The organism is Staphylococcus sp. FW104-15G4D, from assembly GCF_058790135.1.
Genome location: NZ_JBYTCH010000002.1, coordinates 279,504 through 337,174 on the forward strand (window position 1 = coordinate 279,504; position 57,671 = coordinate 337,174).

Annotated in this window: 55 protein-coding genes and 1 riboswitch (1 of these 56 only partly in view); of the genes, 21 read left to right on the plus strand and 34 right to left on the minus strand. The window is 33.3% G+C overall.

Annotation, left to right across the window (positions count from 1 at the left end):
* The first annotated feature begins 330 nt into the window (after positions 1–330).
* Together ppx and AC3WQX_RS07775 are read left to right on the plus strand one after the other, a co-directional pair.
* Positions 331–1,863, plus strand: a complete 1,533-nt coding sequence (gene ppx, locus AC3WQX_RS07770) for an exopolyphosphatase (RefSeq protein WP_070597678.1) — start codon at positions 331–333, stop codon at positions 1,861–1,863.
* A 64-nt stretch (positions 1,864–1,927) separates the two neighbouring features.
* Positions 1,928–4,093, plus strand: a complete 2,166-nt coding sequence (locus AC3WQX_RS07775; protein ID WP_049427925.1) for an RNA degradosome polyphosphate kinase — start codon at positions 1,928–1,930, stop codon at positions 4,091–4,093.
* Positions 4,094–4,223: 130 nt separating this feature from the next.
* Here AC3WQX_RS07775 and AC3WQX_RS07780 read toward each other — a convergent pair whose 3' ends face one another.
* Together AC3WQX_RS07780 and AC3WQX_RS07785 are read right to left on the minus strand one after the other, a co-directional pair.
* Positions 4,224–5,456 (minus strand): acetylornithine deacetylase, encoded by a 1,233-nt coding sequence (locus AC3WQX_RS07780; RefSeq protein ID WP_492740019.1) that lies wholly within the window; start codon positions 5,454–5,456, stop codon positions 4,224–4,226.
* Between the two features lie 105 nt (positions 5,457–5,561).
* On the minus strand, positions 5,562–6,254 hold the full coding sequence (locus tag AC3WQX_RS07785) for an SDR family oxidoreductase (RefSeq protein ID WP_193626835.1): 693 nt from the start codon (positions 6,252–6,254) through the stop codon (positions 5,562–5,564).
* Between the two features lie 192 nt (positions 6,255–6,446).
* Here AC3WQX_RS07785 and AC3WQX_RS07790 point away from each other — a divergent pair, with 192 nt between their 5' ends.
* On the plus strand, positions 6,447–6,749 hold the full coding sequence (locus AC3WQX_RS07790; protein WP_049427919.1) for a DUF1413 domain-containing protein: 303 nt from the start codon (positions 6,447–6,449) through the stop codon (positions 6,747–6,749).
* Positions 6,750–7,128: 379 nt separating this feature from the next.
* Here the strand turns inward: AC3WQX_RS07790 and AC3WQX_RS07795 are convergent, their stop codons facing one another.
* Positions 7,129–7,320, minus strand: a complete 192-nt coding sequence (locus AC3WQX_RS07795) for a hypothetical protein (RefSeq protein ID WP_002432938.1) — start codon at positions 7,318–7,320, stop codon at positions 7,129–7,131.
* A gap of 280 nt (positions 7,321–7,600) precedes the next feature.
* Here AC3WQX_RS07795 and AC3WQX_RS07800 point away from each other — a divergent pair, with 280 nt between their 5' ends.
* Positions 7,601–9,508, plus strand: coding sequence for a glycosyltransferase family 2 protein (locus AC3WQX_RS07800; protein ID WP_227489902.1), 1,908 nt, complete (start codon positions 7,601–7,603; stop codon positions 9,506–9,508).
* A 48-nt stretch (positions 9,509–9,556) separates the two neighbouring features.
* Here the strand turns inward: AC3WQX_RS07800 and galU are convergent, their stop codons facing one another.
* The 10 genes from galU to AC3WQX_RS07850 all read right to left on the minus strand — a co-directional run bounded on the left by galU (position 9,557) and on the right by AC3WQX_RS07850 (position 20,667).
* Positions 9,557–10,426, minus strand: a complete 870-nt coding sequence (gene galU / locus AC3WQX_RS07805; RefSeq protein ID WP_002469897.1) for a UTP--glucose-1-phosphate uridylyltransferase GalU — start codon at positions 10,424–10,426, stop codon at positions 9,557–9,559.
* A gap of 149 nt (positions 10,427–10,575) precedes the next feature.
* Positions 10,576–11,934 (minus strand): gluconate:H+ symporter, encoded by a 1,359-nt coding sequence (locus AC3WQX_RS07810; protein ID WP_029625751.1) that lies wholly within the window; start codon positions 11,932–11,934, stop codon positions 10,576–10,578.
* 64 nt (positions 11,935–11,998) lie between these two features.
* The gene (gntK, locus tag AC3WQX_RS07815; RefSeq protein ID WP_049427912.1) at positions 11,999–13,540 is read right to left on the minus strand and encodes a gluconokinase; all 1,542 of its coding nucleotides are present in this window, start codon (positions 13,538–13,540) and stop codon (positions 11,999–12,001) included.
* A gap of 25 nt (positions 13,541–13,565) precedes the next feature.
* On the minus strand, positions 13,566–14,246 hold the full coding sequence (locus AC3WQX_RS07820; protein WP_049427910.1) for a GntR family transcriptional regulator: 681 nt from the start codon (positions 14,244–14,246) through the stop codon (positions 13,566–13,568).
* 217 nt (positions 14,247–14,463) lie between these two features.
* Positions 14,464–15,336 carry an alpha/beta fold hydrolase gene (locus AC3WQX_RS07825; protein WP_193626834.1) on the minus strand — a complete coding sequence of 291 codons (873 nt, stop codon included), beginning with the start codon at positions 15,334–15,336 and terminating at the stop codon, positions 14,464–14,466.
* 156 nt (positions 15,337–15,492) lie between these two features.
* Positions 15,493–16,188: a GTP pyrophosphokinase gene (locus tag AC3WQX_RS07830; RefSeq protein ID WP_492740023.1), complete on the minus strand. Its 696-nt coding sequence runs from the start codon at positions 16,186–16,188 to the stop codon at positions 15,493–15,495.
* 144 nt (positions 16,189–16,332) lie between these two features.
* Positions 16,333–16,746: a DUF2188 domain-containing protein gene (locus AC3WQX_RS07835; RefSeq protein WP_049427906.1), complete on the minus strand. Its 414-nt coding sequence runs from the start codon at positions 16,744–16,746 to the stop codon at positions 16,333–16,335.
* A gap of 75 nt (positions 16,747–16,821) precedes the next feature.
* A complete protein-coding gene (locus AC3WQX_RS07840) occupies positions 16,822–18,777 on the minus strand; it encodes an FUSC family protein (protein WP_193626832.1) in 1,956 nt (651 codons plus the stop codon).
* Positions 18,778–18,960: 183 nt separating this feature from the next.
* Positions 18,961–19,251 carry a putative quinol monooxygenase gene (locus tag AC3WQX_RS07845; protein WP_002432496.1) on the minus strand — a complete coding sequence of 97 codons (291 nt, stop codon included), beginning with the start codon at positions 19,249–19,251 and terminating at the stop codon, positions 18,961–18,963.
* Between the two features lie 144 nt (positions 19,252–19,395).
* Positions 19,396–20,667: a pyruvate MFS transporter gene (locus AC3WQX_RS07850; protein ID WP_002432812.1), complete on the minus strand. Its 1,272-nt coding sequence runs from the start codon at positions 20,665–20,667 to the stop codon at positions 19,396–19,398.
* A gap of 467 nt (positions 20,668–21,134) precedes the next feature.
* Positions 21,135–21,244, plus strand: a riboswitch (TPP riboswitch).
* 78 nt (positions 21,245–21,322) lie between these two features.
* Here AC3WQX_RS07850 and AC3WQX_RS07855 point away from each other — a divergent pair.
* The 9 genes from AC3WQX_RS07855 (at position 21,323) to AC3WQX_RS07895 (ending at position 28,633) form a co-directional block, all read left to right on the plus strand.
* Entirely contained in the window at positions 21,323–21,913 is a 591-nt protein-coding gene (locus AC3WQX_RS07855; RefSeq protein WP_070597682.1) for a thiamine phosphate synthase, read from the plus strand.
* A complete protein-coding gene (gene thiO / locus AC3WQX_RS07860; RefSeq protein WP_049427899.1) occupies positions 21,906–23,024 on the plus strand; it encodes a glycine oxidase ThiO in 1,119 nt (372 codons plus the stop codon). Before AC3WQX_RS07855 ends, thiO begins: the two co-directional genes overlap by 8 nt.
* The gene (gene thiS / locus AC3WQX_RS07865; protein WP_002469878.1) at positions 23,008–23,208 is read left to right on the plus strand and encodes a sulfur carrier protein ThiS; all 201 of its coding nucleotides are present in this window, start codon (positions 23,008–23,010) and stop codon (positions 23,206–23,208) included. The genes thiO and thiS overlap by 17 nt, the downstream gene beginning before the upstream one ends.
* A gap of 1 nt (position 23,209) precedes the next feature.
* Positions 23,210–23,977: a thiazole synthase gene (locus tag AC3WQX_RS07870; RefSeq protein WP_002469896.1), complete on the plus strand. Its 768-nt coding sequence runs from the start codon at positions 23,210–23,212 to the stop codon at positions 23,975–23,977.
* Complete coding sequence (locus AC3WQX_RS07875; RefSeq protein WP_070597683.1) at positions 23,977–24,975, plus strand: HesA/MoeB/ThiF family protein; 999 nt, start codon at positions 23,977–23,979, stop codon at positions 24,973–24,975. The genes AC3WQX_RS07870 and AC3WQX_RS07875 overlap by 1 nt, the downstream gene beginning before the upstream one ends.
* A 117-nt stretch (positions 24,976–25,092) precedes the next feature.
* Positions 25,093–25,707 (plus strand): undecaprenyl phosphate transporter UptA, encoded by a 615-nt coding sequence (gene uptA / locus AC3WQX_RS07880; protein ID WP_002432789.1) that lies wholly within the window; start codon positions 25,093–25,095, stop codon positions 25,705–25,707.
* 172 nt (positions 25,708–25,879) lie between these two features.
* The gene (locus tag AC3WQX_RS07885) at positions 25,880–27,844 is read left to right on the plus strand and encodes a fructose-bisphosphatase class III (protein ID WP_049427892.1); all 1,965 of its coding nucleotides are present in this window, start codon (positions 25,880–25,882) and stop codon (positions 27,842–27,844) included.
* A 251-nt stretch (positions 27,845–28,095) separates the two neighbouring features.
* Positions 28,096–28,434 (plus strand): hypothetical protein, encoded by a 339-nt coding sequence (locus AC3WQX_RS07890; RefSeq protein ID WP_492740028.1) that lies wholly within the window; start codon positions 28,096–28,098, stop codon positions 28,432–28,434.
* Between the two features lie 10 nt (positions 28,435–28,444).
* Positions 28,445–28,633 carry a helix-turn-helix transcriptional regulator gene (locus AC3WQX_RS07895; protein WP_002432924.1) on the plus strand — a complete coding sequence of 63 codons (189 nt, stop codon included), beginning with the start codon at positions 28,445–28,447 and terminating at the stop codon, positions 28,631–28,633.
* Between the two features lie 105 nt (positions 28,634–28,738).
* Here the strand turns inward: AC3WQX_RS07895 and AC3WQX_RS07900 are convergent, their stop codons facing one another.
* Positions 28,739–30,523 carry a cation:proton antiporter gene (locus AC3WQX_RS07900; RefSeq protein WP_023351141.1) on the minus strand — a complete coding sequence of 595 codons (1,785 nt, stop codon included), beginning with the start codon at positions 30,521–30,523 and terminating at the stop codon, positions 28,739–28,741.
* 365 nt (positions 30,524–30,888) lie between these two features.
* Between AC3WQX_RS07900 and AC3WQX_RS07905 the strand changes: the two genes are divergently transcribed.
* Positions 30,889–31,938 (plus strand): YkvI family membrane protein, encoded by a 1,050-nt coding sequence (locus AC3WQX_RS07905; RefSeq protein ID WP_047796702.1) that lies wholly within the window; start codon positions 30,889–30,891, stop codon positions 31,936–31,938.
* A gap of 158 nt (positions 31,939–32,096) precedes the next feature.
* On the plus strand, positions 32,097–33,521 hold the full coding sequence (gene aldA, locus AC3WQX_RS07910; protein ID WP_023351138.1) for an aldehyde dehydrogenase: 1,425 nt from the start codon (positions 32,097–32,099) through the stop codon (positions 33,519–33,521).
* A gap of 55 nt (positions 33,522–33,576) precedes the next feature.
* Here aldA and AC3WQX_RS07915 read toward each other — a convergent pair whose 3' ends face one another.
* Complete coding sequence (locus tag AC3WQX_RS07915) at positions 33,577–34,530, minus strand: metal ABC transporter solute-binding protein, Zn/Mn family (RefSeq protein WP_030058804.1); 954 nt, start codon at positions 34,528–34,530, stop codon at positions 33,577–33,579.
* A gap of 154 nt (positions 34,531–34,684) precedes the next feature.
* On the opposite strand from AC3WQX_RS07915, the gene AC3WQX_RS07920 reads away from it, so the two are divergent.
* Positions 34,685–34,966, plus strand: coding sequence for a GNAT family N-acetyltransferase (locus tag AC3WQX_RS07920; RefSeq protein ID WP_002432606.1), 282 nt, complete (start codon positions 34,685–34,687; stop codon positions 34,964–34,966).
* A gap of 151 nt (positions 34,967–35,117) precedes the next feature.
* On the plus strand, positions 35,118–35,927 hold the full coding sequence (locus tag AC3WQX_RS07925; RefSeq protein ID WP_030058802.1) for a VOC family protein: 810 nt from the start codon (positions 35,118–35,120) through the stop codon (positions 35,925–35,927).
* 40 nt (positions 35,928–35,967) lie between these two features.
* Here AC3WQX_RS07925 and AC3WQX_RS07930 read toward each other — a convergent pair whose 3' ends face one another.
* Positions 35,968–37,461, minus strand: a complete 1,494-nt coding sequence (locus AC3WQX_RS07930) for an aldehyde dehydrogenase family protein (RefSeq protein WP_193626830.1) — start codon at positions 37,459–37,461, stop codon at positions 35,968–35,970.
* Positions 37,462–37,740: 279 nt separating this feature from the next.
* Positions 37,741–38,400: an NAD(P)H-dependent oxidoreductase gene (locus AC3WQX_RS07935; RefSeq protein ID WP_030058798.1), complete on the minus strand. Its 660-nt coding sequence runs from the start codon at positions 38,398–38,400 to the stop codon at positions 37,741–37,743.
* A 299-nt stretch (positions 38,401–38,699) separates the two neighbouring features.
* Between AC3WQX_RS07935 and AC3WQX_RS07940 the strand changes: the two genes are divergently transcribed.
* Complete coding sequence (locus AC3WQX_RS07940; RefSeq protein ID WP_492740033.1) at positions 38,700–39,692, plus strand: D-lactate dehydrogenase; 993 nt, start codon at positions 38,700–38,702, stop codon at positions 39,690–39,692.
* Between the two features lie 58 nt (positions 39,693–39,750).
* Here AC3WQX_RS07940 and AC3WQX_RS07945 read toward each other — a convergent pair whose 3' ends face one another.
* Together AC3WQX_RS07945 and srtA are read right to left on the minus strand one after the other, a co-directional pair.
* Complete coding sequence (locus AC3WQX_RS07945) at positions 39,751–40,554, minus strand: Cof-type HAD-IIB family hydrolase (RefSeq protein ID WP_049427884.1); 804 nt, start codon at positions 40,552–40,554, stop codon at positions 39,751–39,753.
* 227 nt (positions 40,555–40,781) lie between these two features.
* A complete protein-coding gene (srtA, locus tag AC3WQX_RS07950; protein ID WP_002432701.1) occupies positions 40,782–41,393 on the minus strand; it encodes a class A sortase SrtA in 612 nt (203 codons plus the stop codon).
* 194 nt (positions 41,394–41,587) lie between these two features.
* Between srtA and AC3WQX_RS07955 the strand changes: the two genes are divergently transcribed.
* Positions 41,588–42,079, plus strand: coding sequence for a GNAT family N-acetyltransferase (locus AC3WQX_RS07955; protein WP_030058792.1), 492 nt, complete (start codon positions 41,588–41,590; stop codon positions 42,077–42,079).
* 41 nt (positions 42,080–42,120) lie between these two features.
* On the opposite strand, the gene AC3WQX_RS07960 is transcribed toward AC3WQX_RS07955, so the two are convergent.
* From AC3WQX_RS07960 to pgsB, 14 genes are all read right to left on the minus strand, one after another.
* Positions 42,121–42,297, minus strand: a complete 177-nt coding sequence (locus AC3WQX_RS07960; RefSeq protein WP_016898584.1) for a hypothetical protein — start codon at positions 42,295–42,297, stop codon at positions 42,121–42,123.
* Positions 42,298–42,601: 304 nt separating this feature from the next.
* Entirely contained in the window at positions 42,602–43,501 is a 900-nt protein-coding gene (sdaAA, locus tag AC3WQX_RS07965) for an L-serine ammonia-lyase, iron-sulfur-dependent, subunit alpha (protein ID WP_002432338.1), read from the minus strand.
* Positions 43,502–43,514: 13 nt separating this feature from the next.
* Complete coding sequence (gene sdaAB, locus AC3WQX_RS07970; protein ID WP_002432599.1) at positions 43,515–44,195, minus strand: L-serine ammonia-lyase, iron-sulfur-dependent subunit beta; 681 nt, start codon at positions 44,193–44,195, stop codon at positions 43,515–43,517.
* A gap of 2 nt (positions 44,196–44,197) precedes the next feature.
* A complete protein-coding gene (locus AC3WQX_RS07975) occupies positions 44,198–45,241 on the minus strand; it encodes a PTS sugar transporter subunit IIC (RefSeq protein WP_002432706.1) in 1,044 nt (347 codons plus the stop codon).
* A 534-nt stretch (positions 45,242–45,775) separates the two neighbouring features.
* Positions 45,776–46,573: a hypothetical protein gene (locus AC3WQX_RS07980; protein WP_030058789.1), complete on the minus strand. Its 798-nt coding sequence runs from the start codon at positions 46,571–46,573 to the stop codon at positions 45,776–45,778.
* A 275-nt stretch (positions 46,574–46,848) separates the two neighbouring features.
* On the minus strand, positions 46,849–48,336 hold the full coding sequence (gene xylB, locus AC3WQX_RS07985; RefSeq protein ID WP_023351129.1) for a xylulokinase: 1,488 nt from the start codon (positions 48,334–48,336) through the stop codon (positions 46,849–46,851).
* A 218-nt stretch (positions 48,337–48,554) separates the two neighbouring features.
* A complete protein-coding gene (gene rbsK, locus AC3WQX_RS07990; protein WP_049427879.1) occupies positions 48,555–49,478 on the minus strand; it encodes a ribokinase in 924 nt (307 codons plus the stop codon).
* A 48-nt stretch (positions 49,479–49,526) separates the two neighbouring features.
* Positions 49,527–49,931 carry a D-ribose pyranase gene (gene rbsD, locus AC3WQX_RS07995; RefSeq protein ID WP_030058786.1) on the minus strand — a complete coding sequence of 135 codons (405 nt, stop codon included), beginning with the start codon at positions 49,929–49,931 and terminating at the stop codon, positions 49,527–49,529.
* 21 nt (positions 49,932–49,952) lie between these two features.
* Positions 49,953–50,834 carry a ribose/proton symporter RbsU gene (gene rbsU, locus AC3WQX_RS08000; protein WP_030058784.1) on the minus strand — a complete coding sequence of 294 codons (882 nt, stop codon included), beginning with the start codon at positions 50,832–50,834 and terminating at the stop codon, positions 49,953–49,955.
* Positions 50,835–51,104: 270 nt separating this feature from the next.
* Positions 51,105–52,709: a gamma-glutamyltransferase gene (locus AC3WQX_RS08005; protein ID WP_193626828.1), complete on the minus strand. Its 1,605-nt coding sequence runs from the start codon at positions 52,707–52,709 to the stop codon at positions 51,105–51,107.
* Positions 52,710–52,711: 2 nt separating this feature from the next.
* The gene (locus AC3WQX_RS08010) at positions 52,712–52,873 is read right to left on the minus strand and encodes a hypothetical protein (protein ID WP_002432774.1); all 162 of its coding nucleotides are present in this window, start codon (positions 52,871–52,873) and stop codon (positions 52,712–52,714) included.
* Entirely contained in the window at positions 52,863–53,936 is a 1,074-nt protein-coding gene (locus AC3WQX_RS08015; protein WP_030058782.1) for a CapA family protein, read from the minus strand. The genes AC3WQX_RS08010 and AC3WQX_RS08015 overlap by 11 nt, the downstream gene beginning before the upstream one ends.
* 23 nt (positions 53,937–53,959) lie before the next feature.
* Positions 53,960–54,412, minus strand: coding sequence for a poly-gamma-glutamate biosynthesis protein PgsC (pgsC, locus tag AC3WQX_RS08020; RefSeq protein ID WP_030058780.1), 453 nt, complete (start codon positions 54,410–54,412; stop codon positions 53,960–53,962).
* 4 nt (positions 54,413–54,416) lie between these two features.
* A complete protein-coding gene (gene pgsB, locus AC3WQX_RS08025; protein WP_002432337.1) occupies positions 54,417–55,574 on the minus strand; it encodes a poly-gamma-glutamate synthase PgsB in 1,158 nt (385 codons plus the stop codon).
* 464 nt (positions 55,575–56,038) lie between these two features.
* Here pgsB and AC3WQX_RS08030 point away from each other — a divergent pair, with 464 nt between their 5' ends.
* A complete protein-coding gene (locus AC3WQX_RS08030) occupies positions 56,039–56,359 on the plus strand; it encodes a hypothetical protein (RefSeq protein WP_030058779.1) in 321 nt (106 codons plus the stop codon).
* A gap of 20 nt (positions 56,360–56,379) precedes the next feature.
* Here AC3WQX_RS08030 and AC3WQX_RS08035 read toward each other — a convergent pair whose 3' ends face one another.
* Entirely contained in the window at positions 56,380–57,252 is an 873-nt protein-coding gene (locus tag AC3WQX_RS08035) for an AraC family transcriptional regulator (RefSeq protein WP_070862138.1), read from the minus strand.
* Positions 57,253–57,355: 103 nt separating this feature from the next.
* On the opposite strand from AC3WQX_RS08035, the gene AC3WQX_RS08040 reads away from it, so the two are divergent.
* Positions 57,356–57,671: the beginning of a DMT family transporter gene (locus AC3WQX_RS08040; RefSeq protein WP_030058776.1), read on the plus strand. Its footprint extends 605 nt past the window's final position; only the first 316 of its 921 coding nucleotides appear in the window; its start codon is at positions 57,356–57,358; the stop codon falls past the right edge of the window.

The following is a 57,671-nucleotide window of genomic DNA, read 5'->3' on the forward strand; positions in this document are numbered from 1 at the left end:
CGAGTTGTGTATTATTGTCGATTGACCTGCTCACTGAAGCCCGTCTATCATTCCTAGCATTTTAAACTCACTTACAATAAAAATAATCACTAGTATATCTTCCCTCTAGATGTACTAGCTTTTTAAACTTTTAAATTCAAAATTTTATTACAGACATCCTTTTATCTGCGTAATTAAATACATATTGTCTAAAATATTATAGTTTTCCCAAATTACTATAAAACTTTAACAAAAAGTTTCTTAAAAATCTTTTCAATTTATCTATATCATGTAAAATAAAATTAAACAGGGGTAATTTCAAACTTCCCGTAAGAATCAGAGGAGGCAGAGATGGAAGAAAGAATAGGTTTAATAGACATTGGCTCAAATACGATTCGACTCGTTATTTTTGGTTTCACTACAGAAACAGGACTAAATGAAATCCTCAACATTAAGACACCTGCACGTCTTAGTCAATATTTAACAGAAGACACAAAAATGAACGATGAAGGTATTGAAGTGTTAAAAGAAGCGCTTCGTAGTTTCAAGAAAGTTGCTGACAAGTTTGATGTTCAAGAATTACATCCTATTGCGACAGCAGCAATACGTCAATCGCAAAATAGAGATGACATCATTAAGCAAATCAAAAAAGATTTGAATATTAAAATTCAAATTGTGCCTGAAGAAGATGAAGCTTTCTATGGATACTATGCCATTTCACATACGACAGATATTGAAAATGGTATTTCTGTAGATATTGGTGGCGGATCTACAGAAGTGACGCTCTTCAAAGACAAGAAACTTAAAGAGGCACATAGTTTTCCATTTGGAGTAGTAACATTAAAACGTCAATTCTTTGGCGACAAAGACCATAACGATAAACCAGCCATTAAAAGTATGGAAAAGTTTTTATCCGAACAGTTTAATCAACTTGATTGGTTAAAAGATCAAGAAATTGCACTCGTTGGTGTAGGTGGCTCTGCACGTAACGTTGCGCGAATACATCAATCAGAACATTCCTACCCTATTGGTGGCGTTCATAACTATACCATGTCACTTAAAGACATCGATGAAGTATATGATATCATCCGTAAAAGCTCACGAGATGATTTAACTAACCTTGATGGCCTAAGTCGAGATCGCGTAGATATTATCCTACCTGCCGTCTCAGTGTTTAAAACACTTTTCAAGAAAATTGATGCTACACAATTCACTTTCTCAAGAAACGGTATTCGTGAAGGCTATGTTATGAACTTGATACGTCAACGTCACCCTAATGAATTTAAAAGAGATAACGTACGTCAAGATGCATTAAGACATCTTGCGAATGAGTATAACATTGAAGAAGATAGTGCGAATCGTCGATTAAAATTAGCTCAATCTTTACTGGATCAACTATTAAAACACGGTAATTTGAAAGTTTCAGCTCAAGAAAAAGCTTTATTCGTCGAAGGTGCTTACATTTATTACCTTGGTAGCTTTATAGATTCAGATTCAAGTTCACCACATACTTATTACTTAATTGCGAATTCTATGATTAATGGATTTTCTCATAAAGACCGTGTGAAGCTAGCATTACTTGCAAGTTTTAAAAATAAATCATTACTTAAGTTCTATGTTAAAGAAACAGAATGGTTTAGTGGTAAGGAAGTTGATACCATTCAGGCTTTAGGTGGCATCATTAAATTTGTGAATGCGTTAAATATTTCACATACCAGCTTTGTAGAAGAAGTTAAACTTAAAGAGAAAAAGGACGATAAATATGAACTCTATGTTTACTACAAAGGAGAGCCTATTGCAGAAGAGTATCAAGCCAATAGACAGAAGAAACATATCGAAAAGATTTTAAAGGGGAAAGTTTCAATCATCTTTACAAAATCTTAAAATTCATATGATATTTTTAGACTACACAACTATAAAGACTAAATAATGAGGTGTATTGAGAGTTATGCAAACTCAATTGGGAGAAAAGGATATTAATTTACCACAGTACTATAATAACAGGGAGTTAAGTTGGTTAGATTTTAACTATAGAGTCTTACAGGAAGCTTATGATAAGAATAATCCATTACTCGAAATGCTTAATTTTGTATCTATTTTCAGTTCAAATTTAGATGAATTTTTCATGGTTCGTGTCGCTGGTTTAAAAGACCAAGTGAAAATGGGTTATGACAAACCTGAAAATAAAGCTCAAATGACGCCTCAAGAACAACTTGATGCGATTAAGATAAAGAATACAGAGTATGTACATATGCAATATCAACGCTACAACGAACTTATTGAAGAGTTACGTAATTATGATATTGAAATGGTTAAACCTGATTGTTTATCAGAAACGCTCATAGAGAAACTTGAAAAAGAATTCAAAATGCGTATTCTACCTACTCTGACGCCACTAGGTATTGACGCGTATCACCCATTTCCAAAATTAAATAACAAAAGTTTAAATATTTTTGTAGATATCGATACTGAAGATGCTATTAATTCTGCAATTGTACAAATTCCATCTTTAATTCCTCGCTTTTTAACACTTAACGAAGGTAATAAACAATATGTTGTAATGGTTGAAGATGTCATTACATACTTTATCAACTACCTATTTACAGGATATGAGGTTTTAAATACATTTACTTTTAGAATTACCAGAAATGCTGATTTAACGATTCATGAAGACGGTGCTGAAGACTTACTGATTGAAATTGAACGCTTTTTAAAAGAACGTAAAAGTGGTTCAGCCGTGCGTTTAGAAGTCGATGGACGTACAGCTCAAAGAGAGAATATCGAATGGCTTAATGAACAATTAGAAGTAGAAGAAAATGACGTATACTTCTTAAATGGTCCCTTAGATTTAACATTTTTATTCGGCTTAGTTGACCATCTTTCAAATAAACTTAAATATCTTACTTATGAGAAATACACGCCACAAGTACCTAGATCATTAGGGAACAATAATATTTATAAATTAGCTTTAGAAAGAGATATTTTCTTCCATCATCCTTATGAATCATTTGAGCCTATCGTCGATTTTATTCGTGAAGCAGCTGACGATCCAAATACCATTGCGATTAAACAGACGCTTTACCGTGTGAGTAAAGACTCGCCAATCATCAATAGTCTGAAAGAAGCCGCTGAAAATGGTAAGCAAGTTACAGTGCTTGTGGAACTAAAAGCTCGTTTCGATGAAGAGAATAACGTTCATTGGGCACGTATGCTTGAAGATGCAGGTTGTCACGTGATTTATGGTATGACACACCTTAAGACACACAGTAAAATCGCGCTAGTAGTTAAACGTATTGGTGGCGAATTAACATCATTTGTACACCTTGGTACAGGTAACTATAATGACAAAACAGCCAAACTTTATACAGATATGGGAATCATCACTACAAATCAAGAAATTGCAGAGGATGCGATTAACTTCTTTAATTATTTAAGTGGTTACTCTATCAAACCTGAATATAATAAACTGATTGTAGCGCCATTTGATATTCGTGATGTCTTTATCGATCGCATAGATAAAGAAATCAGTAATCACTTAGAATATGGAAACGGTAAGATTATGATGAAGATGAATTCTCTTACCGATAAAGCTATTATTGAAAAGCTCTTTGAAGCCTCTCAAGCTGGTGTTAAAATTCAGCTTATTATAAGAGGTATCTGTTGTCTCAAACCTGGTGTTCCTGGAATTAGCGAAAATATTGAAGTAGTAAGTATTGTTGGACGTTTACTTGAACACTCTCGTATTTACTACTTCCATAATAATGGCGACGAACGTATTTACTTATCTTCAGCAGATGTTATGACACGTAACATGATTAAACGTGTTGAAATCTTGTTCCCTGTTGAAAATAAAACCATTGGTAAGCGTTTAGTCGATTACATGAACTTACAACTTTCAGATAATGAAAAAGGACGTTACCAAGATGAAAATGGTGTATATCACTATGTTAAAAACAACTTGTCACCATTAAATTCACAAGTATACTTAATGCAAAAAGCAATCAAATATGGACAAGAGCTCAAGAAACAAACTGCACAACCAACAGGTCAACCCGTTCGTTCAAAACGCGGTGGTAGTTGGATGAGTAGATTGAAAGAATCGTTTAGAAGATAAAATCTTAAACTTTACTTATAGTAACAAGTCTTTCTGCTTGATATGAAGCAACCCCTCACTATACGAAATAGTGAGGGGTTTTTTTATCCACTTTAACCCTTACAATTTTGGATTTACTTCACATTCTATATTACTTCTCAGGGTGCTCATACCAATGTTTCAGAAACTCATATAACACTTCGCTATACTGCTCTAATTCACGTTTCTCAACCTTTTCATCAACACTATGTGCCTCTTCCAGACTACCTGGACCATATAATATAGTTGGAATATCGAAATGCGCAATCCAACCACCATCTGTTACGGTCGTACTCATGCCATGTCTTAACGCACTGCCATGCACATGTTGATGCGCATCTTCTAGTTGTTTAAATCCAAGATGTTCTATTGGCACTGTAAAACTTGGGAAGATTTCTCCCTTGTCTTCAATCATAGATGCTCCACCCCACTCAAACTCAAGTGGATTCTCTCTCATCCAAACATCCGCTTCAGCCACGCGATTTAAGTAATCTTCAATTTCTTCAACAACATCTTCATATCGCTCATTAGGTAAATAATGTACGGTAATCCATAATCGGCATTCATTTGCAATAAAAGCTGGATGACGACCGCCTTCTATCACTGCTGGATTAATGGTATTCGCACCTGGTGGCATGCCTGGACTCTTTTTCATCACTGCCCAATGAGATTCAAGTTCATTTAATGCTTGAATGACCTTTGTCATCTTTTCAATCGCACTTGCACCAAATAAACCACCGCCCGCATGAATCATCTGGCTACGGGCGCCATCATGTATCGTATTTTTACTTTTAACAATAATCCAACCTGTGATAACGCCACCTTGTCCTAAAGCTTGATTTTCACTCGTATCTAATACTAAGGCTAAATCCCCTCTAGGACCTATCTCACATGCACGTTTTGTACCTGCTTCTCCAACTTCTTCACCTACAACTGATTGTACGATAATGTCACCTTTAGGACGATGTCCTTCTTGATTTAACCTTTCCAAAACATAAAATAAGGATGACATGCCACCTTTCATATCACTGACACCTCGGCCGTATAACCATCCGTCCACTTCTGTTAACTTGAATGGAGGATATTGCCAATATTGATCATCATCTACAGACGCGACATCAACATGGCCATTTAATATTAACTTGGGTGCTTCAGGGTCTTCCCCCTTTAAAGTGGCCACAATGATACTATCATTGTCATAAAGGTGTTCTCGCTGAATAGAGAAACCTAAATCTCTTAATAATAATTCAATTTCATTTTGTAATGGGTCTGTATTTCTTCCTGGAGGACTCTCCGTGTTAAATTCAACAAGCATGTTTAAAATCTCGAATTGACGTTGATTCATTTGATATCCCTTCCTTTATGTAAATTAAAAGTATCAAATAGTTTACAATTCAAGTTTAACATTCTATAAGTGCTTGTCATCTTAATAATATGCTCTTTAATACTTCTATACAGGTCTGACTGTCACTTCATTAACATTTACATGGCTTGGTTGCGTTAACGCATATACAACTGCATCGGCGATGTCGCGTGTATCTAACTTTTTACGTCCGCCAAAGTCATTACCTTCAGTCATTGGTGTTTCAACCATGCCTGGTGATACACTTGTCACTTTTACACCGGTACGTGCGAGTTCTTTTTCAAGGGCTTGTGTAATAGTATGGATTGCTGTTTTAGTGGCGCTGTATACAGCATTTGTCTTCGTAACTTCAAATCCAGAAATAGAAGCAATATTTATAATATGCCCACATGATTGATTTAATAAATGTGGTAATGCTGCTTGTAATACATAAAGCGTCCCTTTTAAATTCACATCAATCATTGTGTCCCATTGTTCAACGTCATAATCTGTGATTTTAGATGATAAACTTTGTCCAGCACTATTAACAACGATGTCGACTTTACCATAGTGTCCTTTAACGACTTGTAGCATTTGGTCAACACTGTCTTTTTGAGTGACATCTATAGGGATGACTTTTGTCTCAGTTTCAAGTTGTTGTGCCACGGTTTGTAGTTTTTCTTCATTTCTTCCAGCAAGCGCAATGTTAACCCCGTGTTGGCTTAGCGCTTTGGCTATAGCTTCTCCAATCCCACTACCTGCTCCTGTAATTACTGCTACTTTATTCTTTAACTCTGACATATCTTTAGTCTCCTTTTTGGAAAATGAATTTCAATATAAGTTATATCTATCTTAACGTTTTTCAATACTCTATAAAATTGTAGTGATTGCAAAAATTAAAAAATGTTATAATTTCAGTGTGGGTACTTAATAATTAATATAAAGTAGTGATATATAATTATGAGTATATACTAGAAGGAGGTAGTGAGAGAGATGTCTTATCATGATCGCGTTCTAAAGTTAAGAGAAGAAAAGCACCGTACTGCATTTGAATTTCCTTTCGAAGATTTATTTACTAAAGAAGAATGGTTAAATATGTCTATAAAAGAACGTCAAAAAGAGGAAAAAGCTTTTAGACATGAAGTTGAGAAGATGGAAGACGTGAGATTACCATTTGCCAGTAGAGATGCAGCAAAGAATAAGTTATTTAATATCACTTATGAATATAATGGTATTAAAAAGAACTTTAAACAAAATGATAAAAAAGAAAACCCAAGAGGTCGTATTACTCAATAGATTAGTCCAGAATAATTCATTAGAAGATGAATATAGTTTGGTCATCGCGCTTTCCTTGGAGACAGTCTCAACCTTGCTATGCAAGTTTTCAACTCGTCTTATCCCCACAGGAGTCGGATGACCTTATTTTTCGTTCACCCTTCAAAAAATATTAAATACTTAAAGTGTAATTTTCGGATTTTAATTTTTTATTTATTAAATAATTAATAAGTTGAATAAACATAGTGAAGACCACATCTTACTGGGGCGTAGGATGTGGTCTTCTAACACATTATTCTAGATTTTAGGGGTATATAGAGTGTTTGTTGCTCTCAATTACTCTTTGAGAGCAAGTTCATTTCATCATTTTCGGGAGTTATCAATAGCGTTATTGGTTTGGTTAACTTGTAACAAGGGATTTACGTTCTAGACTATAATAATATAATCTCTCGGCATCAATATAAGGGATTGAGTCAATTGTTAAATATCCATCTTTAAGATCACCTATAAGACCTTGATTTACGCCAGTGTGTACATAAATTTCGTAACTACTTACATCAGAGTTAATTAAATTCTCAATTACATTTCTCATAGTCAATCACTCCATAATTTATTACTTACTCCTTACAATTCATATACTACACCTTTTCATGTAAAATAAAAGTATTTTGTGATACTTTTCACAAAATCATCACTTCTTATTTTTTATGTAAATTCTCGATAATATTTAAGCATCAACATAATTTATAATAACCTTGTGATAGTTCTTTAAAAAGTTTTAGGTAATATATCTATTCTGTTTCTTGTAAAAACGCTATTCTTGTAGTATAACTATTTTATTATACAAAAATATAGTGAGTAATATTTTTGTTTTGGGGGAGTTTAAAATTAGTAAGTTAATTTCAATTGTTGTTCCTGTTTATAATAAGGAACCTTTTATTGAGAGATGTGTACAATCTTTAGTGGATTTAGAAATGGACCATTCATTAATTGAAGCTATATTTGTAGATGATGTTTCTTCGGATAGATCTTATGAAATTCTTCAGTACTATGATGATAAGTACGATTTTATAAAATGTATTCAATTAGAACAAAACTCTGGAAGTCCAGCTGAACCTCGTAATGTAGGTATCGAGGTGGCAAATGGTGAATACATTGCTTTATTGGATGCTGACGATTGGTTAGATAAAAAGGGCTTTCCGAAATTAGTATTTCAAATGTCTGAACATCATTCAGATATTGGCTTTGGACAAAGCTTTAGGCATAAAGATAAAAATGTTTCTAAAATGGCTCGTTTCGCTTCATATAAGGAAGCCAATGGTTTAATTCCATATGAAATCAATGAAATTTTTCGTGCTGTGGGTCCACCAGGTAAAATCTTTAAGCGTTCAACAGTAATAGATAATCAAATAAAATTTCAACATATGAAATTTGGTGAAGATAAATTATTCTTTGCGGAATTAATTAGTAAGTGTACAAGTGCATCAATGACAACTGAAGCTACCTATCACGTTAATCGCTTTACAGATAATGTCTCATTAGTTAAATCTACTGATGTTATTGAAAAATCAAAAATCAATTTAGAAGTTTTACGTCAAATTGTTAATTTAGATATTCCTAAAATAGCTATGGAAAGTATTTTGAGTCGTATAGTAGAAGTGGATTACATGCAACGCTTCTTAGTGACTAAAACATTTTTAAAATCTGATAATAAAGAATTCTTTTTCAATCAATTTTCTAAAGTAGAATCCATTATTAAAGAAACTGGATACAATGTGGAAGACTTACTTACTATAGATGAGTATAAAAATGTTTATAGTCTTTTTCACTCAGATAAAGAAGCTATGCAAGAATACATTTATTACAAAATTTTTGATTCTAACAAACAAAAGTTTATTAAAAATACAAGTGTTTATTTAAAATATCCTGATAAATATAACCATTTAATACCTCTACAAGAAGCGTGTATGCCTGTGTATAAAGGTACAGAGATGATAGATGATACATTTTATGAGGTAATTGAATTATTTACTAAACCAAGTGTAGAAATCAATAACGTAGAATTAATTAAAATTCGAGACGAAAGATTTTCTAAATCTGTGAATTATGAACATAAAGATAACTTCATATATATTAAAACTGATGATTTAATCTTTGATGAATTTGATTTTAATATTGCTATTAAATTTAATCTTTACAAAACAGCACTTGTATTCGCTACTTATCCTAATTTCAATGATGATGTTAGTCTAAACCGTCAAAACTTTAAGTTAGAATTTATAAATAAACAATTTAAAATTGAGGATGTCCCAACAAATAAACTAAATGATACTAAGTATTTAAGCGAAAAACCCAATTTTATAATTACTAAAAAAACTATTAAAAGTTATATTGATGCAGATTTTAAAGAAGAATTTAATACTATTAAAAAAGGTAGTTTAATTCCCATATCAGATATGAGTCAATCATCTAAGGGAACAATGAGATTAATTACTAAAGATAAGCGATTCATTACTGCTAATGTAAATTTTGTTAAACCTACTGAATTGAAAAAGAAAGATGGCTACGTTTCTACTATTCCTAAAAGAATTAGAGTATTGAAGAAGTGTAAACTTTACACTGACGTTACTTTCAAAAACGAACCAATTCAAACGATGCAACCTAAAGATGAATTAAATATTATCGATATCGATTATACAAATAATTTTACTCCAAGATTAAAAACCGTTGATGGTTATTACATTACTGCTAATGTTAAGTTTGTAGAGGTATTACATTAATACATTAAGAAGGCACACAGAAATAAAATTTCTGTGTGCCTTTTCATATTAATCAATATTAAGTTTTTTGATGAATTGCTTAAGTTCATCTTTCATACTTTCGTCTTTTAGTGCGTATTCGATAGTAGTTTTTACGAACCCTAACTTTTCACCAACATCGTAGCGGTTACCGATAAAGTCATATGCAAATACTTGATGTTCACTATTCATTCGTTCGATAGCATCAGTGAGTTGAATTTCATTACCTGCACCTTTTTTCTGTGTTTTTAAATAATCAAAGATCTCTGGAGTTAGGACATAACGTCCCATAATTGCTAAATTAGAAGGTGCTGTACCTTGTTCAGGTTTCTCAACAAACTTTTGAACTTCGTAACGACGTTCTTTTTTAGATAAAGGATCAATAATACCGTAGCGATGCGTTTCTGACTCTGGCACCTCTTGAACACCTATAACTGAATTACCAGTTTCTTCATATACTTCCATTAATTGTTTAATAGCTGGTGTATCTGATTCAACAATATCATCACCTAGAAGCACAGCAAACGGTTCATCACCTATAAATTGACGAGCAGAATAAATTGCATGTCCTAAACCTTTTTGCTCTTTTTGTCGTACATAGAAAATATTAGCTAATTCAGTAGAATATTGAACTTTTTCTAATAATTCAGTTTTACCTTTATCTTCTAACACCATTTCAAGTTCTTTTTGATTATCGAAATGATCTTCAATTGCTCGTTTGTGTTTTCCAGTAACGATAATAATATCTTCGATGCCTGCGCGTGAGGCTTCTTCTACTATGTATTGTATCGTTGGTTTATCCAATATTGGTAACATTTCTTTAGGCATAGCTTTTGTAGCTGGTAAGAATCTCGTACCTAAGCCAGCTGCAGGTATAATTGCTTTCTTAATTTGTCTCAATATGTAAACCCCTTTATTTATATTGTTTATCGTATTCATTTTAAAGTGTATCATTATTTAAAATGCTTTCATAGTAGAGTTAATCCCTTCACCAATTTACTTAGTGAAGGGACTGTTATTCATATCGATAATCATTCGGTTATATTTAATTAAACAAATAAACTGATAAATAGTATGAAAATAATTCCAGAAACAGAGATGATTGTCTCTAGTAATGACCACGTTAAGAATGTTTCTTTAATCGTGAGACCAAAGTATTCTCTGAACATCCAGAAACCTGCATCATTGACGTGGGATAGGATAACACTTCCTGCACCAATTGCGAGCACAACTAATGCTACGTTCGTATCTGAATGATGTAATAAAGGTATTACAATTCCTGTTGTTGAGACCGCAGCAACTGTAGCTGATCCAAGCGCGATACGTAATACAGCTGCGACAATCCATGCGAGCAATATAGGTGACATGTTGGAACCTTCAAACATTTTAGCGATGGTGTCTCCAACGCCTCCATCAATTAACACTTGTTTAAATGTACCGCCACCGCCAATGATGAGTAACATCATACCTATAGGATAAATTGCATTTGTAACGGATTCCATAATATTCTCCATCTTACGTTGCCTCATTACACCCATGGAGAAAATCGCAAAGATAACCGCAATTAACATTGCTGTACCAGCTGTTCCTATAAGATAAATGATTTGTTCAAACCAGTTTGTTGGATCTTCATGACCTGTCACTAATTGCACAATTGTAGAAATTAACATTAAAATAACCGGTAATGTTGCTGTAAGTAAGCTAATACCAAAACTTGGCATTTCTTCCTCTTTGAATTCTTTTTGAGTACCTAATGAAGTAATATCCCCTTCGCGTCTATAAGCACTAGGAATTATTTTTTGAGCCATATGATTAAAGAATGGGCCTGCGATAAGTGTCACTGGAATTGCAATGATGATACCGTATAATAATACTTCACCAATATTAGCTTTAAGCTCTTTTGCTATCACGACAGGCCCCGGATGTGGTGGTAAGAAACCATGAGTTACTGATAATGCTGTAACCATTGGTAGTCCTAATTTTAAGATTGAAACATTTGCACGCTTAGCTACTGTAAATACTAGTGGTATTAATAGTACTAAACCAACTTCAAAGAATAATGCAATACCTACGATGAAAGCAGCGATGAGCATAGCCCACTGAACATGTTTCTGACCAAATTTAGCGATGAGCGTATCTGCAATTCGAGTAGCACCTCCACCATCAGCTAGTAGTTTACCTAAAATTGCTCCTAATCCGAAGATGAGCGCAATATGACCTAAGGTACTACCCATTCCATTTTCAATCGTTTCCATAATTTTATTTAAAGGCATTCCTAGTAATAGTGCCGTAATGATTGAAGTAATGATTAATGAAATAAATGTATTTAATTTCAAGAATATAATTAAAGTAAGTAAGATAACAATCCCGAGTACAACACTTATGAGTGGCCAAATTTCTCCAAACATAACATTCCCCTTCTTTCTCTTTTAAATGTCTGAGTTGCAACTTTATAGTTAATACTCTTAGTGCTTAATTGCTTATATGTTTACGTTGGAAGTTTGCTATTTCACTATAGCTTTCAGTTATAGAGCGACTTATATTAATAAAGATTTTAACAAGCTCTTGATAAATTGCTACAGTATCTTCATTTGGTTGATGAGCGTTCGTTGTTCCTACCATTTTTTCAATAATAGAGAAGTCATCAATTTCCCCTATTGCTTTCAGTCCTAGTACACATGCACCTAAGCATGAACTCTCATAACTTTCTGGCACGATAAGATTAGTATCAAAAATATCTGCCATCATTTGTCTCCAAATCTCACTTTTAGCGAAACCACCTGTCGCTTTAATTGTATTTGGTGTCTCATTCATAACTTCTATTAACGCAAGATATACAGTGTATAAATTGTAAAGTACACCTTCTAATGCTGCACGTATCATATGTTCCTTTTTATGAGAGAGCGTTAAACCAAAGAATGAACCTCTAGCGTCTGCATTCCATAGTGGGGCACGTTCACCAGCAAGATATGGATGAAAGATAAGACCTTCTGCACCTGGTTTTACTCGACTAGCAATTTGCGTTAACACATCGTAGGGATCAACACCTAAACGCTTAGCAGTTTCTACTTCGCTTGCAAGAATCTCATCACGTAACCATCGTAGAATCACTCCACCATTATTCACTGGACCACCAATGACGTAGTGTTCATCATCTAAAACATAACAAAATATACGACCTTTATAATCTGTACGTGGTTTATTTATAACTGTTCTAATGGCACCGGATGTACCGATAGTCACTGCAACTTCACCTTTTTTATAGCTATTAACACCTAAATTCGAAAGTACACCATCACTTGCTCCCACAACCACTGGAGTATTTTCATCAATATCCATGAGCTCGGCAAAACGTTTCTTCATGCCAGTTAAGATATGGGTTGTTGGTACAAGCTCTGGTAATTGGTCTCTACTAATACCTAGTAGTTTTAGCGCTTTTTCATCCCAGTCTAATTGTCCTAAGTTGAACATCCCAGTTGCTGACGCCATTGAATAATCGATGACATACTTACCAAATAATTGATAGAAAATGTAAGTCTTAATATCAGCAAATTTAGCTGTTTGATTATATATGGCAGGTTGTTCATGTTTCATCCAGAAAATCTTAGATAGTGGTGACATTGGATGTAACGGTGTACCTGTTCGCTGATAAATTTCAAAGCCATTATATTCATTTTCAATTAAATCAGCATAGCGACTTGAGCGATTGTCAGCCCAAGTAATATTCTCAGTTAAACGTTTATTTTGAGCGTCCATTGCCACTAAGCTGTGCATTTGAGCACTAAATGAAATTAACTTAATATCTTTCTTCGAAATACCAGATTCTCGAACGATGTACTTCACCGTCATTAACACTGCATCAAATAATTCATCTGGATTTTCTTCTGATACGTCTACATTGGGTGTATGTAAGTCATAACCAATATTATGTTTCATTATAAATTGACCATTTTCATCGTAAAGTACAGATTTAGTACTTGTAGTTCCGATATCAACGCCAATCATATATTTCATTATAGGGTCCCTCTCTTCCAAATCTTTACCGTAACCAAAAACTTTCTATATTTTTTCCAACGTCATCAAAGTTTAAGTGAAACGCTTCTCTTAATTTCTCAGCATCATAATGTTCAATTGCTTCTATAAATACTTGGTGGTTGCGATGAATTCTTTCAAAATCTTGTTTGTCTGTAGCCATTCGATGTCTCATAGATAGTAATATGAGCGACTCCATTACTGGCTTCAAGTGATTCCAAAATGTTTTAAGATATTGATGATTCGCAGCATAAATGATGACTTCATGAAATTCGAAATCATGTTTTGTAAATGCCTCTGCATCCTCAAACTGAACCGCCACTTTCATCATTTCTAATTGTTTCTTCATTTCTTTAGCTATCGCTTGTGTGTCATGACCTTTTAATCTTGAAAATGCGAAAGATTCAAGCATGAGACGTAAATCATACATTTCTCTTTTCTTTTGATCTCCAAAAGATAAAACTTGAGCTCCCATACGTTCAAGATGTATTAATTGGTCAGTTTGTAACAATTTGAAAGCATCTCTAACTGGAGAGCGACTAACATTAAATTGCTTGGCTATTTGATTCTCTGTTAATAATGTGTCAGCTAAGATTTCTCCGCTTACGATTCCTAAACGTATTTCAGCTGCAATAGACTCTCCGGTTGTTAAACCTTCCATCCACTTTTTAGGATAGCCATAAGTCATTGTCTCCACCCTCCAAACTTGAACATCTTAACTTGTATACAAGTATGGTAATATACACGTTTTTATTTTGCAAGCGCTTTCTTTAGTTGTTATTATTTTTCAAAATAAAAAACCTTAACGTAATATTACGTCAAGGTTAGTATCTGTTTTCTATTTAAGTTTTGGAAACTTCGACACAGAAATGTGTTTAAGACGCCCTTCCGTCTTACTTTTTCATTTAATTCGAAATCCAATTTTTAATATGGTCTACTACGCCTATTTGATCTTTAGAAGTTGTTTCCAACACACTAGGAAAATCGATATGACCTATTCCTGGATATAATATTTCTTTTGTTTCACCACCCAGTTGTTTAAACTTTTCAAGTGTGGCTTGTGAATCTGTGTATGGAATAATTTGATCTTCTTTACCAGACATGAACATGATTTTAGGGAACTGCTTTATTTCATCTATATCGGGTAAGTAATCTGTCTTAATAGTATAGAGTATGTCGGTAATGATGGTTTTTATTGGAGCGACAAATTGTATTAAATCTAACGCATTCTCTTTATGAGCATAAATGGTTTTGTTCAAGATGTATTGAGGAAGATTTTTAACTGCTTTCACTTCGTCCTTCAAAATATCCCTCTTACTATTATTTGTAAATAGACGCGCGAGCATACTAGCATCTGGGGTAATTTTAGCTGCGCTATGTAAATAAATAAGATGAGTAATGGGGAGAGTATTGTATTTAAGTAGACGCGTTGCAATCATACCTCCCATTGAATAACCGACGATACTTATTTCGTGAATTTGTTGTTCCTCAACCACTTGCGTTAAGACATCATAAATACGTTCAGAGTAATCATCAAGCGTGTGTGTATCCCTGTCTAAATCAGAACTCTTTCCTCTACTAGGACAATTCACAAAGATCATTTTATATTCTCTAAAATAGGGTTCGAACATTGTCATTATTTTATAAGTTAATAATGCTCCGTGGATAAAGACAATTACATTATTAGAATTCATATCTCCTGCGTATGCGACTTCGCTATATTCATCTTTAAATCGTTTCAGTGGATAAACCTTAGTTGTAAAATTCTGCTTAATCATAAATAACCTCGTATTTCTAATATATCAATTAAAATAATAATAACATATAAATAATTTTTATATAAATATAGCCAAAATAAAGTGGTTATTGAATTTAACATAATTAAAACCATCTGTGTGACCAGATGGTTAATAAAATTCATTCTATAATACACTTTAATTACTCGATATCTCTGAATGGATTTGTTGCATCTTACTTTCAACATTTGTAATATCAGTCGCACATTGTTCAAGTAATCCTTTATACTTTTCAGTGTCTGCGTCATTCTTATATCGAATCTTATGTTCTAAACTTGCCCACATATCCATACCAATTGTACGAATTTGAATTTCTACTGGCGTCACTTCTACAGCATCAGCTAAAAAGACAGGAATGGATACCACAATATGCAAACTACGATAGCCATTTTCTTTGGGATGTTCAATATAATCTTTTCGCTTCAACAATTTAACGTCTTCTTGTTTGAGTAGCATTTGTTCAATCACATAAATATCATCTAAATAATTACAAACCACTCGAATACCTGCAATATCCATGATATTCTCTTTGGCGCTTTGTGCACTCACTTCAAGCTCTTTACGACTTAGTTTCTTAACTAAGCTGTGCATTTCTTTAACTCGTCTTTCCATATGATGTATGGGATTATGTTTAAATTGATAATTAAAATTTTCATCTAAAATACTTAACTTCGTACTAATTTCTTTAAGTGCGGAAGAATACACATGGTCTAGTTCAACAAAGTCTAATAGTGTATCAAATGCTGCCTCACTATCCTGAAAGTTATTTAAACTATTTTTGAATTCATTTCTTAAGTCTTCGACATATAATGAAGGCTTTCTTTCTACGTACATATATCTCGACCTCCGTTTTCTATACACCTCCATTATATCGGAATTGAAATCGATAGAGAAACGTTAGCCCATCATACTTTCGCCTCATTTAAGTAAGCAAACTAAAACCGCATAAGTATGAGCACTTACGCAGTTCAATTTAATCTATTCATCTTTTTTATGTTCGATGACTTTAGTTCCTTTATTGTCAGCAATCTCGTTCGCACGTTTCACGGCGTCTTGCTTTTGATCGAATGTATCTGAAGCTTGTTTAGCATCTTCAGTTTTAACTTTCCATTCATTGTCTTCGTAATAAACATGTATATTTTCGTCATTTAATTTTGGATTAGCTGACTGATCTTTCTGGTGTTGTGTGATATGTTTATTCTTTAATTCATCTAATGCTTCCTTAGACGCATCTTTATACCATTTTTCAGCTTGTTGTGTAGCAATAGGAATCACGTCGCCTTCTTTATAGCCATCTTTTAGCATAGCATTTCCGATGTCTATTGCCTTCTTACGTTCAAGTTCATCGAAATTTTTCCAACTTTGTGGGTAATCGTCCATTGTCCAAGGCATAACTTTACCTCCCAATAAAATAACTTTTAATAGTATTTACCACTATCATGAGTTATTAAACGAAAGGTTCACTTACTAACCTTTTGATTGAGAGTCATTTGAAGTATGATGTTCTTCCTCATTTTCTGTGATATCTTTACGTGCGTGAACACTGTTACGCTGAATATTAATTAATGCTGATCGAATATAATTATATTGAGGTAAATGACTTAACTCTCTTTCCTCTAAACTGCCTTGTAGTTGGAAATGCTTGGCAATATTTTCAAACGCTAAGAGATACTCGCCCATTTGCTCATCATCGATAGTTATACGATGTTTGTTATTCATCGCTCTTTCTAACATAAAACTAATTTCCTCTAACGCAAAGATACTTGGATAATAATATCGCACAACCTCTTTATTACTGAACAATTCTCCGTTGGCAGAATTATACATTTGAGTGACGTTGCTGATTTTTACGTTTAAATTTAAACGTTCTCCCTTATCTACTTCATTCGTTTCGTATTTATTTTTAGAAAATAAATAATGAAATAGCGTGGCTTCTTTACGAACTAGTTCTGCAATCGCTCCTGGTAACATTGAGGAGGCCGTATTTCTGGCAACTAAGAATATCCCTATAACAGTTATGACAATACCTAATATAACGTCGATAATACGTGTATAAGCAATTTCTATACTTAAGTTATGCGAAGCTAGACCATTCAGCATAATTACTTGAGTAGTAATGAAAATAACAGCAAATGCATAGTTTGCCGCAACAAACGCTTCAGTCATCACTGCTGAAACACCCATGATTAATATTGCAATTAACGGATTAATGTTTAAGGCTAATATGCCTGACAAAATAAGGGCGCCAATAATTGTACCTATTCCTCTTGCTAATGCACGGTCAAGTGAACGGATTGTCGTCATATTTGAGAGTAATACAGTATGTGCTGAAAGTGGTACCCAATAAGCCTTTTGAATATTAAATCCTAGCGCAATAAATATTGCTATAGCCATAATAACCATATATTGTAGCGCATTTCTGAAGACGATTGAATCAAAAGTTAAATTTTGATAAATACGTTTACTATAGAGTGGTTTGCGAATGTCGGCTTCATGTTCAATTTGATTGTCGTTCGCATGTACCATTTCATCGATTTTCAATATATGATTCAATAAATTTTCAAATTCTGAAGGTACGTCCACAGGCTTTGTCCATGGTCTTGAAGTTCGAGGTTGTTGTATTCCATTATAAATATGATCCATCATTTCAATAAGATCTTGTGGAATAGGACGAACATTTTTCTCATTTAATTCGAGTAACTCTGAATAGATACCTTGTGCTGCAGTATGTAGGAGTATTAACTTTTGGAAACGTGAACTTAACTTTCCATTACCACCTGATGTAGAAGTGATAAGGAGCTTTTCCGATGTTCTAAATTCAGTTACAGCATTTCTCGCGTATGTTTTAAACGCTTCAGGGTCATTATAATGATGTAACAAGTTATGAATTGTAGCAAAATCCGCGTTAATCGCTCTATCTTCTGCTTTAACTTTGGTAAATAAGATGGTTAACATTACAGTTATTGTCGCTAATATACCACCAATAAGAATGCCTAAGCCACGTAGTAATGCTTCTTCTGGCGCATGAGGTAAATTAATAGGCAAACAATATGTTACTAAGAAGAAGGTAGAAGACGGTCCAGCTACTTTGAGTGCATTAAAAATATAATACGGTACCGCAACGACAACAAGTAAGATAAGACCAAATACTATCGGCTGTATAATCGTTAACGTACCTAACATCATACAAAGTGAGAACGACAGTGAGCAGATAATAACTGTTCTTAACATAGATTGCGTTGAGCCTTTAAACACATAGACATGTGCAAGTGTACCTGTTGATATTAATAAGCCAAAATTGAAAAATCCAAAAAAATAGCCTATTAAAGCAGGTATAATAAGTAATAATCCTTGTCTTAACCCTTTATAATAATCAATTTTAGATTTATCAACACGGGTCAGTGAATTAAGTACGTGATTCACTTTAATCTTCCTTTCTAATTTACATCCCCAAATAAGAACATAAGAAAGAACGAGACAATTTAATTTTATGAGTTGAATAACATTGTCTCGTTCATTTTTTATAATCTATGATGTTCATAAGTGTTGCATTTACTTACCAATTATAACACTGATTATTCATTTATGTTGAACGTGCGAATTGAATTATTTTTCTACTGTTCGACTTACATCTATCTTAGGTTCCTCAGTAATAAATTTACTAATATTTTGGCTAAATGTTTGGAAGTGTTCAGATTGATTGTGTTCTTCAACAGCATTTTCATCTTTATAATTTTCAACCACCACAAATGTATTCGCTTCGCTTACATCTTCATAGTGATGATAGAATAAATTTCCTTTTTCTTGTCTAGAATGTTCCACTAAGTCAGCCATTAATTGTAAGTAATCTTCGCGTTTATTTTCATCAACTTTAATCTTAGCATTAATGATAATCATTTGAATCATCTCCTCAGCTTCTTAACAGTTTAATACATAGATAACCTGAAACATCATGCTTTAAACTCTTGTAAATTCAGAAGTAAATAAAAAACATACTAAGATGAGTGGTTTGGGAATCTTAGTATGTTCAAGATAAAAATATTAATTTGATTGTTCTTCATCTACAACAAGTGGTTGATCTGGTTTAACGAAGAACCATAGAATAGCAGCAATAACTGCAGGAACAATTAATAATTGTAATGTCATTGACCAACCTAGTTGATCTACTACTATACCGGCAAGTAATGGGCTAATTAATGCGCCGATGTTCCCCCATAAGTTCATCCAACCAGACACTGTGCCTGAGAAGTTACGACCAAGGTCAGTCGCTGCTGCCCAGCTCATACCCATTGAAATACCTACGCCACCTAAACATAAGGATAACCAAACAATTGTCATGTATAAGTTATCAGTATGAACTGCTAAAAAGATTGATACAGAGAACACTACAAATCCAGCGATAGCAATCGCACCACGCGCTACAAATCGTGACTGCCCAGAATTTAAAATTTTGTCTGAGATTGCTCCAGCTGAGAGTATTAGGAAGAACATAAACAACCATGGTAATGAACTGATTGCCATATCTTTGAAATCCACATGATATTGCTCAGCCAAATATGTTGGTAACCAAATTAAGAATAATGCGATAACGAATTGTACTACAAAATATTGTAGTGCAATTGCATAGAAACTAAAGTGACTTAAGAAACGTTTCCAGGGTGGTAAAGACTTTTCAGTTGCAACAATATCACGATGCTCAGTGATATATTTCTTCTCCGCTTCACTTACCATTTTGTGATGCTCAGGTAAATCTTTAGCAATGATTGCCCATAAGATAGCCATAACAATACCAACTGCACCAAAGATATAAAATACTGCTTGCCAGTTAAAGGCATTAACAATTGCAATTGTGATAATCGGTGCTAGTACTGGTCCAAAATAAGACCCAGCTAGAAGAGCACTCGAAGCTCTTCCTTTTTCGTTTTTAGCAAACCAAAATGAGTTAAATACGGCATTCGATGGGTACATTGGGGCTTCGCCGACACCGAATAAAAATCTTACAAAATATAATAAACCGTGATGTTTAATCATACCTGTCAAAATTGTGAATGCACTCCACCATACGAGAGCTATAGTAATCATTTTACGAGGACCAAATTTCTCAGCTAACATTCCAGAAGGCACTTGCATAAATGCATAACCTAGTGAGAAAAATGAGGCTAATAAACCAAATTGTGTTTTTGTCATACCTAAATCTTTCATCATTGGAGCTGCAATATATGAAATATTAGACCTATCCATATATGCAATTACGCCGATGAGAAAGAACCCAATTGCAAAATACCAGCGTACATTACTGCGTTTTTCATTCATATTTGTTTCCTACTTCCATTTAAATTATGTTGTTTCTATATAAGATGTCGTTAAGTTTCAGAAATTCCCTGCGATGACTGTTAAAACTACCCTTTTTAGAACAACTTTTTTAAGTTGTAGCGCTACAATTTTTATATAATATAGCACGTTGCGAAAACGGTTACAATAGTTTAGACGAAATTTCTTTAAAAAATGTATATTTTTCGTATATTTTACTGGAATCTCCAGTTTTAAGCATGTGATTTAGATTCACTTATATAATGGTGTCTAAAACCATATTTTTTATAAAATTGAGTAGCTTAAAACATTAAATTACTTATTTTTTATTCATTATATGAAGCATATATGTAATTTTATGCATAAATTGAATATGATTAATAAAAGCTAAAGAAGTTTGAAGAATATTCCTAAAAATAGTAAACTGAATTCAAAGAAAACGTTTGAAATTTTTTTGATACAATTTCATATAAATCCACTGGAAGTGCCTTTGTTTAGGGCTGAGAGTAAAGAAGTGACTTTATAATTCCTAGAACCTGATCCAGTTCATACTGGCGTAGGGAAGTGGCGACAAGAGAGTTTTAGGACTTATATAGATGATTTAAGCGCTATTTCCCATTCAGGGAGGTAGCGTTTTTTTATTTATAAATTTGAGGTGATGCACATATTTATCGCAATAACTTACGATAAGACACTTACAACACAAGACTTAGAACACTTCTTAAATATCGAGGAAGGCATTGATGCCCTATTATTTCGAACGTCTATGCCAAAAAATGAATTAAAGAAGATTTTGATTCAACTCATTAACCAAGGTTTTCCTAAGGATAAAATGATTATTCATAGTGACACGGCATTATTAGAAGAATTAAACCTTAGTCGTATTCATTTTAAAGAAAATGTTAAAACAGCTTTTGCATATAAAAAATTACATCCAGAAATCCAAGTGGGTATGTCCACACATAGCATAGATACTATTTATACATGTATAGATGAAGGACTTGATTATGTTTTTTACGGTCATATTTTCCCTACTCCCTCACATCCGCATGACACGCCACGTTCACATGATGAAATCGTAGAAGCATTAAATCTACCTATACCTATTTATGCTATCGGAGGAATTTCTGAACATACGATTTCAAAGTTGGAATATGGATTTGATGGTATTTGTGCTATTTCATTTTTCATGAATGCGTCTTTAAATGAAATTAAGGAATTAAGAAGGAAGTGGTCACAACATGCATGATGTACTTATTATTGGCTCTGGTGTCATAGGTATGTCAATTGCTAGACAGTTAAGCGCAACAAATTATGACATCGCGATCATCGACCGAGATGTTCCAGGTAAACATGCTTCATATAAAGCTGGAGGCATGTTAGGAGCACAAAATGAATTTACTGAAGATAACGATTTATATAAATTAGCCATTGAATCGCGTGGGATGTTTCCTAAATTAAGCGAATCTTTATTAAATGAGACTGGAATCGACATACAGTTCAAAGATTCAGGACTTATTAAGATTGCTAACCAAGAAGATGACCTCGAATCACTCACACGTCAATATGAGTTCCATAGACAAATGGATTCTAGTGTCAAGCTACTATCCAATGATGAACTTATACAGCTTACCAATGCGAATGTTGAACCAGCTTATGGCGCAATTCATATACCTAGTGATGGTCAAATCAATGCTAATAAATACACGAAAGCTTTGTTTAAATCTCTACAACAACATTACATCACACGATATTATCACCAAGAGGTTCAATCGATTGATAGAAGAAATGGCTACTACGCTGTGTGTACTGACCAAATGTCACCTATTGAAGCACATAAAGTGATCGTTGCAAGTGGTGCTTGGTCCTCTCAACTATTAAAAAACTACTCTCTTCCTAGAGAAGTCATTGGAGTTAAAGGCGAAGTTCTATTACTGGAACATGATGAACTAGATCTTAAAGAGACATTATTTATGACTAATGGATGTTATATCGTTCCAAAACAACCCAATCGTTTCTTAATAGGAGCAACAAGTGAATTTAACAATTACTCTGTAGGCACATCAGAAGGCGGTTTAAATTGGCTTTTAGATCATGCAAGCGCTCGTGTTCCAGAACTTAAGAATAGTCGTGTACTTAAAGAATGGTCAGGTGTTCGTCCTTACACGAATAATGAAATGCCAATGATGGATCAAATTGATGATGGCTTGTTCGTTATTACAGGACACTATCGTAATGGGATTTTATTATCTCCCGTAATTGGACGCGATATAGCAAATTGGTTAATTTCTGGCATTAAACCACCTCGTTACTCAAGCTTTAGTGTGAAAAGGAGGAGCAATTATGAAGTGTATTATTAACGGAGACTCATTCAGCTTTGACCAAGAACAATCAATTTATGATGTTTTAACAGCACTAGAATTAGATCCTAAGCGCGTTATCGTTGAATTCAATAAAGAATTAATTAAACAAGATAAGTATCATGAACATACTGTTAGAGAAGATGATCGATTAGAATTATTAGAAATTGTTGGAGGCGGATAAAATGTTTAAAATTGGAAATTTAGAATTACAATCTCGTTTATTATTAGGTACTGGTAAATTTGACAATGAAGATATTCAATCACAAGCGATTGCAGCTTCAGAAACCAATGTTTTAACCTTTGCTGTTCGTCGTATGAATTTATATGATCGTGATTTACCTAATCCTTTAGCTAACGTTAACTTAAAAGACTTTATTACTTTCCCGAATACAGCAGGTGCTAAAACAGCTGAAGAAGCAATTAGAATTGCTGAAATTGCTAACCATGCAGGTGTATGTGACATGATAAAGGTTGAAGTTATTGGCGATGACGAAACGTTACTTCCTGATCCATTTGAAACATATGAAGCTTGTAAAGTACTTTTAGAAAAAGGATATATCGTATGTCCATATATCTCAAATGACCTCGTCTTGGCGAAACGTTTGGAAGAACTAGGTGTACATGCAGTCATGCCACTTGCGTCCCCTATTGGAACTGGTCGTGGTATTAATAATCCGCTTAATTTAAGTTATATTATTGAAAATGCTAATGTACCGGTTATTGTTGATGCAGGTATCGGTTCACCGAAAGATGCATGTCATGCAATGGAGCTAGGCGCTGACGGTATATTACTCAACACAGCGATTTCTGCAGCTAAAGATCCTGTGAAAATGGCTGAAGCAATGAAGCTTGGAATTAATGCGGGTAGACTTTCATACGAAGCTGGACGAATACCAGTAAAATATACTGCACAAGCATCAAGCCCTACTGAAGGTTTAGGTTTTCTATAATGTCACGCTACGATAGACAAACGAGATTTCACCCTTTTGGCGAAGACGGACAACATCAACTCTCTACATCACAAATACTTGTCTTTGGTGCTGGAGCTTTAGGGAGCCATATCATAGACCAGCTTGCTCGCATGGGTGCTAATCATCTTACAGTTATAGACATGGACATCGTTGAAACATCAAATTTACATCGTCAGACGCTTTATGACGAAGAAGATGCCTATCATCTTGTTTCTAAAGTTGAAGCTGTAAAAAATAAGGTGAGTCAAATCAACTCAGAAGTCACTCTTACTGCTTATGATGTTGAAGTCACTTCTTCAAATATTGAGGATATAGTAAGTGAGATTAATCCAGACATCATTATTGATGGAATGGATAATTTTAAAGTGAGATTTCTCATAAATGAAGTGTGTCATAAGTATGAAATACCGTGGGTCTATGGAGCAGCTGTTGGTAGTAAAGGAACTGTTTACGGCATTGATTACCAAGGTCCTTGTTTAAAATGTCTCATGCAAACCATACCTGAGACTGGAGAAAGTTGTGCTATTAATGGTGTTCTCCCACCTATTGTCTCAATTGTAGCAAGTTATGAAGTGGCTGAAGTGATTCGCTACTTAAGTGGAAAAGGATTTTCAAAGCAAATGATTACCATCGATGCGTTTGATCTTAGTTATAAAGCGATGAACGTAGATATATTGAAAAATAATGAATGCCCAGTGTGTGAAAACCATCAATATGACTTATTAGAAACAAAACAAGAAAATACTATTGAGCAAATGTGTGGTCATACGTACCTATTTAGAATGCCTAAACATGCATTTGATTACTCAAATCATTTCCCTGGAAATATTGTAAAAGCTACTTCATTCGCTACACTTATCAAATATGAAAATTATGAATTTACTCTATTTAAAGATGGACGCATGAATGCTTACGGGGTTCATAGTGATGAAGAAGCTAGTGGTTTATATCATACTTTAATCAAATCTATTCGATAATTTCGTACAAATCAGGTTTGCCTTTATTATCAATTTTAAGCAATTATTGTTATTATCTATTATAATTAACATACAATGTATTAACATTGCTTAATTTAAAGGAGAAACGAGTTATTAATGGAACAGATTATTACAGAGTTTATTAGTAAGTGGGGCTATACCGCTATATTTATTTTAATCTTATTAGAGAACGTCTTACCTGTAGTTCCTTCAGAGATTATTCTTACCTTTGCTGGTTTACTATCAGTGAAATCCCACTTATCTATATGGACACTATTAATTATTGCTACTATAGCTTCGTTTATTGGTCTACTCATTTTGTACTATATTTGTAGACTTATATCTGAGGAAAAATTATATCGATTTGTGGACCGTCATGGTAAATGGATGAAATTAAAAAGCAAAGATTTAAAACGCGCCAATGATTGGTTTAAAAAATATGGCGCATGGGCTGTCTTCTTATGTCGTTTCGTACCAGTATTACGTGTGCTGATTACTATACCAGCTGGCATTAACCGTATGAATGTAGTTCAATTTACTATCCTTTCCTTATTAGGAACAACAATTTGGAATTTCGCACTTATTTTACTTGGACGCTTATTAAGTGATAGTTTCGGTGCTCTTATGAATGGCATTCATACATACTCACGTATCATGTATGTCATCATCATTATCGCTATTATTTACTTCGTTATCCGTTACTTCATGAAAAGACGCAAAAATGTTAAATAAGTTTAGCTGAGTAATCCTTTTTTAGGGTTTACTCAGCTTTTTTCATACAAATTAAAATTTTTAGTACGCTATCATTGAAAAAACACTACATTTTAAAGATAATTTATGTAAGCGCATTACTTTTTTAAAATAATGCATATGTGATGGAAATATTTAACAGAGGTGACTAAGCATGACTCCTATTACTGAAAGTGAAATGAAACAAAAATATTTAGATTTACTCTCTCAAAAATTTGATAGTGCTGAGAAATTAGCAACAGAGATCATTAATTTAGAATCTATCTTAGAATTACCTAAAGGCACAGAACACTTTGTGAGTGATTTACATGGTGAATATGAATCTTTCCAACACGTTTTACGTAATGGTTCAGGAAACGTTCGCGCAAAAATCAATGATATATTCGAAAATAAATTATCTCAACAAGAGATTGATGACTTAGCAGCCTTAGTGTATTATCCAGAAGAAAAATTAAAATTAGTAAAAAATAATTTTGATTCCATAGGTAAACTCAACGTATGGTATATCACTACTATCGAACGTCTGATAGAACTTATTACATATTGTTCATCAAAATATACAAGATCTAAACTACGTAAAGCTTTGCCTGAACAATTTGTTTATATTATTGAAGAGTTACTATATAAAAGTAATGAATTTCATAATAAGAAGCCCTATTATGAAACTTTAGTTAATCAAATTATTGAATTAGAGCAATCTGATGATCTTATTATCGGTTTATCATATACCGTCCAACGTCTTGTAGTCGATCATCTTCACGTAGTTGGTGATATTTATGACCGTGGACCGAAACCAGACAAGATTATGGATACGCTCATTAACTATCATTCAGTTGATATTCAATGGGGTAACCATGATGTGTTGTGGATAGGCGCTTATGCAGGCTCTAAAGTATGTTTAGCTAACTTACTTCGTATCTGTGCACGCTATGATAACTTAGATATTATTGAAGATGCTTATGGCATTAACTTACGTCCTTTACTTACTTTAGCTGAAAAGTATTACGACGCTGAGAACCCTGCTTTCAAGCCTAAGAAACGTCCTGATAAAGATGCAAGTTTAACCAAACGTGAAGAAAGCCAAATCACTAAAATACATCAAGCGATTGCTATGATTCAATTTAAACTCGAAATGCCTATTATTAAGCGTCGCCCTTCTTTCGAAATGGAAGAACGTTTAGTATTAGAAAAAATTGATTATGACAACAATGAAATTACAGTTTATGGCAAAACTTATCCCCTTAAAGATACTTGTTTCCAAACTGTAGACCGAAACGATCCGGCGAAATTACTGCCTGAAGAAGAGGAAGTTGTAGATAAATTACTTCTTTCATTCCAACAATCTGAGAAATTACGTCGTCATATGTCATTCTTGATGCGCGAAGGTAAACTTTATCTTCCATACAACGGCAATCTTCTGATTCATGGATGTATCCCAGTTGATGAAAATGGAGAAATGGAATCTTTCGAAATCGAGGGCGAGCAGTTAAGTGGACGTGAATTATTAGATGTCTTTGAATATCATGTACGCAAAGCTTTCGACCATAAAGAAATCACTGATGATATATCTACTGACTTAGTATGGTATTTATGGACTGGTAAGTATTCATCTCTATTTGGTAAGCGTGCAATGACAACATTTGAACGCTACTTTATAGAGGACAAAGCTTCTCATAAAGAGGAGAAGAATCCATATTATCACTTACGTGAAGATGTTGATATGATTCGCAAAATGTTGAAAGACTTTGGACTAAATCCAGATGAAGGTCGTATTATTAATGGTCACACACCTGTTAAAGAAATCGACGGTGAAGATCCAATCAAAGCTGATGGTAAGATGCTCGTTATCGATGGCGGCTTCTCTAAAGCCTATCAATCCACGACGGGTATTGCTGGATATACACTGCTTTATAACTCATTCGGTATGCAATTGGTGGCTCATCAAGAGTTCAATACTAAAGAAAAGGTATTATCAGATGGTTCTGATGAGCTATCAGTGAAGCGTGTTGTAGATGAAGAATTGCAACGTAAAAAAATAAAAGATACCAATGTTGGTAAAGAGTTACAAGACCAAATTGATATCTTAAAAATTCTAATGCATGATAGATATTTAAAATAAATAGAAATACTAAGCATAAAATCCTTAGTTTCTTGTCATAAATAAAGTGAATTCTGTTTAAAAGTCATCTTGCTTTCCGTGGGGACGGTCTCAATCTTGCTCAGCAAGTTTTCAACTCGCCCTATTCCCACAGGAGCCGGATGACCTTTTTTATATCTTAGTCATTTCAAAATGTAAAATTCTTTTGACATTTTATGTCAGTACGTTATCATAATAATGTCAAAAACTTTTTACATTACGGAGTGGAATTAATGAAAATTATTCTTTTATTAGTAGTATTCTTAGTCTTTGGAGTATTATGGAATATAATCATAAACAAATATTTGCCAACTATTTTAACCGATGTGAAAAATAAAAAATATGACGAAAGACAATCTCAAATGGTCGTTGAAATATTCGCCAAAACATTATTATGGATGGTATTTAGTTTGATTATTGCTGTACTATTAAAAGTCTGTGATTTTACTGACTCACAAAAAAATGTTTTCACCAGATTTTTTAGCAATTATCCAGAGTTACATTATTTAATTTTAATATCAGGATTTTTAATAATATTCTATTATCATACTAAGAAAAAATATTCAGCTTGAAGGTAATAAAGTGAAAAATAATATTTTGTACTATCGTAAAAAGATGAAAATATCTCAAGAAACATTAAGTAAGAATCTTGGGGTTTCTAGACAAACTATCAATGCTATTGAAAATAACAAATATGACCCATCATTAGTATTAGCGTTTAAATTAGCTAAACAGTTCTCAGTTACAGTTGATGAGTTGTTTACTTATTAATGGGTCATTATGCCCTAACCATATCAATGAATCACAAATAAACCCGTAGATGACTCAACTTCATCTACGGGTTATTAGTTTACATTAAAATGACCTCAGTTATTATCATGCATGGGCATCTCTTAAAATACCATAAACCCCTGTGTCATTTTCTGGTAATTCTCTATTACTACGTTTGAATGTGACTTCTTTATCTTCACTAATGTAGTAAATCAACATGTCTTTATCTGTAAGTTCATGGTACTCTTCTGCTGGCACTTCTACTATATTGTGTTGTGTAATGTAATTATTAAACCAGCGTGGGCTGTGATTTTCATCAAATAAAATATGATTACGAATCGGACCACTCAAGTTATTTCTCGCCTGTTCATCATTGAAAGAAACAGGCATCATATCAACATTATTTAAACCGAATTCTGGTACTAATTCATTAAATGCCAGACTATTGAAAATAAATGACTGTGTCATTAAGATACATTTATTATATCGAAGTAAGTCGGAATAAATACGATCATTACTTGATAATAAATTACCTTTGAAGACTTCAAATCCCGCTTCATGTGCTTTCTCAGATGTATTTTCAAATAAATTGAACATCATAACTGGAATCCCATGATCTCGTAAATTCACGCCTAGGTGGAATGAGAACTCACTCTCACCTACTATAATTACACCTGGTGGTTCATTACTAGCGACACCGAATAATTTACTTAATGGTGTAAAGCTAAAGCCATAAATGACCACGGTAATAAATACTAAGCCGAATGTCACGGGCGTGATATATTTCGCCATAGCTACTTTGTCATCCATAAATAATCCTGAGAAGAATTGGGCCACTGTTAATACGACTATCCCTCTTGGCGCCATCATAGCGACAATCGCTCGTTCTTTCTTAGAAATTTCAGTTTTAAATGTTGAGAAAAGCACTGAAATAGGTCGAACTAAGACAATCATGACAATACAGAAAATAAAGAGTTGCCATGATACTACATTAAGTAATACATCTTTCGTAAGTGATGACGTGATTAAAATAAAGACTGTACTTACTAATATAGAAGATGCATTATCGATGAAATGATCTGATTCTTTAAAGATTAAATCATGACGTTTTTTACGTGCCATTATTAAACCAAAAATTGTCACCGCTAATAATCCAGATTCCGATAATATTGCATCACAAACACTAAATGTTAAGAGAATAAAAACGAATTGGATAGGTGGCATTAAATTTTGTGGAATCATATCTTGGCGTATGAACCAATTAAATAAATATGACGCACCAAAGCCGATTACGACAACGGCTAATATTTTCAGTACGAATATGAGAATAACAATGAAACTTATACCTTGTTCAATAATTTGGAAGATATAAAATGCTGTCAATGCAAGCATCGGACCAATTGGGTCGAGAATAATACTTTCCCATCTTAATATAGAGTCAACATTCCTCTTTACTTTCGCTTGTTTTAATAATGGTTGAATCACAGTTGGACCTGTAATTAAAAAGAGTCCTCCCATGACAAAGGATACGGAGATTGGAAAGTTTAGGATTGTATGTAAGGCTATCGCACCTAAAATCCATGCAATAACTGCGCCGACTGTTATGATTCGAATAACCGCTTTAGAAATTCCTTTAAGTTCCCTAAAATCTAAATTACTGCTACCTTCAAATAAAATAATTGCAACAGCTAAGGAAACGATTGGACTAAACACTTCAGATCCTAACGCTTCTTTAGGATTAGTGATACCTAATATCGGGCCAACGAGTAAACCAACAATCGCCATAACTACTATAGATGGCCATTTAATTCTATCTGCTAACCATTGACTAAAAATCCCTAATGCTAGAAATAGAACTATCATCAGCATAATGGGTAAGTCCAATGACATATGAACACCTTCTTAATATATTTACTTGCCTAATATATTCAATATTGCCTAATACTATCAAAAATGATGTATAAATGCATTATTATTTGCTTAAAACTTTTGTAAATGTATAAAAATAATTAAATTGATTAAAATTAAACTTACAATTACTGAGCACCTTAAGTTTATGATACATATTAATTATACACTAAAGTCAAATTATCGTACGTCACATTTATACAATAGTACATATGTGATGAACTTTACTGTTTATTTTTTCGTCTATATCATCTACAATAGATAGATGTGATTTTTCAATTTTTTAAAATAAATGAATACATACAACATCTTTAAAATATATAAATTTGAAGGGATATGCATGTTAAATGAATACTGTTAAAGAATCCATCATCGTTGCCTTCGCTTTCGTTGGCGTGGTCGTTGGCGCTGGATTTGCGACAGGTCAGGAAATATTTCAATTTTTCACAAGTAATGGTATCTATAGTATCGCTGGAATTATCATTACTGGTCTTATCGTTACTTTAGGTGGAATATTTGTTTTAAACACTGGCTTCCGTCTTAAATCTCAAAATCATTCTGAATCAATCAATTTCTATTTACATCCTTTGATTGCAAAAGTTTTCGATATCATACTGACTATATTTTTATTTTCACTTGCTATTATTATGACGGCAGGTGGTGCATCAACAATTAACGAGAGCTTTGGCATACCTTTTTGGCTAAGTTCTTTAATCTTAGTAGTGCTAATATTACTCACGTTGTTTTTACAGTTTGATCGATTAATTGCTGTACTTGGTGGGGTTACACCTTTCCTAGTCGCTGTAGTAGTAATGATTGCTGTGTATTATTTTGTTACTGGTCACATTGATTTTACTGCCGCGAATCAATATTCTAATAACAATAAATCAATTTCTCCAGGTTGGTGGTTCGATGCAATCAACTACGCCAGTCTACAAATTGCAGCTGCTTTCAGTTTTCTAACAGTTATGGGTGGTAAGTTGAAGTTTCAGAAATCGACTGTTTATGGTGGCTTAATTGGTGGTCTCATCATTACTTTCCTATTGCTAATGATTAATCTAGGATTAATTACTGAGTTCGATAAAATAAAACATGTGGCATTACCATCGCTACTCTTAGCAAAACAGATTTCACCTTCTATCGGCACAATTATGTCTGTGATCATGGTGTTAGTAATATATAATACTGTTGTAGGTCTAATGTATGCATTTGCTACACGTTTTAGCCAACCCTTTACAAAACGTTATTTTAGTTTAATTATTATGATGGCTATCATTACTTTCATTTGTACATTTATTGGATTTATCTCACTGATTGGTAAGGTATTCCCAATTATGGGACTATTTGGTTTTATTTTGCTTATCCCTGTCATATATAAAGGTTTTCTTAGACACTAAATATGAGTCAGGCGAGCTGTTAATGCTCGTCTGGCTTTTTTGTTGAATGTATCTTACTTCCCTTTCACATTTCTCAAAGATTATTACTCTCCATATGTTTTTCATTTTCAAAATTAGGATAAAAAATTTCGGGAATATAAATTGTGGAGGTGTCTTAAATGACAAATCAACTATTTATTAATAATGAATTTATCGAGAGTCAATCGAATGAAACGATGGATGTGATTAATCCTGCTACAGGGGAAAAATTCGATACAATTACATTTGCGACTAAAGAAGAAGTCAATAACGCAATTGAAAAATCTAAACATGCTCAACGTGAATGGGAACGCGTTCCTCAACCTACACGTGCCGAACATGTAAAATTACTCATTCCATTATTAGAACAAAATCGCGATGAAATAGCACAATTATATGTGAAAGAGCAAGGAAAAACGTTAGCTGAAGCTTATGGTGAAATTGATAAGTCTATCGCATTTATTGATTATATGACTAGTTTAAGTATGAGTAATAAGGGCGAAGTACTTCAAAATAGCGTAGAAAACGAAATTATCCAAATTACGAAGAAACCTATTGGTGTCACAGCGGGCATCGTCCCTTGGAATGCCCCTATTATGGTTTTAATGCGAAAAGTTATTCCCGCTGTTGTTACGGGATGCTCAGTCGTTATTAAACCAAGTGAAGAAACGACACTTTTAACATTAAAATTAGCTGAACTATTCCGTGCTTCAACAATACCAGCTGGATTAATTCAAATTGTTCCAGGCACTGGCGAAACGGTTGGAACACAACTTGCAACGCATGAAGATATTCAACTCATCTCACTTACAGGTAGTATGCGTGCTGGTAAATCAGTATATGAACATGCAGCACAAACAGTTAAGAAGGTAAACCTTGAGTTAGGTGGTAACGCACCTGTTATCGTTACACCTCATGCGGATATCGACAAAGCTGTAGACTATATTGTCACAGCTCGTATTAATAACGCTGGTCAAGTGTGCACATGCCCTGAACGTATCTTTGTTCACGAAGATGTTCATGACGAATTTATTGAAAAGGTTTCTAACAAAATGAGTCAATTAACTGTAGGAGACCCACTCGATGAGAATTCAGATTACGGAGCTATTATTAACCAAACTCAACTCAATAGTATTCATGAAAAAGTCGAAACTGCAGTGACAAACGGTGCCAAATTAGTATTGGGCGGACAAAAATTACAACGTGATGGTTTCTTCTACGAACCAACTGTATTAGATCATGTAAATCCTGAAGATAGTGTATTTAAAGAAGAAATATTCGGACCAGTCCTAGCGGTTACAACGTATAACGACTTCGATCAAGTGATTGATGACGCTAATGATACAAATGCTGGTTTATCTTCATATATTTTCTCTGAAAACTTTAAAGAAGTAATGACCGCTTCAGAACGTTTAAAATTTGGTGAAGTTTACGCCAATTGTGAAGCAGAAGAAGTAGTGAACGGTTATCACGCAGGATGGCGCGAATCTGGTTTAGGAGGCGCTGATGGTATTCACGGCTTTGAAGAGTACTATAACACTACAGTAAGTTATTTAAGATATTAGTAGTATATGAAAAGACCCTTTTAGAGTGAACATGTCATTCTAAAAGGGTTTTTAATTATTGATTTAAAGCTTTGTCTAACGATTCAATATCTTTTTTCATTAGTGATTGATAAGTGATTGACTGATTGTCTTTTTCTTTTTTAGTAAGTACTGCTAAATTATGGAAACTTAAAGGTTGGGTATCTGTTTCTTTTTTTATCACATCTGTAATTTTAGAAGTAATATTTTGTTCATATAATACATAAGGAGACTTGGAATTTTTGATGTTCTTCACGATACTCAATATCTTCTTCTGACTTGGTTCTTCATCATTCATTCCATTAACGCCTTCTTGTTTAAAATGATAACGATGAGTAAGATAGCCTAGAGAATCGTGAGAAATAATAATTTTTTCACGTTTAGGGCTTTTAGTGATTTTTTGCATCTTTTTATCGATATTTGCGACATCTTTATCTAACTTTTTATAGTTTTTTTCATAGTATGACTTATGTTTAGGATCTTTTTGAATAAGCTTATCTTTGATTTTCTCAGCGAAAATGCGATCTAATACTGGGTCTAGCCAAACATGTGGGTCGTTTTCAGTTTCAGCATGATTATGACCTTCATCTTCATCGTGATCATCGGAATGGATTAATTCTTTTTGATTTAAATCGCTTGCAAGGGCTAATTTCATATTTTTATTTTCCATTGATTGAGTTATTTTAGCTGAAACTGGGTCTAAGCCATCGCTAGAGTAGATGAATAAATCACTTTTCGCAATATTAATCATATCTTTTTGCGTAGGCTCATAAGAATGTAAATCAGCACCTGGAGGATAAATAGATTCTACATCTACGTATTTACCGCCAATTTGTTCTATAAAACTTTGAAATGCAAAGACGGTTGTATATATTTTCATTTTGTTGTGACTATTGACATTGTCTTTTTTGCTAGAATTTATACTCTTACTACATCCACTTAATATTAAAATTAATGATAACGTAATAAAGATAATTGCCTTTCTTTTCAAAATGAGCCCTCCACAAAGCGTAATTATTTCGTTTATCACTATATCTATAACCTTCTAAAAAAGCAATAGCTAAGCCTTTAAAAAATTAATCATGTTTTAGAATTTAAAAAGAGTGATAAATATATGTATAAACATTTTAAAGGAGTGAACGTTAATGGCTGAAGAAATTAAACAAGGCGATCATAAATTTTATGTGGGAGAAGATGAGAATAATCCACAAGCAGTAATTACTTTCAAAGAAGTAGATAACAATGAAATCGATATTGACCATACTGGTGTATCTGATGAACTAGGTGGTCAAGGTTTAGGGAAAAAATTAGTGAATAGCGTTGTTGAATATGCGCGTAATAATAATTTAAAAATCATTGCTTCTTGCCCATTTGCTAAAGATGTTTTAGAAAAAGACGACCACGCGCAAGATGTATATTTAGGCTAATACATTGATATTTAATCATTCCAAGGAGATATTATTCTTCTTGGAATTTTTTTGATTCAAACTTGCTCTTTTCACCTCCTAGTAGTATATTTATTATACTTAGTATAAATATTAAATGAAGATGACTTTTTCATCTGAGGAGGACTACACTTTGCATACCTTTCACTCATCAGAAGCAACGCAAGTTACAAATATCACTCTGAACGTTAAAGATTTAAATACAATGACTGACTTTTACTCTAATGTTTTAGGTTTTACAATCAATAAACAAACTGAGCAACAAACCATTTTTTATATCGGTAAACATGGACATACATTAACTTTGAATAGATTGATTGATGGTCGTCAACCTGGATTTAGAGAAGCTGGATTATTCCATATCGCCTACCTTCTCCCTTCGCGTGTTGACTTAGCAAACTTCCTTTATCATACTAGCCAACTCAATATCGCGGTTGGTGGTGGCGATCATCTTGTAAGTGAGGCTTTATATTTTAATGATCCAGAAGGTAACGGCATTGAGGTCTATCAAGACCGTCCTGATGAAGGATGGCAATGGAGTGATGGATTTGTCAAAATGGATACACTACAAGTTGATGCCAATGATTTAATTGCTCAACGTTCTAAAGAAGGATGGCAAGGTTGGCCAGAAGATGGGATAATTGGGCATTTACATCTTAAAACACATGATCTAGGACAAGCACGCGCATTTTATATTGATGATCTAGGGTTAGAACAAATTTCTAATTTCCCCCAAGCACTCTTCATGTCCACGCAGAAATATCATCACCACATTGCGGTGAATACTTGGCAGTCAAATATAGCAAGAACACATAATCAACTATCATATGGATTAACTCATGTAGATATATATCAACCTAATGCAGAGATTAAACATTTAACATCACCAGAAGGCTTTGACATTAAGATTCATGGTGATAAAAATTTAGTGTTAAACACATAAAAAAAGAGGGCTTTCGCCCTCTTTTAATTTTTTATTTATATTAATACATACCATTTGGTTGGTTACTTGTATCAATAAAGATATTTTTAACTTGTTGATAGTTTTTAATTGCGTCTTTATAAACTTCACGACCAATACCAGATTTCTTATAGCCGCCGAATGGTGCGCCTGCTGGAATTTGGTTATACGTATTAATCCAAATACGACCAGTTCTCATTGCTTTAGAAACATTTAATGCACGGTTGATATTAGTTGTGAAAATACCACCAGCTAAACCATATTCTGAGTCATTCGCGATATCAATCGCTTGTTGTTCATCATCAAATTTTTCAACTACTAAAACTGGACCAAAGATTTCCTCTTGAGCTAATTTGTGTTTATTATCTTTTAACTCAATAATAGTCGGCTCGAAATAATAACCTTTATCTAATCCATTGTCTGTAATACGATGACCACCAGTTAAGATATTAGCTTTATCATCATCTTCTGCAATTTTTACGTAACCTTGAATTTTTTCTAATTGATCTGGACCAGTTTGCGCACTCATTTTTACATTTTCATCAAATGGATCACCAACTGTGATATTTTCAAAAGCTTCTTTTAGTTTAGGTAATAATTCGTCATAAATTGAAGATTGTATTAGCAATCTTGAACCTGCACTACAAACCTCACCTTGGTTAAATAGAATTCCTAACTGAACGCCTTCAACAACTTGTTCTAAATTCGCGTCATCAAAGATGATGTTGGCACTCTTACCACCAAGTTCTAATGTTGTAGGTACAATGCGTTCAGCTCCTGCTTTTGCTACGCCGTAACCTACATCTGTTGAACCAGTGAATGATAACTTATCTACACCTTCATGGTTAAAGATAGCGTCACCTGATTCAGAACCTTTACCAGTTAAAACGTTCACTACACCTTTAGGTAAAACTTCTTGGAAAATTTTAGCAAGTTCAATTAATGATAAAGGCGTTGAAGAAGATGGTTGAATAACCACTGTGTTACCTGCAGCTAATGCTGGTCCTAATTTCCATGAAGCTAATAAAATTGGGAAGTTCCATGCAACCACTGCACCTACAACACCTACAGGTTCATTGACAACTAAACTCATAGTGTTTTCGTCAATTTCATTGACTGTACCTTCATCAGTAGTTAAAACACTTGCGAAATATTTAAACTGATTTGCTGCTTGAGGTACATCAATTGTAGAAGTTTCACGATATGGTTTACCATTTTGTAATGATTCAACTGTAGCTAAATGTTCAGCCTTTTCATGAATGCGACGACTAATTTCTAATAAGTAATCAGCGCGTTCAGCTTTTGAAATTTTACTCCAGCTATCAAAAGCATCATGTGCAGCTTGCACTGCTTTATCGACATCTTCTTTGCCAGCTCTTGCAACTTTAGCTAAGTCTTCGCCATTAGCTGGGTTAGTTACTGTTAATGTTTCTCCACTACCACTTGATTGGAATTCGTTATTGATAAATAAGCCATAACTTTCGTCGATATAATCTCTTACGTTAATATTTGCCATTTTAACCCATCCTTTATAGTGATATTTGAATTGTTGAAACTACCTTGCTTAACTTAAATATATTTAAAAATGTAAACGTTTACTTTTGTAGTTTTTATTTTACCTTCTTTTCTATATGATTCAAAACAATGTGTTTATGAGCATACTCAAAAAGAAGTCCTAGTCTTGAATTACCCGCATATATAAAGACTTATTCACTTCTGAAAAATTTAAAAATTTTCAAAAAAACAGACTCTACAATCTAAAATTATAGAATCTGTTCTTGAATATTTTAAATTATTATACCCAGCTAATAACGTCATCTTTGTTTTGACGAACTTTACCATGAGCAGGTTCTTCAGCTCTATAACCGAAACCAACCATTACTGAAATACCGAAATGTTCAGTATCTAGGATACCTTCATCAGCTAATATCTCAGTCACTTTATCTAAGTCAAATCCTTCCATTGGGCATGAATCAACGCCTAAGAGTGCTGCAGTCGTCATCATATTACCTAATGCAATATAAGTTTGTTTGCTAGCCCAATCATACAATGTACGTTCATTATCATTAATGTGGAAATTGGTTTGGAAATTATCAAACTTTTCATTAACTGCTGGAATTGTGCTTTCTTCGTACTGTTTAACACCACGAATTAAGTTTTGGACGTATTCAGATTGAGAAGTTACATTTTTACGTGCAAATATCAATACAAAGTGACTCGCTGTATCTAACTGCTTCTGAGCACCCCAACTGTATGGTTTAAGTTTATCTCTTAATGTTTCACTTTGGACTACAACAAAATGCCACGGTTCCAAACCTAGAGAACTCGGAGATAATCTCCCTGCCTCTAAAATTGTTTCAAAATCTTCATCACTCACTTTTTTAGACGGATCAAATTGTTTTGTAGCGTGTCTAAATTTAAACGCATCAATGATTGTTTGATTCATATTACTCATACCAGTGTTTCATCCTTCCTAAAATACATTGTTAACAATATCAATTTTCATTACATCAAAAGTATAAATGACTTTTGTACACGATAAAAGTAAATGAATTTCATAAAAAAAGAGGATGTTTATTTTTAAAATGAGAGATTTTTCACATTTTTCTTTTCCAAAGGTCATTTCGCACTTGATTTGTGAAAACTTTCACAATATAATGAGCTTGTAAGTTTTAGTCTTACTTATTTATTTTTATTCTTATAACTTATTATTTAGTACGATTTTTTATATTTTAGAAATGGGGTTATTTTTTAATGACAAGAATTATGTTTTTCGGTACACGCGAATATGAGAAAGAAATGGCATTAAACTGGGGTAAAAAGAATAACATTGAAGTAACTACTTCTACTGAACTTTTAAGTAAAGATACTGTCGACCAACTTAAGGATTATGATGGTGTAACTACCATGCAATTCGGTAAATTAGAAGTTGAAGTTTACCCTAAACTCGAAGCATACGGCATCAAACAAATCGCTCAACGTACTGCGGGATTCGATATGTACGATTTAGATCTTGCTAAAAAACATGGTATTGTTATTTCTAACATTCCTAGTTATTCACCTGAGACTATCGCAGAATATTCTGTTTCTATCGCATTACAACTTGTACGTAGATTCCCTGCAATCGAAAGACGCGTACAAGATCACAACTTTACTTGGGCGGCACCGATTATGTCACGTCCAGTTAAGAATATGACAGTCGCTATCATTGGTACAGGACGTATTGGAGCTGCCACTGCTAAAATTTACGCAGGATTTGGCGCAAAGGTTGTTGGTTACGATGCTTATCCTAATCATTCTTTAGACTTCTTAGAGTATAAGGATTCTGTTGAAGAAGCTATTAAAGATGCAGACATCATTTCATTACACGTACCTGCAAACAAAGAAAGCTTCCACTTATTTGATAAAGAAATGTTTGCGAAAGTTAAGAAAGGTGCTATTTTAGTTAACGCTGCTCGTGGGGCTGTTATTAACACACCTGAACTTATTGATGCAGTTAACGATGGCACATTATATGGTGCTGCAATCGATACTTATGAAAATGAAGCCGACTACTTTACATTTGATTGGACTAACAAAACAATCGAAGATCAAACGCTTTTAGAGCTTATTAGACACGAAAAGATTTTAGTCACACCTCACATTGCTTTCTTCTCAGATGAAGCAGTACAAAACTTAGTTGAAGGCGGCTTAAATGCAGCGTTATCAGTTATTCAAACTGGAACTTGTGAAACACGTCTAAACTAATATATTTAAAAGGGTGAGAAAAGTTGGTATATCCACTTCTTCTCACCTTTATTTATGCTCATATGTTACTTAGAACTACTTCTTCAATAGTAGTTAATACACCTTGTTTATCATTAGATGGTGCTACACCACTCGCTAATTCAAATAATGATGCGTCGTTACTATTTTCCATAACATAACTAAATTGTGCGAGTTCTAGCATATCTTTATCATTATTAGCATCTCCAAATGCCATTAATTCAGTAGACGACATCCCCCATTCAGTAAGTAATCGTCTTAATGCTTGACCCTTTGTCATATTAGGCATAATGACATCTATACTATCGTGCCCACTTGAGACTAGCTTAATTGTATCTTTAAAAGCTCTCTCTAACTCATCATCCAAGTGAGGATGAGTATCTCGATTGATATTGAAAGCAATTTTAACATAATCGTCTTCAGGTAAATGTTGAAGTGAATCAATTTCTTCTAATTGATGATAATAAAAATGCGCGTCCTCTTTAAAAGTTGCTTGGGTACTTTTTAAAATATACGCACTTTTCACACCACATATGATGAGTTCATCCATCTTGTGGTCACTGCTTAAATAATCAACAACGTCTTGAAAATCTTGTCTATTGAAACTTCGGTAGTTGTACAACTTATTCCCATTATATATGACTGCCCCATTTTCAGAAATAAAGAACATATCTCTAACGCCAAAGATAGACTTCAATTTCGCATATTGATTTCCACTTGCAGCTATAAATTGTATGTTATGCTTCTTTAATTTTTTAAAAATTGTTTCAAACCGTGCCTCATCAAATTGCTTATTTGAATCTAAAAAAGTGCCATCCATATCTACTGCAATTGCGCGTATCATTTTAATATCCCCTTTAATTGACCAACTTTAATCTCATTATATCTGTGTGTGTGAATGGAATGAAGTTAAAGATAAGTCTATGAAACTATATTCACATTTAGAAATTGATTTCATCACTTAAAAATACTTAACTCATGTGAATGTTTGTTAAATGTCTATTAAACTTTATGATTTATTACTATAGTAAAAGGTAGAAGTATCTTGTATATACTCCTACCTGATTGTTCTTAATTCACTTGTGTTGCGATGAATATTTTTCGTTTCTCCCAGACACCTGTTTTCTCATTATAATCATCACAAGTAATCAACGTTAATTGATTTTTTTTACCTTTTTGTTCATCTAAAACTTCAACATCTGATGGATTAACGTCATGAATTTTTGTCATTTTATACTTACGTGTTTGATTACCTACTTTAAAATATACTTTACTTCCTTTTTTAGCTGCTTTTAGGTTAGTAAATTGATAGTGCGGACGGTCAGTAAATGTGTGACCAGCGATAGAAATATTTTGTTGATCTAATGATTCATCACCTTCAGCGAAACTCACACCTCTATTAAGTTGCTCTAGTGTCGCAGGTCCTGGATAAACCGGCTCCTTAATTTCAGCATCTGGTACTTCAATATAACCAGCCATTTTGGATTTATCCTTTGGAATTGTAGGTGTCTTTTGTTTCGTCGAGGTATCCTTTTTTTCATCGTTGTCATATTTCTCAATCTTATTGTCGTTATCTTTTTCATGAAGATAATTATCAATATGTGGCTTTGCAAATAAATATATTGCTAATAATATTAATAAGACACCAATGAACGTCGTTAATCGACTCGTCCATTTTTTCATTACTGTAACTCCTTTAAATGTTTTTAAAGATTTATCGTAGTTTGAGATAAGTATAGCATTATTTTGACACGACAACACTAATATAAAAGGAGCTTATAAAATCTTTTATAAATATCGCATGTGAAATTACTTAACAAATAATTGATTTATTAGAAATAAAGGTATTTAATGGAATGTAAAAAGAGGGGTGCCAAATGATTAGACATGCTAGAAAAGAAGACCTGCCAGATATTCTTAAAATTTATAATGACGCCATAATTAATACTACTGCAGTATATACATATGATCCCAAGGAATTAGAAGAACGACTACAGTGGTTTGAAACAAAATCAATAGCCGAAGAACCTATATGGGTATATGTTAAAGACCATCATGTTATAGGTTATGCAACATATGGCTCTTTTAGAGATTGGCCAGCCTATCTTTATTCTATTGAACATTCGATTTATGTTGATCCCGACTATCGTGGTCAAGGTATAGCTTCAAAGTTATTAGAAATACTCATTCAAGACGCAAAGGCCAAAAATTATCGAACAATTGTAGCGGGGATAGATGCTTCTAATGTAGGAAGTATTGAGCTACATAAAAAATTTAATTTCACTCACGCTGGAACAATTAAAAATGTAGGATATAAATTTGAAAGATGGCTCGATTTAGCATTTTATCAGCTTGATTTACATCAATAAAAAAGAATGAAATTTAACTAAGGAATGTCTTTGGTTAAATTTCATTCTTTGTTTTTATTTTCAATAACAAAACGAATATAGTAGAACATAAAAACGAGAATCATACTTAATGATAATGATTTAAATAATAAGTTGACCCATGTCCCCTCTGTAGTCCATAAATAAGTTATCGTTGTGTTAATGATGAATGCTAGAAAGATAAGGAATAATCTTAGCATTGCATCAACCCCTTTTAAGCTATTTTAGATTGGGGACCCACATTTTGCAATACTAAAGAAGCACTTATGATGGTAATAATTCTTTAGTGCTTCTTACATAATAGTTTCTTGACTATTGTGTTCATCTAATATGCGAATTCTAATTTCGACGGTGTTCTTAATGCAATAGACCATAGTCTATTGTAATCCTTTTTAATCATTCAACTATGTACTTACTAAAACAGTTAATCTTTATAACCTTAGAAAAAAGCACTTTAGTCTTGCTATACACAAAACTAAAGTGCTTAATCATTATATTTATAAGTTATTTATTATTTACCATATTTTCAGCTTCACCGAAAATTTTACGTTTAATTTCTTCACCAGTTGGTGTACCAGCTAGACCACCTAAACCTGTTTCACGAAGAGATGCAGGTAAATTACGACCAACTCTGTCCATCGCACCGATAACTTCATCAACTGGAATACGACTTTCAACGCCAGCTAATGCAAGGTCTGCTGAAATTAATGCGTTACCTGAACCAATAGCATTTCTCATTACACAAGGAATTTCAACGAGTCCTGCTACAGGATCACAAACTAAACCTAATAAGTTACTTATCGCAAGTGCCATCGCATGACCAGATTGCTCTGGCGTACCGTTAAAGATAGCTACAGAAGCTGCCGCAGCCATTGCTGACGCAGAACCAACTTCTGCTTGGCAACCGCCTGTAGCACCAGCAACACTTGCGTTGTTTGCAACTACACGTCCAAATAATGCTGAAGTAAATAGGAAATCTATCATTTGATCTTCAGTTAAATCATGCGTTTTCTCTAATTTGAAAAGAACTCCGGGTATAGTTCCCGAGGAACCAGCTGTAGGTGTAGCACAGATGATACCCATTGCTGCATTCACTTCGTTTGTTGCAACTGCACCTTTAACGGCTTCAATCATTTCTTTCCCTGATAAAGCATGATTGTTTTCGTTGTAATCACGAAGTTTTGCCGCATCATGGCCTGTATAACCTGTAACACTTTCTACACCGTCTCCAGTAGTACCTTTTTCTACTGCATCACGCATCACTTCAAGATTTTGTTTCATGCGTTCACGTACTTCGTCGCGTGATATACCTTCTCTTTCCATTTCTTCGTTGATCAAGATATCAGCGAAGGAAATGTCATGTTCAACAGAATAATCTATTGTCTCTCTAATTGAATCAAACATTTATAATCCCCCTCTAATTGATATAGGAAACGTTTAAGTCACTGTATTTTTCTCTAATTTTGTTTAATGTTGATTCTGAGATTGCTTTATTTAAAGGTAATACAACTAGACCATTATTGTCGCTCGTCTTGACAGTTTCATCACCAAAATCAATTTCCATATCTGTCATGTCGTTGATTAAGTGATTCACCTGAGCTTTATCCATTTCGCCGTCTATTTCTAACATTGGAAGTCCATTGTTAATTTCAACTTCTAAGCCATTGACGTTAATGCCTTTAAGTTTAATTGTACCGCCACCAATTGAAATACCAATGACTTCAATGTGACGTCCACTTTCAGAGTTCGCCTTAATATAAGCACAGTTAGGATGTTGACCGATACTTTCTCCATCTTCTTCGATGATATCAACATCAATATTTTCATCCTTAGCTATATCTAATGCTGATTTAATTCGGCTATCGAAGGTGCTATAGCCCATAGCACCACCAACTACAGCTACGTCTGTACCATGTCCTTGGTGCGTCTTAGCAAAAGATTCATAATAATGAATCTCTAAAGTTTTAGGCATGTCTCCTAAAACAGCACGTGCTGAGTTACCTATTTTAACTGCACCAGCAGTATGAGAACTTGATGGTCCCATCATAACTGGTCCAATAATGTCAAAAGCACTTTGGTAATCATAGCTTTTAGCCATTATTAAACACTCTCCTTAACTCGATTCTTTTTCCCTGGTAATTTGAAACTAATATTCATTAAGTTAAACTTCTTGATAATTGAACTCATAACGAATGCTAGTACTACACTTACTATACCCACTGTGATGATAGTTATGATAGAAGTCACTGCATTATTAAATCCAAATAATACAATCGCACCTGCGATCGGTGTAGCCATACCTTTTACATTGATTACTAGTCCACTGAATGTAACGATACAAGCATTTACAACACCGATGATGGCATTCGTACCATAAAGTTGTAGTGGATATTTTGCAATTAAATCTATTTGTGTCAATGGTTCGATAAATACTGCGAACGCATTGGTTTTCTTACCAATATGCAGTCTACTGAATAGTACTGCGTTAACGAATGAAGCACCAGTACATGTTAATGCACCGATTGCCATTGGTATACCTGTAAGCCCTAATAAGCTTGTTAAGACCATTGAACTTAAAGGCGTCATGCCTGTTACAGGTATAACTAGTCCTAATATAACTGCTAAAGCATAAGGATTATCATTACCTACAGATGAGATAGCTGAACCAATTTGTTTAAGTACAGCGATAACCCCTGGTGAAATTAAATTTGCTAAACCAAATGTAATTGCTGGAGCCAATAAAATTACAACAATTAAATCTAGTCCTTCTGGAACTTTTTTCTCTATCAATTTAATCCCAAAAGCAATAATATATGCTGCTATAAATGCTGGCAATAATTTTGAATCATGTAAAACTAAACCAACGATAACAGCAAAAACTGGAGATACACCCAAGTTTAAACATGTTAAAATACCAACTGCAATTCCGCTTAAACTCCCTGCTAAGTCACCAATTTCTTGAAAAAATTTAATGTGGAACACGCCACCGATAGCATAACTTAAGAATGCTTGTGGTAAGTATGTGGCACAAGCTGCCCCTGATAAAGCTTGTAAACCTTGTTTACCATATGGCGCAAAGTTTAAGAACAGCGTCATGATGATAAGTACAATTACTAGTGTCCCTACTCCTAAGATTATATTCATTTCCCCATAACCTTCTTTCTGTTTTTTTAGGCCATAGCTATCGTACACCCTTAAGAAAGCGATTTCAATAATTTACAACAAATAAATTAGTAGATATTGTGAAATAATTCACTAAGTTATATTTTTATTGTTGCAAAAAGTACAAAAGAGAAATTATTTTGTTATTTGATTTTATTCGAAACATTTTACACCTAACCCTGACGAATGTAAACGCTATCATAAACATTAATTTACCCTTACCTCAAAATCGTCTTCATATGATGTACAGATAACTAGTACATATCATTTAGGCGACTTATATATTCTAACGCTTATTATCTCAAAATGTAACAAATTGCTCACAATTTTTAAGGGCTTATTGCAAATTTCTAGTGCAACCAGCCCTTAAATATGAATGTTTAATTTAAAATTGTATTTTTACCCTTAAACCTATTTTCAGATTCACGGGTGAATTTTATCATTTTCTACTCTTACCTATATCATTTTAATTAATTAGGCGGACTTCTACCTCTATATCTTTTCAATAAGTAAAAGTTACCCTTTAATGAAAAATAATTTTTCGGCTAAGTCATAATTCTTTTGACTCAATGAAAATTCTTGTCTTGTAAGTCTTTCTGGTAATTCAAGTATAAGTAAGAAAAGTTTGTCTACATTTGTTAACACTTCTTTAGATGTAGACATAGATATTGATTCCATTTGCTCAATAAATGGTGCGTATCTACAGTAAGCACTAACAAATATTTGTAGAGGATAGATGCTTTGATTGTTTTTATATAAATTAATGAAGACTTTAACAATATGACTGGGATAGATGATTTCTATAATATTATCTTGAATAGAGAATTTTAAATTGCATTTTTTGAGTTCTGAAAGTAGTTTTTGAAGCATATATAGGAGTAAAGGAATGTCGCGATTTTCATGAGCAGGTGGAAGGTTGAGTTTATCAGTTAATGTATCTGGATCTAATGGGAATGATAATTTAAGTGGTTTAACAGTTGTTTTGATTTTTAATTGGGTCATTCTAGAGTATGCACTCAACATTTCACTGTGCTGGTTGACAGGATAGAATTGTAAAAAACGTAACTTTTCATCATTAATATCACTTTCAGCTTCATCTCTTAGATTGATAAACTGATTATTTACTTGATGCGAAGGTGGTTGATATTGAGGGAATTGAATTGACCTTTGAAGTTGGTATGTAGTGGGTAGTGTAATATCTTGGTGTTCAAGTTCAAGTAATAAATTAGGATAGTCGAGTTCATTCATATACGCAAACGTTCGTGGCGACATACGGCTTAGAAACTCACACAATTCTTGTTTCAAAATTAACATATTATCATCCTCTCGGTGTCTTATTTTTTAATTGTGCTCATATATTAATTGTTAAAATATAATTTTATTAAACGTTCTATTTAGTGTAATGTCAATATTCATTTCCTTGAAAATAATTTTTCTTTTTTGTCGCTCAAACTAAAAATCAATTATTGTTTCCCATCTTTTCAATAATTCACTTTTTTCAATAAATTTCTATATAAAGTCTAGGTTTTGCATTTAGAGTTATCAAGATAAAAAAACTCTCGCACAAGAATTGTCCGAGAGTTGGTACTTTACTTTGTAATCGCTAGCAGTTCCTTTGTTAGTTCTTTCGTTTGCTTATAGACTCGTTGATAAACATTATGGAATTGTTCGTATCGTTTATGATTTTCGGCATTAGGTTTAAAAACTTCTTCAACTTTAATAAATGTCTCAACACAATCAGCTACACTTTCAAACCAACCTAGTCCGTATGCTGCAAGCATAGCTGCTCCCATACTTGGACCTTCTTCATGTTTTAATTTTTTCACTTTCATATTAAAAACATCTGCTTGAAGTTGAAGCCAGAACTTACTTTTAGCCCCTCCACCAATTGAGGTAATTGAATTGATTTCGTGTCCTGCTTCTCGCATTATTTTGATTGAATCATATAAAGAATAAGTAATACCTTCTATAACTGCACGTGCAAAATCTGCTTTTTTGTGTTGTCCACTAATACCAATAAAACTACCTCTAATGTAGGCATCCCCATGTGGCGTGCGTTCACCAGCTAAGTAAGGAGCAAATAATAAGCCATTTGCTCCTAGTTTGGCACTTTCAGCAGAATCTAAAATTTGGGCGAAGGAGTCATTTTCAAAGAATGTGGTCTTCAACCAATTCAAACTATAACCTGCAGCTAATGTAACTCCCATCGCATAATACGTATTAGGAATACTGTGATTGAAGAAATGTAAATTCTGATCATACTCTGTAACATGATTATGTTCAACATTTAATACAACGCCAGATGTTCCTATACTACATAATGCCTCTTTATCATTAATCACGCCAGCTCCTATAGCTCCACAGGCATTATCCCCACCTCCGGCAAATACAGCAACCTGATGCTTTAAACCTAGTTCATCTGCCAGTAATTCGCTAACGTACCCAACACATTCATGTGAATTGACTAATGATGGATAAATATCAGGGATATTGAAAATTGAGCCCACATCTTTTGTCCACAAATTTGTTTTAGGATTTAATAATAATGTGCTAGCCGCATCACTGTATTCCATATTAATTTGATTCGTTAAACAATATCGTAAATAATCTTTAGGTAACATAAATACATTCACTTGTTCCCAAATTTCAGGCTCATGTTGTTGAACCCATAACATTTTAGGTAATGTAAATCCTTCTAATATTGGGTTATAGTTGAGTCTCTCACCATACACTTCTTTAATTTGACGACACTGTTCCGAATTTCTAGTATCATTCCAGAGTATTGCATTGCGTAAGGGCTGTCCTTCTTTATTTAAGACGACTAGACCGTGCATCTGTCCTGAGAACGAAAGACCTTTCACAGCTTTATTCTTTAAAGCATTTGAAGAGATAATGCGCTTAACGCCACGCTTAGTAGCTTGAAACCATTCATTAGGGTCTTGTTCACTATATCCAGGTTGCTCTTGAAATAATTTCAATGGTTCACTTACAGTCTCCAATACTTCGCCTTGGCGATTGACTGCGATAATTTTAATTGCGCTCGTTCCTAAATCAATACCTAAAACAACTTCTTCCATCTTTTGATCACCCTTCGTTTATGTCAAATATGTATTAAGTTATCTCTGTATATTTATATCATATATGCTTACATACTATATGAAAACTTAAAGTTTGGAGTTAATAGTATTTTAGAAAAAATAATAGCTCTAAGATGATTGTTTTAACACAACTTCTTAGAGCATTTTTTTAATTATGAATACGTAATGAAATACCTTTCACTTATAAGACCAGCTAATTATTTATAGACATTGATTACTTCATCTCTAGTAGGAATAGCTGCTTGAGCTCCTTGTCGTTGAACAGTTAAAGATGATGCTTGATTAGCGAATTGGATAGCTTGTTCCAAATTACTCAAATCTTTGTTTAATTGGCTCACAAAAGCTCCAATAAATGTATCACCTGCAGCAGTAGTATCAATAGCTTCTACTTTATAAGCTGGAACAATGTTGGATTCATTCTCAGTGGCATAATATGTACCTTGTTCCCCAAGCGTAATAAGTATTGTTGAAATTCCTAATTTGAAGAAATATTCTACGGTTTCTTTCATGTTATCTTGATTAGTGATAGAGATACCTGATAGTAGTTCAGCTTCAGTTTCATTAGGAATAATAATATCTGTTAATGCTAATAAAGATTTAGGTAAATCAATCGCAGGGGCAGGATTGAGTACAGTTGTTACACCATTTGCTTTAGCAATTTTAAAGGCTTGTTCTATAGCTTCAATTGGTATTTCTAATTGTGCCACAACAAAGTCCGCTTCAGTAATTGGTTGTTCTGCTGCCATGACATCTTTAGCACTTAAAGTCATATTTGCTCCACCATATACTAAAATTGTATTCTGACCGTCTTCTGATACTGTTATGAAAGCTTGTCCTGTTTCTTCATTATCAGCGGTTAAAATATATTCCGTATTAATAGACGCCTCTTTGAAATCTTCAATGATAAAATCGGCATTCCCTTCTTTACCTACTTTAGTAACAAAAGTTGTTTCAGCTTCTAGACGACCAGCTGCAATCGCTTGATTAGCACCCTTTCCTCCACCAAATTCTCGTTGCGCTTGATCAATGTGTAATGTCTCTCCTGGTTTAGGAAAACGCGTCACGTTAATAAATTTATCAACATTGGTTGAACCTACTATAACTACCTTGTTTCTACTCATTGAAATAGCCCCCTTTTTAGATATATAATTCTTCAATCGTGCTTTCTATCAAAAAGTGACATTAGATTCTAATACGATATTAGAGAATGGTGTGGTCTCTCCTGTTCTAATGTTCCCTTTATTATGTGGTGATTGAAGCATCTCTTTCATTTTACTATGAGAAATAAATTCAATCTCTACATGTTCCTCGATTAAGTGTTTAATTGCTTTAAGCTGAGTTGAATTATTTGTTTTTATCTCTTCTGCTAAGTAAATTTTTTGAATCTCCACTTCTGTTAAAACATTTTCAAGTACATCTATAAAACTTGGTAAGCCTTTAGTTACTGCTAAATCAATACGTCTTTCATCATTAGGTATAGGCATTCCTGCGTCGTTGATGGTAATTAAATCATAATGTCCTAAAGTTGAGATAGCTTGTGAAACATGACTATTTAATACTGCTGTCTTTTTCATAAATATCAATCCCTCACTAAGTTATTTAATAAATACAGTTACGGAAGCAGCAATAAGAATTAAAACCAATCCGACAATAGTAATCATTAATTCTTTTGGTGTTTTCTTCTGATTTAAAAAGAAAATACCTGTTAAAGTTGCTAAAACGACTGAAGTTTGGGAAAGAACGAAACCAGTAGCTAGTCCATTCATATTGGGTTGGGCTGAAATTAAATATGTTAACGCGGCAAAGGCGAAGAAGAAACCAGAAATAATTTGTTTCCAACTGACTGCTTCTTTAAAGGCATTCCCTTTGTTCATATTCATTAGAGCATAGATGACTGCTACAATTACCATACCAATAGCATGTGGTAAAAATGCTTTTAATCCACCTATATCTGTAGCTTGTGGTGCAGCTGAATAAACCCAATATCCAATTTCACCAATAAGTAATAAAACCACTGCTTTTCTAAGATTTTGACTATACTCTTGTTCACTTTTCTCTGACCAAACTGTCATGCGTGCGCCAACTAAAATTACTATGAGTGCTACGAATCCAATCATTTTGTTTGCTATACCAGGCCAGTTACCTAAAGCGAATACGCCCCATAACGAAGCACCTAATAATTGAAAAGCTGTTGTAATAGGCATAGCTCTAGATGATCCTACTAACCCAAACGCTTTAAATGTAATAATTTGACCAAATGCCCATCCGGCACCTGAAATAATTGAAAATATGAGTGCCATACCTCCGGGTATTCCAATACCTTTTACCACGGCTAATATAATTGCAAAGATTAATGTCCCGACTGTTGCACCAAAGATTTGGTTCACAGGTCGTCCACCAAATTTAGATGCAATCGTTGGGAACAATCCCCAACCTAATAACGGTCCTAATCCTATTAATAAAGCTATAATATCCATAAGCCACCTCGAAGTCTTAAATAATATGTAAAACTTTTACTCAATCATCATACTATTTATGAATTTACCTGTATACGCTTACACCCAATGTCATAAAACTGTCGGATATGCATAAATTTTTTTACGGTGAGGGAAAATTAATATTGCAATCATAAATCAGTCATTTTAAAATTAAATGTTTTAATCACATGATTCCACTAAATACATAAAAACACCTTCAAAGTGATATGATTTCAACTTTGAAGGTGTACTATTATTTGTATTTAATTTTTAACGGTTACCAACATCTGAACCGACGTCTACTGATTTTTTATTTTTATCATACACGGCACCTTGAACACTACCGAAGTTAGGGTCATTACGTTTTTCCTGAACGCCATAACCTAAACTTTTGAAGATGTTAATATCTTCATCGCTTGTAGCATTTTCATAATAAACTGTACCACCATCATTATAAAAACGTGGTTTATCAACAGATTCTTGCAACGTACCGTTACCATTTAAATAATCTACGATAACCTCATCTAAGATAGTAGGAATTTTGTTACCTCCAGGAGTACCAATACCCATGTAGAAGTTAGGACCTACCACTACTGATGGTGAAATGAATGATCTTGGTGCTTTATGAGGTTCCCCATAGTTAGGACTCGTTGATTCTTTAGAGAAGTCTCCTAATGAGTTGTTCATATAGAATCCTTCTTTCATGAAATCACCAGATCCAAAGTAACTTGAAAGTGTATTAGTCGTGCTTGCTAATTTACCATCTTTATCAATAACTACAAAGTGCGTTGTACTTGTATTATCAGTTCTTATTTGGTTAAAGTCACTACCATTTTCTGTGTTGCTTCCAACATTAACTTTATTTAATTGACCAAGTAAGTAATCATCCGATAATTGTTGGTCGTTACTTGCTTCTGAACCATTAACGATATCACGGTTTTGGTACATTAAATCACGTGATTTAATCATCGCAGTAATAAAGCTAGTACGGTCAGCATTATTTTGGTTTTCTTGTTCATCAACTTTTAAACCTTGTAAAGTTAGCGTACCACCTAATGGGTTAGAAGTTGAATAAATTTTGTTATTTTTATAAGTTGTGCTTACTGGTTCTTTTGATTCAGTTTTGAAGGTTGTGAAGTCCTTTTCAGTCAATTTATTTTTTAACTGTTTAGAAATACTTTTGCCTACGTCTTTGTAGAAGTAATCTGGGCCTTTATCACGGATTTTCTTTAACGTGTCAGCAAGTTTACTTTGCTTAACAACGTCACCTTCACGTACTGTTTTACTTCCTTTGAAGAAAGGTGAATTACGGTCAATCTTAGAGCCGTAAATTTTCAAACTACGTTCAAGTTCTGAATCTACTTCGAAGCCATCTTCTGCTAAAGGAATGACGTAGTTAAAGATTTTCTTCTCATCCATTTTACCTTCTTTTTCATGCATATCATGCATACCTCTAACGAAGCCAGGTACACCGATTTTGTCGCCTTGTTTATAATTGTATGAAGACATTGTCTTATATTCATACATTTTAGGGACTTCTCCATCTTTACCATTATAGGTTAGCGTTGCGCCCCCACCGCCTAAACCAGACGAATGAGGTTCAGTTACAGCTAGAGCATAAGCAACACCTTCAGCTGCATCTGTTGCATTACCGCCATCTTCAATTATTTTATTACCTACTTTAGTTGCAATTGCATTATTAGAGGCAACACCATAATTTTTTTGGTTACCAGATTGTTTATGGTTCGCTATCTTATTTTCATATAACGTGTCTTTGTCCACTTTCTTCTCTGTTGTTAAGAAATAAAAGAGGAACGAAATCACAATTGTTATAACTAAAATGACACTCAAGGTCACTTTATTATATATATTCATATTTAGCTTGCCCCTTTTGAAAGATATTGCTGTTCTCCATTTTTCAATTCATTTTGTTCATAATGATCTAAACCTTCATTTGCTTTGGCAAATGTCACTAATAAGAAAATGACAATAACTAAGATGACAACGACGATTGGCAACCAATGTTTTTTAATATTCAAAAGTATAACCTCCACTATTATCTGATTTTAAATTAACTGTTTTATCTTTGATATTGTTATGGAATCTTACATGATCCAATTTATTCATATCATCTTTAGAGATTTTACCGTCTTTTGACTGAATTGGTGTGATATGGAATTTATTATGTTTTCCGTTCCAATCTTGTTGTACGACCATGCCTTTTTGGTTTTTCGATAAGAAGTCATCTGAAGTTGTATTACCTAAACTATAGAAAATAGGTGTATTTTTATATTTTTCTATTTTCTGTACAACTGAATTATGACCAACAATAATGTCAGCACCAGCATCTGATAATGCGTGCGCATATTCTTTTTGTCTATCAGTTACATTTCTTTCATTAGGAATACCCCAGTCAACATTAACTACTACGTAATCATTGTTTTCTTTTAACTTCTTAATGAGTGGATAAAAAATCTTCGGATCTAAACTGATTGAAGTCGTATTTTTTAAAGGTTTAGTATAATTTGATTCAACATCTGTAAATGATACATTTGCGATTTTCTTACCTTTAATTTCTTGTTGAACAGTTTTACTATTTATAGGATTTGAACCATTTCCTGTTAAAAAGTTATAACCTGCTTGAGATTCAACTTTTCTCATTAACTCTGTCGCTTGAATATTATCAATAGACTTGTTGATGAGATTTACACTTTTAATATTTTGTTTACGTAAGAACATGATATTTTCTATGTTTTTATTAAGATCATCTTTTTGATTTTTTGAAAATTCATTAACCAATAAAGAAGCCGAAGAAAAATCACTATTCTTTAATGTGTCTTGAATTCCTGCAAATACATCATTCAAATTATTTTGGCGAATGTGTTTATTTAAAGTAATGTTGCCTAAGTATGTAAATCGAAGGCTATTTCCACTTTTAGCATCACTTTTGACAGGATCGACATGTATTGCTCTGATCGCAAATACTAATAGAATTAAAGCTAATAAAAGGACAATCGCCGTGTAAAGCGTGTTTCTTCTTTTATGTCTTTTAGACTGTTTAAGTAACCACTCACTGGGCGATAATCGTTTTTTCTTTTTCATTAATACGCGCTCCTTGTTCGTGATTAGTTGATAAAGCTATATAAGAACAAGATGACATAAGTAATACAAGTTAATAACATTGTAGTTGATAATGTAATTACGACACCTTGCTTTTGAACCGTATTTGCAATGATTCCTGGAATGACAACACCAATACCTGAAACTTCAACCATCTCAAATGGCGTGAGAGGATAAATTAAGTCAAATATAAACTTGAGTACCATACCAGTTAAAATCATAGCAGCGAATTTTCTTCTACCATATAAAATCACCCAATTACTAATACCGTTATTAACAATAAAGTAAGTTAAACAACTAATAATCAATACTGATAATAACATTATGGGTTGATCAAAAATTAAAGCTAAGTAACCAGGAACAACAAGTCCTGCCGGGTTGATCCCGAATTTCTCAGCAAATATTAAACTGAGAATAACACCTACGAATAAGGAGAAATATAACTCTGAACCTATCATTTTTTTATTCTATCCCTTCTATGAATTCCGCTATTCTTCCACCCGGGCCGTGGATGTTTCCTACACAAAAGACAAGTGCATTTTCTGACTCATGCATAATTCCTTTTTCAATTTCAGAGAATTCTTGCCCTTCGTAATTTAAATATTTCTTATCTGGCATTTTTTGCATTAGGTTTGAAACCATTTGCGTACTCTTACCAGTACAAATTAAAACATCATAATCAACATCTTCTAAGAAATTTTCAACGAATAATTGTGTTCTATCAATTCTATCTGAACGACAATTTAAAATGATAATTTTCTTTTTGTATGGATAATTATATGATTCAACTTTATTCAAAATTGCCTTTGTAGATTTTGGTTCATTTGCAGCAAAAGCATTAACAAAGACATTTTGCGTGTTATTTGCATGGAAATATTTAATACGCACCGCACCTGGATCGGCTGGGGCATTTAACATACCTTGAAGTGCTGTTTCATAATCTACACCAACAGCCTCTGCTATACCTAAGACAATGGCAACATTATCCGGGAAGACTAAGTAGTCAAATTTTCTTAAGTATGATTCAGGTATTTCGTCTTTATCTACAACGATGATTTCCGAATTTCGCTTTTTAGCTTCTTTCGCGAAGAAATCAGTATATTCATCTTTCATTACAACTAATTTACCATTATATGGAATAGTTGCTGTAAAGGCTTGAGCTACATCTTTAAGAGTTGGACCCAATACATCCATGTGATCTTCCATCACGTTTACAATAACGCCAATGTTTGCCTTTACTAAATCTTTTTGGAATGTAATTTGGTAGTCAGGGTTAACAGCCATACACTCATTAACAAGTGCGTTTGCTTTTTGCTTTACAACCTTACGAATAATATCACGCTGTTCACCAATATTTGCACCTTGAGGTTTTCTAATTACATCGTATTCTTTCTGTGTGAACCAGTACATCATTCTTGCATCTGTTCCAGTCGTTTTACCGATTACTCTGTAATGGTCTTCTCGAAGCACACTGTAAGCCATTCGAGTGATTGTAGATTTCCCACGAATCCCATTGATATTAATTCGTAAAGGGATTTTCTTTAGTCGATTCGCATGACGTCTTTTTTCTTTAATTCCTAGCCATAGAATCAACAGGACACACACTATAATGAGAATCAATCCGTCTTACCTCGCTTTTCTATGTAATATTAAATTGTTAATGGAAAATGATAAACACTAATTTAAATTAATTAACTCACAATTTTTACAAAAATTTAAAACGTTTCCATCATAGTAAAGTCTAAATAAAAAATTAATCAAAAGTCAATATAATCTATATAATTCATCATAATTCATTACAAATTTTTTTATTCTCTAACTAGTAGTAGACTATCATGTGCGTGTTGACTCAGTTTTAAATCTTTTAACCCAACATTAAGATAATGTAAATAAATGTAAAGTTATTGCATATACACTATGCATTTTTTAGAAAAAATGATAAATTTTATTTTTATATTGTAGAATTTTTTAATTCATTTCATATCTTTAGTAAAGTAATGAGAATTTTACTTTGAATTTACATTAGCTTAAAAAACACATGTTATCTTTAATATGAAAGTTACTACGACCTTAGGAGGATATGGATGGATAAACCAGTAAAACTCGCTGTTGGCGTCTATCTTGCAATCATACTAGTTGTTTGTAGTTGTTATCTTGCTTTTATACTTATCGGTAGTTTACAAGGTAAAGATATGAGTAATTCAGTTTTAGATAGTGATCATTCTCGTATCAACAACACATCTAGAAATAGTGATGAGGACGTAAGTTCAACATCAAGTCATTCAGATTCATCTCATTCACATTCTTTCACAACTTCTAACTACAAAAATGTAAATTCGAATAACACTCAAAATAATTATCATCAAACACCAAAAAATGCGAATTCCAGTTATCAGGTATATTGATAACAGAATTCGCATTTTTATTAATGTGATAATTGAAATTGTTTAGGTGTAACTTTGTATTTATCTTTAAACACCTGTATGAAATAACTCGTTGTAGAAAAACCGCAATCCATAGCTACTTCCGTTACATTATTATGAGTTAATTTAAGTTGCTTTGCGCCCTTTTCCAATCGATAATGCAATAAATATTGAAAAGGCGTCATACCTACATACCTTTTAAAGAGCTTAATCGTTTCTGAACTGCTAATGCAGGATATCTTACATAAGTCATGCATTTTTATTTTATATGTGTAATTCCTCTGAATAAAGTTTATGCACTCTTTTATTCTTTGATCAAAGTAATAATATTGTTTGGAATGATGAGTTTGATCAATCAGCATGACGAGATATTTCAAACAAATATAATACTCACTTAATATATTAAGTTGATAATGCTTATCTTTTGCTTCAAATAATTCTCCTACATTTTTTATCTTTTCAATTAATATCTTTTCTTCTACATTGACACCATTTATTTTCATATAAGGATGCTTATCAAGCGTATTAATAATTTGATTTACATATTTATAATTTACATAGTCTGTCGCATCAGGTAAACCAATATTCCAACAGTAAAAGGAAGTATCCGCTTCAAGCCCTTCTATTTTATGAACTACATTTGTATTAATAAACAAAGCTTGATCCTTTTTTAATACAACGGTTTGATTAGCAATTTCAATTTGAATAGTCCCACAAGTGACCACCATTAGCTGTAAATCATTGTGCCAATGCAAAGGGATATAACCTAGAATCGTTTGGTCAAGTTGAGTATGTAACATGATATGTTGCCATAAGGAATCTGGATAATGAATAATTTCTTCTAAATTATCTTTCAATCGGATATTTATTGCCATGAATATCAACCTCAACATATTGATACTTTTTTAAAGTAAAAAGATATATTTCTCATTATATACTATATATCATGAGATTAATCATCATTATGGAGGTGGCGAATTGAAAGGTTATAAACAATCGAGATTAAAAGGTATCTTATTCGCTATTATAGGGGCAAGCTTATGGGGATTAGGGGGAACTGTTTCAGATTTTCTATTTAAGCATGCAGGAATCAATGTAGACTGGTATGTAACTACAAGATTAATAATTAGCGGTTTATTTTTATTAGTCATGTTTAAAATAATGAATTCTAGACAATCCATATTTGTCATTTTTACTCGTGTATCTCACGTGATTACTTTGATAATTTATAGTCTCTTTGGCATGTTAATCGTTCAATATGCTTACATGGCATCAATTAATGAAGGTAATGCAG

Coding starts and splice junctions, on each gene's coding strand:
- ppx (WP_070597678.1), top strand. CDS start 331: ATGGAAGAAAGAATAGGTTTAATAGACATTGGCTCAAATACGATTCGA.
- AC3WQX_RS07775 (WP_049427925.1), top strand. CDS start 1,928: ATGCAAACTCAATTGGGAGAAAAGGATATTAATTTACCACAGTACTAT.
- AC3WQX_RS07780 (WP_492740019.1), bottom strand. CDS start 5,456: ATGAATCAACGTCAATTCGAGATTTTAAACATGCTTGTTGAATTTAAC.
- AC3WQX_RS07785 (WP_193626835.1), bottom strand. CDS start 6,254: ATGTCAGAGTTAAAGAATAAAGTAGCAGTAATTACAGGAGCAGGTAGT.
- AC3WQX_RS07790 (WP_049427919.1), top strand. CDS start 6,447: ATGTCTTATCATGATCGCGTTCTAAAGTTAAGAGAAGAAAAGCACCGT.
- AC3WQX_RS07795 (WP_002432938.1), bottom strand. CDS start 7,320: ATGAGAAATGTAATTGAGAATTTAATTAACTCTGATGTAAGTAGTTAC.
- AC3WQX_RS07810 (WP_029625751.1), bottom strand. CDS start 11,934: ATGTTTGGAGAAATTTGGCCACTCATAAGTGTTGTACTCGGGATTGTT.
- gntK (WP_049427912.1), bottom strand. CDS start 13,540: ATGAAATATATGATTGGCGTTGATATCGGAACTACAAGTACTAAATCT.
- AC3WQX_RS07820 (WP_049427910.1), bottom strand. CDS start 14,246: ATGACTTATGGCTATCCTAAAAAGTGGATGGAAGGTTTAACAACCGGA.
- AC3WQX_RS07825 (WP_193626834.1), bottom strand. CDS start 15,336: ATGATTAAGCAGAATTTTACAACTAAGGTTTATCCACTGAAACGATTT.
- AC3WQX_RS07830 (WP_492740023.1), bottom strand. CDS start 16,188: ATGTACGTAGAAAGAAAGCCTTCATTATATGTCGAAGACTTAAGAAAT.
- AC3WQX_RS07835 (WP_049427906.1), bottom strand. CDS start 16,746: ATGCCTTGGACAATGGACGATTACCCACAAAGTTGGAAAAATTTCGAT.
- AC3WQX_RS07845 (WP_002432496.1), bottom strand. CDS start 19,251: ATGATTATCATTAATGCTAAGATTAAAGTTGATGAAAATAAACGCGAA.
- AC3WQX_RS07850 (WP_002432812.1), bottom strand. CDS start 20,667: ATGAATGAAAAACGCAGTAATGTACGCTGGTATTTTGCAATTGGGTTC.
- AC3WQX_RS07855 (WP_070597682.1), top strand. CDS start 21,323: ATGCACATATTTATCGCAATAACTTACGATAAGACACTTACAACACAA.
- thiO (WP_049427899.1), top strand. CDS start 21,906: ATGCATGATGTACTTATTATTGGCTCTGGTGTCATAGGTATGTCAATT.
- thiS (WP_002469878.1), top strand. CDS start 23,008: ATGAAGTGTATTATTAACGGAGACTCATTCAGCTTTGACCAAGAACAA.
- AC3WQX_RS07870 (WP_002469896.1), top strand. CDS start 23,210: ATGTTTAAAATTGGAAATTTAGAATTACAATCTCGTTTATTATTAGGT.
- AC3WQX_RS07875 (WP_070597683.1), top strand. CDS start 23,977: ATGTCACGCTACGATAGACAAACGAGATTTCACCCTTTTGGCGAAGAC.
- uptA (WP_002432789.1), top strand. CDS start 25,093: ATGGAACAGATTATTACAGAGTTTATTAGTAAGTGGGGCTATACCGCT.
- AC3WQX_RS07885 (WP_049427892.1), top strand. CDS start 25,880: ATGACTCCTATTACTGAAAGTGAAATGAAACAAAAATATTTAGATTTA.
- AC3WQX_RS07890 (WP_492740028.1), top strand. CDS start 28,096: ATGAAAATTATTCTTTTATTAGTAGTATTCTTAGTCTTTGGAGTATTA.
- AC3WQX_RS07900 (WP_023351141.1), bottom strand. CDS start 30,523: ATGTCATTGGACTTACCCATTATGCTGATGATAGTTCTATTTCTAGCA.
- AC3WQX_RS07905 (WP_047796702.1), top strand. CDS start 30,889: ATGAATACTGTTAAAGAATCCATCATCGTTGCCTTCGCTTTCGTTGGC.
- aldA (WP_023351138.1), top strand. CDS start 32,097: ATGACAAATCAACTATTTATTAATAATGAATTTATCGAGAGTCAATCG.
- AC3WQX_RS07920 (WP_002432606.1), top strand. CDS start 34,685: ATGGCTGAAGAAATTAAACAAGGCGATCATAAATTTTATGTGGGAGAA.
- AC3WQX_RS07930 (WP_193626830.1), bottom strand. CDS start 37,461: ATGGCAAATATTAACGTAAGAGATTATATCGACGAAAGTTATGGCTTA.
- AC3WQX_RS07935 (WP_030058798.1), bottom strand. CDS start 38,400: ATGAGTAATATGAATCAAACAATCATTGATGCGTTTAAATTTAGACAC.
- AC3WQX_RS07940 (WP_492740033.1), top strand. CDS start 38,700: ATGACAAGAATTATGTTTTTCGGTACACGCGAATATGAGAAAGAAATG.
- AC3WQX_RS07945 (WP_049427884.1), bottom strand. CDS start 40,554: ATGATACGCGCAATTGCAGTAGATATGGATGGCACTTTTTTAGATTCA.
- srtA (WP_002432701.1), bottom strand. CDS start 41,393: ATGAAAAAATGGACGAGTCGATTAACGACGTTCATTGGTGTCTTATTA.
- AC3WQX_RS07955 (WP_030058792.1), top strand. CDS start 41,588: ATGATTAGACATGCTAGAAAAGAAGACCTGCCAGATATTCTTAAAATT.
- AC3WQX_RS07960 (WP_016898584.1), bottom strand. CDS start 42,297: ATGCTAAGATTATTCCTTATCTTTCTAGCATTCATCATTAACACAACG.
- sdaAA (WP_002432338.1), bottom strand. CDS start 43,501: ATGTTTGATTCAATTAGAGAGACAATAGATTATTCTGTTGAACATGAC.
- sdaAB (WP_002432599.1), bottom strand. CDS start 44,195: ATGGCTAAAAGCTATGATTACCAAAGTGCTTTTGACATTATTGGACCA.
- AC3WQX_RS07975 (WP_002432706.1), bottom strand. CDS start 45,241: ATGAATATAATCTTAGGAGTAGGGACACTAGTAATTGTACTTATCATC.
- AC3WQX_RS07980 (WP_030058789.1), bottom strand. CDS start 46,573: ATGTTAATTTTGAAACAAGAATTGTGTGAGTTTCTAAGCCGTATGTCG.
- xylB (WP_023351129.1), bottom strand. CDS start 48,336: ATGGAAGAAGTTGTTTTAGGTATTGATTTAGGAACGAGCGCAATTAAA.
- rbsK (WP_049427879.1), bottom strand. CDS start 49,478: ATGAGTAGAAACAAGGTAGTTATAGTAGGTTCAACCAATGTTGATAAA.
- rbsD (WP_030058786.1), bottom strand. CDS start 49,931: ATGAAAAAGACAGCAGTATTAAATAGTCATGTTTCACAAGCTATCTCA.
- rbsU (WP_030058784.1), bottom strand. CDS start 50,834: ATGGATATTATAGCTTTATTAATAGGATTAGGACCGTTATTAGGTTGG.
- AC3WQX_RS08005 (WP_193626828.1), bottom strand. CDS start 52,709: ATGAATATATATAATAAAGTGACCTTGAGTGTCATTTTAGTTATAACA.
- AC3WQX_RS08015 (WP_030058782.1), bottom strand. CDS start 53,936: ATGAAAAAGAAAAAACGATTATCGCCCAGTGAGTGGTTACTTAAACAG.
- pgsC (WP_030058780.1), bottom strand. CDS start 54,412: ATGATAGGTTCAGAGTTATATTTCTCCTTATTCGTAGGTGTTATTCTC.
- AC3WQX_RS08030 (WP_030058779.1), top strand. CDS start 56,039: ATGGATAAACCAGTAAAACTCGCTGTTGGCGTCTATCTTGCAATCATA.
- AC3WQX_RS08035 (WP_070862138.1), bottom strand. CDS start 57,252: ATGGCAATAAATATCCGATTGAAAGATAATTTAGAAGAAATTATTCAT.